Genomic DNA, 56,264 nt, shown 5'->3' with positions numbered 1-56,264 from the left:
CATTTCGGGCTGCGGCGGCTGGCGATCGAGGCCGACATGCCCCATGACGAGGTGCTGGGTGCCTTCCGCCAGCGCATCGCCGGCCCGCCCGCCGCCGCGTCAGGCCGATAGCCAGTTTGTCAGGCTGGCCTCGTCCGGCAACCCGCCGGCATGAACCAGCTTGCCGTCGACCGAGATCCCCGGCGTCGACATGACCCCCGCCATGGCGATGGACCGCGCATCGGTGACCTTTTCCACGTCCAGCTCGATGCCCAGCTTTTCGCCTGCCTCGCGGACCATGGCCTCGGTCGCCTCGCAGCGCTTGCAGCCGGGGCCGTAGATCTTGACGGTTTTCATGGAATGTCCTTTCACGATGTTGGTTTGACCGGGCAGGTCACAGAAGGAAGTTGAACAGGAATCCGGTGGCGAGGATGCCGGCCGAGACCACCGCGATGAAGATCGCGATCAGCCGCAGGGTCAGCACCTGCTTGAGAATGATCATCTCAGGCAGGGACAACGCGATCACCGACATCATGAAGGCCAGCGTTGTGCCCAGCGCGGCCCCCTTGCCCAGCAGCGCCTCGACAATGGGGATGACGCCGGCGGCATTGGTGTACATCGGCACCCCGACGACCACTGCGGCGGGGACAGACCACCATGCCTCGCCCCCCATGATCCTGAGCATCAGCGCCTCTGGCACATAGCCGTGGATGCCCGCGCCGATGGCGATGCCGATCAGAACCCAGATCCAGACCTTGCCGACGATCTCGCGCACCTGTTCGAGGCCGATCTTCAGCCGGCCGACCATGGTCAGCCTGTCCTCGGGCAGATCGCCCGTCGGACCCGCGTTCAGCTCGCGCACCCAGTCCTGCAGGTGCCGTTCCAGCCCCATCCGGCCCATGATGATGCCCGCGACGGTGGCGATGGAAAAGCCGAAGACGAGATAGATCGAGGCGATCTTCCACCCGACAAGGGCGTAAAGCAGGCCAAGGCCCACGGGCCCCACCATCGGCCCCGCGATCAGAAAGGAAAAGGTCACCCCCAGCGGGATGCCCGCCGACACGAACCCGATAAAGAGCGGCACCGAAGAACACGAACAAAATGGCGTCAGCACGCCCAGGATGGCGGCCAGCGGGTATCCCCATATCTCGTTGCGACCGGCCAGGATGGCGCGGGTCTTTTCCGGGCTGAACCAGCTGCGCAGAACGCCAGTTACAAAGACGATGCCGGTCAGCAGCATCAGCACCTTGGGCACGTCATAGGCAAAGAAGGCGATCGCCTCTCCGAGGTGGCTGTCGCGCGCCACGGGGAACAGGGCGGTGACCCACTCGGAAAAGGGGATCAGTTGCCGGTAGACCAGCCACCAGAGGACTGCCGCGGCAATGACCCCCACATACCAGAACCAATCAGGCGCATGGGGGCGTTGGCGGGGTGTTGTGACGTCCGTGGTCATGTCGTTTCCAGTTCGGTGTGGTGTTCGGCGGCCAGCACGGCGGTGACGACCGCCGCGAATTCCGGTGCGAGATCGGGGTTGCGGCGATAGCGCACCCATTGCGCATCACGCCGGTCGAGCACGAGACCGGCCTCGCGCAGCACCTTCATGTGGCGCGACATGCGGCTCTGGCTGGCGCCGAGCCGGTCCATCAACTCGCAAACGCAATGCTCGCCCCCGTCCCAGAGGATGGCGAGCGCGGCACGGCGGGTGGAATCGCAAAGGGCAGTGAGGATCTTTTGCATGAGACATGCATATATAAATATATGCGCATATGCGCATTGATCCATATCAAGGGTCGCGCAGCGGAAGGTGGAAAGTTTCGGTCTCGGGGTGCAGCGGCACACCCGACGCCCGGCGCCAGCGCCCACGATCAGAGCTTGCCGCGCAGATACTCCATCACCGTGGGGCGCACCGATTGCGCGCCGTCCTCGCGCGCCTGGTGGATGACGGCGCGCAATTCGCCCAGGTCGGTCCGGTGCAGGATCGACTTCACCGGCCCGATCGAGGCCGGCCGTATCGACAGCATGCGAAACCCGATCGCGGCAAAACAGGCCGCTTCGACCGGGCGTCCGGCATCTTCGCCGCAAAACGACAGCGGCGTTCCCAGCCGTGCGCACCGTTCGGCAATGCCTTCGAGAAAGGTCAGGAAACTGACGTTGAGCGTGTCGTAGCGGCGGCGCACCAGCTCGTTGTCGCGGTCGGCGGCAAAGAAGAACTGTTTCAGGTCGTTGCCCCCGATCGAAAGGAAATCGACCTCGCGGTAGAAACTGTCGGGCGCAAAGGCCAGCGACGGCGTTTCCAGCATTGCGCCCACCTCCAGCTTTTCGGGCAGGGGGTGGCCGAGAATGCGTTCGCGTTCCAGCGCCTTGTCCATCTCGGCCCGCGCGGCGGCGAATTCCTCGCGCTGGGCGACAAAGGGGAACATCACCGACAGGGGGCGCCCGGCGGCGGCGCGCACAAGCGCCTGCAACTGCATCCGCATCACCCCGGGCTTGTCCAGCCCCACCCGAATCGCGCGCCAGCCCAGCGCCGGGTTGGGCTCGTCCACCGTAGTCATGTAGGGCAGCACCTTGTCCGACCCGATGTCGAGGGTGCGAAACACCACACGGCGGCCTTTGGCGGCCTCCATCACGCGGGTGTAAAGCTGGCTCAGCTCCGCGCGCTTGGGCATGTGGTTGCGGATCAGGAACTGCAATTCGGTTCTGAACAGCCCCACGCCCTCGGCGCCCGAGTTTTCGAGGCTGGGCAGATCGGCCATCAGACCGGCGTTCATGTGCAGCGCGATGCGCGTGCCGCACAGCGTTTCGGCCGGCTTGTCCCGGATCGAGGAATAGCGTTCCTGCGCCTTGGCGCGCATCGCCATCTTGTCGCGAAAGGCGCTGACGACGCTTTCGTCGGGGCGCAGATGCACCACACCGCGATCGCCGTCGACCAGGATCTGGTCTCCGTTCAGCGCCTCGGTGGTGATCCGCTTGGCATGGATGACCAGGGGGATCGCCAGCGCGCGGGCGACGATGGTGGCATGACTGCCGACCGAGCCTTCCTCCAGCACGACACCCCGCAGCCGCCTGCCGTAATCCAGCAGCTCGGCCGGGCCGATATTGCGCGCCACCAGCACCGGGTCGGCGGGCATTTCGGCGCCTGTTTCGGTTCCCTGACCGGTCAGAAGGCGCAGCAGGCGATTGGACAGGTCGTCCAGGTCGTGCAGCCGGTCACGCAGATAGACGTCGGTAACCTGGCTCATCCGGGCGCGGGCGGCCGATTGTTCCTTTTCCACCGCCGCCTCTGCCGACAGGCCGCGCGAGATGTCCTCTTCCATCCGGCGCATCCAGCCCTTGGAATTGGCGAACATGCGGTAGGCCTCAAGCACCTGCATATGGTCGCTATCGCCGGTTCCGGCGCTCGACAGCATCCGGTCGACGCCCACGCGCAACTGCTCCACTGCCTCGATCAGGCGCTCGCGTTCGCGGTGGGGGTTCTCGGCGATGAGGTTGGTGATCACCACCCGCGGCTCGTGCAGCCAGACATGGCCCTGCGCGGCGCCCTCCTGCGCGGCGGCGCCCTGAAACAGCGCCGCCTGGCTGTGCCGCGCCAACATCGCCGCGCCTTCGCCCACGAAGGCGCCCAACTCGGCCATCTCGGCGATGACCATCGCCACCACCTCGACCGCGTGCACCTCGGCCTCGGAAAAAACGCGCGCCTGCCGCGACTGCACCACCATCACGCCCAGCGTTTCGCCCAGCCGCTGGATCGGCAGCCCGAGAAAGGACGAATACGCCTCTTCGCCGGTTTCGGGCATATAGCGAAAGCCGCGGGTGCCGGGGGCGTCGTCGGTGTTGATGGCCTGCCCGCGTTTGGCCACCCGGCCGACCAGCCCCTCGCCCAGACGCATGCGGGTGTGGTGAACCGACTCGGGGTTCAGGCCCTCGGTGGCGCACAGTTCCAACGTGTCGGTGTCGCGGAACAGGTAGATCGAACAGACCTCGGTGTGCATCTCTTCGGCGATCAGTTGGGTGATACGATCCAGCCGGTCCTGCCCGGCGCCATCCTCGGCCATGACTGCGCGCAGCCGGCCAAGCATCTGCCGGGTGTCGGTCTTGTTGTTCGGCGTCGCTGTCATGCGCTGTTCTTGCCCGTCCGAGCGGCGGCCCCTTACCCGTCGGGTGCGGGCAGGTGTATCAGGCGGCCTTGTCTAATCCGAAGGCATCATGCAGGGCCTGAACCGCGAGTTCCATATATTTCCGGTCGATCAGAACGGAAATCTTTATCTCTGAGGTTGCAATGACCTTGATGTTGACGCCCTCGTCGCTGAGCGTGCGGAACATCTTGGCGGCCACGCCGGACTGACTGCGCATGCCGATGCCCACCGCCGAAACCTTGGCTACGCCAGTATCGGCGATCAGTTCGCGGAAATTGATATCGCCCTTTGTTTTGGCGTCTTCCAGCGCCTTTTCGGCCCGCGGAACCTGGGTGATGGGGCAGGAAAAGGTCATGTCTGTGCGCCCTTCCTCGGCGATGTTTTGGATGATCATGTCCACGTTCACCCCGGCCTCGGACAGCGGGCCGAAGATGGCCGCGGCGATGCCGGGGCGGTCAGCGACCGAGACCAGTGTCATCTTGGCCTCATCGCGCGAAAAGGCGATTCCGTTGACGACGTTTGATTCCATGATTTCCTCCTCGCTGCAGACCAGCGTGCCGGCACTGTCCGACTGTTCCTCGAAGCTCGACAGAACCCTGAGCGTGACATTATAACGCATCGCCAGCTCGACCGAACGGGTTTGCAGCACCTTGGCGCCGAGGCTGGCCAGTTCCAGCATTTCCTCGAACGCGATTCGGTCCAGCTTGCGCGCCTTTTCGCACACGCGCGGATCGGTGGTATAGACGCCGTCCACGTCGGTGTAGATGTCGCAGCGTTCGGCGTCGAACGCTGCGGCAAAGGCCACTGCGGTGGTATCCGACCCGCCGCGCCCCAGCGTGGTGATACGGCCCTCGGGGCTGACGCCCTGAAAACCGGCGACCACGGCCACGCGCATCCCCTCGGCGAACTTGGCGTTGATGTTGTCGGTTGGAATTTCCTCGATCCGGGCGGCCGAATGGGCCGAGGTGGTGCGCACCGGCACCTGCCAGCCCTGCCAGCTGCGCGCGGGCACGTCCATTTCCTGCAAGGTCAGCGCCATCAGCCCGGCGGTGACGTTTTCGCCCGAGCTGACGACAGAGTCGTATTCGCGGGCATCGTACATCGGCGAGATCTCGTCGACCCAGCCCACCAGTTCGTTGGTGCGCCCGGCCATGGCCGAGACGATGACGATCACGTCATAGCCCTTGGCCACTTCGACGCCCACACGCTTGGCCGCGCGGCGGATGCGGTCGATATTGGCGACAGAGGTGCCGCCGAATTTCATCACGAGAATGGGCATGGCGCGGGTGTTCCGTTGGCTTTCGGCGCGGTTTATGCGGGAAGCGGGACAAGGGCAAGTGGCCTGCGCCGGATTGGCGCGGCCCTGCGCACCTTGCAGCCTATCGCCAGACCCACGCGTAAGAGGCGAACACCCCCTGCAGGCGGGCCAGCGCCCGGTTGCCGGGGCCAGGGCGGGGCAGGGCGCCCGTGGCCAGACGTTCGGCCACCACCTCTGGCGGGCAGGGTAGGCCGGTCACCGGATCGCGGTAGCGCGGATAGTCGATCAGTACCGCGTGGACGAGCCCCGCCAGCGTCGGCCGCGCCACCCGCCGCGCCGGCACCCGGCCCATGTCCTGCGTCAGCCCCCAGCCGGCATAGAAAGGCGCGCCGGTGGTCGTGACCGGAATGCCACGCAAGAGCGCCTCGAACCCCATCAGCGACGTCATCGTCCACACCGCGTTCACCTGTTCCAGCAGAGCGGCCGGGTCGGTGCCGGTCAGCACCAGGTCGGCCAGCCTTTCCAGATCGGCGGCGGGCACCTGGCCGGGGCGCAGACCGGCCTCGACATCTGGGTGCGGCTTGTAAAGGATCACCGCGTCGGGGTTCTCAGTGCGCACCCGTTCCAGCAGCGCAAGGTTGGTGTTGATGTCCCCCGCGCCCAGCCGGATCGAGGCGTCATCCTCGACCTGGCCTGGCACCAGGATGCGGTGCCCGGCGGGCAGGTCGGGGGGCGGGTTGCCAAGGTTGTATTTGCTCAGCCCAGCTTGCCGGATCGCGCGGATCAGCGCCTCGGCTCGCGCCTGTTGGTCGGGGCGCAGCTGCGTGCGCGCGGCGATCCAGCGTTCCAGTCGGCTTTCATGTCCGGGGTCGTAGTAGATGCCGAGATCGTCACAGACCAGCGACAGCGGTGGCACCAGTTCCGCCCCCAATCCGCGCGAACGCAGGAAGCCGTCCTCGACCCGAACCGCGCCCTGCGGGGCCTCGTCGGCGCGCCCGGCCCAAACCATCGTGCGCGTCCCGTCGCGTTCACGCGCAGGCTGTCCGGCGCGGGCAAAGCGCAGCCGGGCATGACGCCCGAAAAACCCCTGCAGCGGCGCGCGTTTCCACATCCGCATGCCCCAGGCTGTCCAGCCCAGGTGATCCTCGCGCCAGGCGCGGGTCTCGGTCTCCAGCGCCGAAATCGCATCCTCGATCGGGCACAGCCGGTCGCGGAAGGGGTCGTACCATTTTGGGTAGAGGATCATCGCCGCCGCGAATAGCTGCGCCTTGGACAGCCGCCGCCCGCGGCGCGGCATCGGGTCCGGGTGGCGGTCGTCAGTCAGGCCCCAGCCGGCATAGAACGGCCGGCCAAAGACCTGCGGCCGGTGTCCGGCAAAGATCGCCTCGAACCCCAGTTGCGAGCTGACGGTATAGACAGCGATGGCGCCATCCAGCAGCGTCCAGGGGCTGACCGGATCGGAAAACAGGCGCACCCGGTCGCTTTCGTCGGCGGCCGAGAAATGACCCGCCCGGTGCCCCTGCGCGGTTTCGGGGTGGGTCTTGATCAGTACCGGCGCGCCGGGGTTTTCCATCTGCGCATGCACCAGCATGTCGCGGAACGTGGCCGCGTCGGCGCCACTGCAGGTGACGCTTGCATCGCCGCGGGTCTGATCGACCAACAGCACATAGCCCGGCGCGGGGCAGGGGTGGCCGGGGTCAAAGGCGGTGTATTTGCTCAGATGCGCCTCTTGCAGGCGCGCGATGGCGCCGCGGGCGCGGTCCAACAGCACGGTGTCATCCAGGGGGCGCGTCGCCAGCAGGGTTTCCAGATCGGACGGGGCGGCGGGGTCGAAATGCACCCCTCGGCTGTCGATCAGCAGGCCCAGCGGCGGCGCGCCGTTGGCGCGGCCCGGAAAGAGCGAACGCAGGAAAGCGTCTTCAACCCGTATCAGCCCGGCGCCGGTGCGGGCGGCAACCGCCTCGCCCCGGCGGGCATAGGGCGAACGCCCCCAGACCGCCACGAGGTCGTTCGCCGAAGGCCAGCCAAGGCGCAGCCCATACCCCGCCAGCGCCATGATGCGCCGCACCCGGCGGGCGCGCAGGAAACCGGCGTTGAAAAAGAAAACCCGCCGGTCGCGCGGGCGGCCGGCGGGGTTTTCGTCGTGGGGTGGGACCATTACGATCCGCTCAGCGTGTCCGCCGCCGTCGCGAGCGAGCCGACCGTTCCGAGCGTACCGGTCAGGGCCGATATCACCTTGGACCACTGGGCGAACGGCGCCTCGGTGACATAAAGCGTATCGTCGTCGCGCACCGCGAAATCGCGGGCCACGAACATGCCGTTCGGCTGGGTCAGGTCCAGCACGTAGACCATGCGCTGCGCGCCGACCAGGTCGTCGCGGCCCAGCACCTGGTTTGCGATTTCGGCCGGTTCGTTGCGCAGGATGAAGACACCCGTCGGATCGGCGCTGGCGGTCTGCAGCCCGCCGACCTGGGCGATGGCCTCGACTGCGCTGATCGTGGGGCTGGCAAAGGGCAGGCGGGCCTGCGCGCCGGTGGCCCCCAGCGCGGTAAAGGCGCGTGTGTCCTCTTCGACCAGGATCCGGTCGCCGCCGCGCAGAGCGATGTCGAATTCGGGATATTTGTACAGGTCCTGGAACCACACCTTGGACCGCTGATCGCCGCGTATCACGGTGATCTGGGCGATCTCGGGGTCGATCGTCACGCCCCCGGCAGAGGCCAGCATGCCCGACAGGGTCCGCGACGGACGTTCGATCGGATAGACGCCTTGCGCGCCCACCGAGCCCACCAGCGAGACGGTAGAGCCATCGCCGGCCAGGCGGCGCACCTCGACCTGCGGGTCGGGTGTCTGTTCTTCCAGCTTGCCGGTGATGATGCGGCGGATGGCCTCGGGTGTGTTGCCGGCGGCGCGGATGCGCCCGGCATAGGGCACAAAGATGAACCCGGCCCCGTCGACCTGCACCTCTTCCAGGATGGTCTGGTTGGTCGCCTCCCCTGCCAGCAGGCCGTCATCGACATTTTCCCAGATCGTCAGGCCCAGCGTATCGCCCGGGCGGATGATGTCCGACTGCAGAATGCCGGCATTCTTGAAGTCCTCGGTGAACCCCAGCGCCGGCTGTACCGCGGTGGCCCGCGTCACCCGGTCGTTGGCAGCAACGACAAAGGCGTCGCCCTGCTGCTGGACCGACCCTGCATAAATCTCGCGCTTGTTGGGCCCGACCCGCGGAAGCGTGCCACAGGAGGCCACAAGTGCGGCAATCAGAAAAAGGGCGACAACGCGCGCCCTGCCAAAGGTTCGGGGTTTCACTGCTCGGTCTCCTCGACCTGATTATTGTTCTGCCTCGGCGTTTTTCATGCAAGCTAACGGAATCCGTACCAAAAATCCAGCGTCCGACGTTTGTTTGGTCACGTCACGATGCGCAACTGTTGCCGCGGTGCCGCGGTGCCGCTTTCCAGCGCGTCGTAAGGGTCATCGGGATTCAGCATCATATCGACCGCCTGCCGCAGCAATTGCCGCCGTCCCGAGGAGGAATAGAACCCCCCCGCAACCTGGCTGGTTTCCAGCAGATAACGGCGGAAATCGGCATAGGCGCGCCGGTCCGGGCGTTCCGGCTGGGCAAAGAAGGCGCGCAGTGACTTGCCCGAGACAAATTCCGGTTTGGCATAGACTGCCGCGCCGAAGGTCTTTAGCGGGATGCCCCGCCACAACACCTGCTGACCGGCGGTGGAGTTGATGGTAACGGCGCTGACCGTTTCATCCAGCAGCTGCGCCAGCTTGCCGCCGCGCACGAAATGCACCCTGTCGGAGATGCCGTGTTCCTGCGCCAGGCGCCGCAACTCGCGCCGGATCGGTGCGCGGCCGTCCTCCAGCGGGTGGGCCTTGACCACCAGGTGGTGATGCCGTGGCGCCCCCTGGGCAAAGCCCTCGATCACCGCCTGCAAAAACTCGGTCATGGTGGAAAACGGCGAATGCGCCTGGAACGACGCGTCATGTTCCAGTTGCAACAGCGCCAGGTGATAGGGAAATCCGCCGTGGCGCACCCGCAGCGTTGCGATGCGCCGCTCTATCGCCTGCACTGGCATCAGCAGCAAGCGCTTGAGGTATAGGTAAAATTCCTGCCTGACGCTGAGCGCGCGATGGGGGCGAAACGTGCGGTAGCCGAAATTCAGCAGCATCACGCAGCCATGGTAGAGCGCGCCGTAAAAGATGTGCTGGCGGGTGTCGCCCCAGCTGGCGGGCGGCAGGGCCGTGTCGGTGTCGGCGTGGCTGAGCGCCTTGCGCATGTTTTCAACGCTCATCTGCATCAGCTTCGAGTTGCCGTTCGATCCGCCGCGCTCATACGTCACCCAGTAGGGGCGCATGTAGCCTTCTTCAAAGACATGGATCGTCAGGCCGCGGGCGCGGGCGATGGTAATGGCCTCGGCATGGATGGGACGCGTGTCGCCGTAAAGCACCAGATCCGTCACGCCCTTTTCCTCGATCAGCGCGGCACAGCGGTCGGGCCAGTCCTGATGCGGGTCGCGAAAGGGGATATAGGTTTTGCCATCGGGCCAGAATGCGCGGTCACCGGCGTTGAAGCCCACCCGCCAGGCCTGTGCCCCGGTGCGGCGGATCAGCCGCCCCAGGCGATAGAAAAAGGGCCCGTGAGGCCCTTGCAGAAACAGAAATACCCGCCCGTCGCCCGTAACCATTTACAGAATGCACCTGTTGTGTACCTTGCCCAGCTTCATACCCCGAAAGTTGGACGAAATTAAGACCCGTAACGCCCCTGGTCTTGCCCGCAGGCCCCGCAACGAGTAGTGCCAAGGCGGGGCCGGATACGGCCGCAAGGCGCACGACAAGGCAGGAGAAGGCGGATGTTCACCGGAATAGTCACCGACATCGGACAGATGCGCAAGGTCGAGCGGCGCGGCGACATGCGTGCGCGGATCGGCACGCGGTATGACATGAAAACCGTCGACATCGGCGCCTCGATCGCCTGTAACGGTGTCTGTTTGACCGTGGTGGAAAAGGGGGATGACTGGTTCGCGGTCGATGCCTCGGCCGAAACCCTGTCAAAGACGAACCTTGGCCGCTGGGCCGAGGGCGCGCGCATCAACCTTGAACGCGCGCTCAGGGTCGGGGATGAGCTGGGCGGTCATATCGTTTCGGGTCATGTCGATGGCGTGGCCGAGGTGATCGGGATGCAGGACGAGGGCGACAGCACCCGCGTCACCCTGCGCGCGCCCGCCGACCTGGCCCGCTTTATCGCGCCCAAGGGGTCGGTCGCGCTGAACGGCACCTCACTGACCGTGAATGAGGTTTCCGACAGCACCTTTGGTATCAACCTCATTCCGCACAGCAAGGAGGTCACCAACTGGGGATCGGTGGTGGTGGGCGACCTGGTGAACCTCGAGATCGACACGCTGGCGCGGTACGTCGCGCGGCTGAACGAGATGGCGGCGATCGGCTGACAGGCGCGCGCGCGCCCCGCGTTCAGCCCGCCCAGATATCCCCGACGGTATAGCCTTGCGGAAATGGGTCCGTGGGGTCCAGAAGCCAGCTCAACAGCCCGTATTTCCACCCCTGTCCCGAGATCGACGGCACGATGGCGTCGTGCGATCCGACCCGTGTCAGCTCTTCGATCCGTCTGGTAAAGGTGGTGCCGAGCGGACCGGCATGCACATAATCCTCGCCCGGCTGCAACTGCCCTCGGGCGTGCATCACCGCCATGCGCGCGCTGATCCCGGTGCCGCAGGGCGAGCGATCCAGCGCGCCAGGCACGGCGTCGGGGCGGGCCGGGTCATAGCCTCCGGATGACACCGTGACCGCGCCGCGATCGTCCGTTCCCGCGGCCGTGGGCGCGCCCCACAGATGGGTGATGGTTTCCCCCGGTGTTGCGGACAGGTTTATGCCTTTGGGGGGGCCGATGGAACCAGTCCATGCAATGCCTGCCGTTGTGCTGGCCCCACCTGGCCCGCGTATGCGCCGGGCGTGTGCCTGCTCGCCCGATGGTGGGGACAGCTCAGACTGTCATCGCCGCCGCCACCGCACGTTGCCAGCGCGCGTGCCGGTGCTGCCGCCAGCCCGCATCACGGCCGGGTTGGAACCGGCGTTCCAGTTGCCACTGTTCCGCAAATCCGGCCTCGTCCGGCCAGATGCCGGCCTGCCGTCCGGCCAGCCACGCCGCCCCCAGCGCCGTGGTTTCCAACCCCGCCGGACGGTCGACGGGGGCGCCGGTGATGTCGGCCAAAAACTGCATCGCCATGTCCGAGGCGCTCATCCCGCCATCCACGCGCAGCACCGCGCCACGCCCGCCGTCGGGCCAGTCGGCGGCCATCGCATCCAGCAGGTCGCGGGTCTGGAACCCCACGCTTTCCAGCGCCGCGCGCGCCAGTTCGGCGGGGCCCGAATTGCGTGCCAGCCCGAAAATCGCGCCGCGACAATCCGGCTGCCAGTGGGGCGCGCCCAGCCCGGTGAAGGCGGGCACCATGATCACCTGCTGGTCGGGGTCGGCGGTCTCGGCCAGCGGCTGAACCTGCTTGGCCTCGGTGATGATCCCCAGCTCGTCGCGCAGCCATTGCACCACCGCCCCGGCGACAAAGATCGACCCTTCCAGCGCATAGATCATGCGCCCGTCGAGCCGTGATGCGACAGTGGTCAGCAGCCGGTTTTCCGACCGCACGGGTGTCGCGCCCGTGTTGAGCAGGGCGAAACATCCGGTGCCGTATGTGGCCTTGACCATGCCGGGGGAAAAACAGGCCTGCCCCATCGCCGCCGCCTGCTGGTCGCCCGCCACGCCCCGAATGGGGATTGCACAGCCAAACAGCGCCGGATCGGTGGTGCCGAACTCGGCCGCGCAGTCGCGCACATCGGGAAGCATCGCCATCGGCACGCCGAACATGGCGCACATATCCGCGCTCCAGCAGCCCTTGCGGATATCGTAAAGCGCGGTGCGAGAGGCATTGGTGGCGTCAGTGGCGTGCACGCGCCCGCCGGTCAGTTGCCAGATCAGGTAACAATCAATGGTGCCGAACAGCAGCTCGCCCGCCTCTGCCCGCGCCCGCGCCCCGGGCACGTTATCAAGCATCCAGGCGATCTTGGTGGCGGAAAAATACGGGTCCAGCAACAGCCCCGTGGCCGCTGTCATCGCGGCCTCGCAACCGGCCTCGCGCAGGGCGTCGCAGGCCGGGGCGGTGCGCCGGTCCTGCCACACAATGGCGCGGTGGATGGGGCGGCCGGTGGCGCGCTCCCACACCACGGTGGTTTCGCGCTGGTTGGTGATGCCGATGCCGGCGATACGGTCCGCGCCAACCCCGGCCTGATCAAGTGCTGCACGGGCGGTGGCGCGCGTGGTTTCCCAGATCTCGGCCGGGTCGTGTTCGACATGGCCGGGGGCGGGGAAATGCTGGGTGATCTCCTGCTGGCCGAGGCCGCACACACGCATGTCGGGGGCAAAGACCAACGCCCGGCTGGACGTGGTGCCCTGGTCGATGGCCAGGATATGGCTCATGTCTCCTCCCCCTTTGGTGTTCGCGCGTCAGGTGTTCATGCGCATCCAGCGTTCCAGCGCTGCGATTTCTTCGGCGCCCATCCGCAGGCCCAGCTTGCTGCGTCGCCAGACCACGTCGCGGGCGGTGCGGGCGAATTCCCGGTCCATCAGCCAGCGCACCTCGCGCTCAAACAGCCCAGCGCCGAAATGGTGGCCCAGGTCGGCGATGCTGCGCGCCCCGGCAAGGATCTCGCGCGCATCGCTGCCATAGGCGCGCACCAAACGCCGCGCCGTGCGTGCATCGAGAAAGGCGAAATCCGTGCTCAATCCGTCGATCAGCGCCCCGACCCCGTCGACCGCGAAATCGCCCCCCGGCAGCGGGGCACCGGCGGTCCAGGGTGTGGCCCGTTTCCCGATATGCGGCGAGAGCTGTTCCAGCGCGCTTTCGGCCAGCCTGCGATAGGTGGTGATCTTGCCGCCGAACACATTGAGCAGCGGCGCGCCGCCGTCCTGCCCGCCGGTTTCAAGCCGCAGCACATAGTCCCGCGTTGCCGCCGTGGCCGAAACCGCGCCTTCGTCATAAAGCGGGCGCACGCCGGAATAGCGCCAGACGATGTCTTTCAAGCCTACCGGTTGGCGGAAATAGTCCGAGACGAAGGCACACAGGTATTCGGCCTCGGCGCCGGTGCAGACCGGCGGCGTGGCGGGGTCGGGGTGGTCAGCGTCAGTGGTGCCGATCAGCGTGAAATCGTCCTCATAGGGGATGGCAAAGACGATACGGCCGTCGCGGCCTTGCAGGAAATAGCACTTGTCGTGATCGAAAAGCCGGCGGGTCACGATATGGCTGCCGCGCACCAGCCGCAGCCGCGCCTTTCTTGCATGGTCCCCGGCCAGCCCCGCCACCTCGCCCGCCCAGGGGCCGGCGGCGTTGACCAGCGCCCTTGCACTGCGCCGATGGATGGTGCCGGTTTCGCTATCCTCCAGCGTGACCTGCCATACCCCGCCTTCGCGCCGGGCGTCGGTGACGCGGTGGCGGGTCAGCACCTCGGCCCCGCGCTGGGCGGCGTCGCGCGCATTCAGCGCCACCAACCGCGAATCGTCGACCCAGCAATCGGAATACTCGAACGCACGGGCAAACCGATCCTGCAGCGGCGCGCCCTCGGGGGTGCCGGCCAGTGCCAGCGACTGTGTGCCGGGCAGGATGTTGCGCCCACCCATGTGATCATAGAGCCACAGCCCCGCCCGGATCATCCAGGCCGGGCGACGCCCGCGCAGCCAGGGCATCGTCAGCCTCAGCAGACGCGCGGCCGGAGTTTCGGTGTCGAAACGCATCTCGGGGCATAGCGGCAGCACGAATCGCATCGGCCGGCTGATATGGGGCATCGCCCGCAGCAGACGTTCGCGTTCGGCAAGTGCCTCTCGCACCAGGCGGAATTCGAAATATTCCAGGTACCGCAGCCCGCCGTGGAAAAGCTTGGTCGAGGCCGAAGAGGTCGCCCCGCCCAGGTCGCCCTTTTCGGCCAGGCAGACCGACAGCCCGCGCCCGGCGGCGTCGCGCGCAATGCCGCAGCCGTTGATGCCGCCGCCGATGATGAACAGATCGGTCGTACGGTCCTGTCCCATGCCACTTGCGCCCATGCCTTGCGACCGTCCCGTTTGTCGCCCTGAATCGGATCGAAGGATAGGCGCACGACCGGGCAAAGGAAATGGTCGCTGCGCGCACGCCGATCCGGTCTTGCGCGGTCGGCGAAACCCGTGCAAGACTTCTGTCCAGAGGTGCCGCCGCCCCGTTCGGGACGGTGGAGAATTGGGAAGCCGGTGCAACTCCGGCGCTGCCCCCGCAACGGTAAGACCGGGGGCAGGGGCAATATGCCACTGGGCCGCAAACCGGCCCGGGAAGGCGCCCCTGCCAACCCCGCAAGCCCGGAAACCAGCCTCTGAATGACGTCAAGCCGCGGAGGGTGGTGCGGGCGCGAGGCATGCCCCGCCGCCTGTCCGACCCCTGCCCCAACCCGGCCCGGGGTGCGGCCGGAGAGTAGAGAGAGACGATGGCGGCCGCCTTGCGGATACTTCAGGGGCTGGAACGCAGCCCCGCAACCGGCGACGAGGCCGAGGGCATGGCCCGGTTGGGTTTTCTGGAATGGATGTTTGCGCTGGAAGGTGACTCTGCGGTGCCGGAACACGCACGCGTCGCGCTGCATAGCGATGCAGCCAGGGCGGCTGAAAGCGCCGCCGCCCGTGCCTTTGTGGGGTTCTTGCGGCAGGCCACATGGCCATTGCCGCCCGCACCTGTTCGTCAGAGGCGACGCCGGGCGCTGAACTGAGTCTGCGCAGGCCTGCTAAATTATTGATCTGGGAAAAGAAAACGGCGGCGCCTGGGAGGAGGTAGGCGCCGCCGTTCCTATACGCTCGGCCCCAGGGAGGAGGAAGGGACCTTACGAATTCTTCAGGACCTGTGGGTCTTGAAGCAGTGGCAGAAGCACCAGGGAGGAGGAGAGATGCCGCTGCCGGATCTGGGCGTCCCCGAGGGAGGAGGAGACGGGAGCGCCCAAATATCTGTTACACGTCGTACACGGCCTTGCGCGCTTCGGCAGTGATGCCCGAGCGGTGAATGCAGAGTTCCGCCAGCGTGCGGTCGTCGAGCTTGGAAAGCTCGCGCACGGTTTTGCGGTAGGTCTTGTAGTCATGCAGACGCTGCATGAGGTGATGCACGGCTGCGCTGAATTCCAGTGCGAGACCGGAAGAGGCGGTGCGGGATTCTGTGTTGAAGACCATGGCTTTGGCTCCGTTCGTGCTGTGCAGTCCAGTTATTGGACCGCGTCTGCATTTGTTGAGACAAACATAAGTAAATGCTGCGGGTGCACAATAGATCGTTCGACAATGCCGCTATGCAGCATATGCATAAGCCTTGCTGACCCATTGATCCGGCGTAACCGCGCGACCCGATGTCCCGGTGAACCGCTGCGCCCTTGCGGCGGCTGGAAAAACTGCCACTTATGCCGACAGCAATTGCAGGAGCATCAGCATGGCGGACATACGCGCGGCGATCGAGGCGGAACTGGCACGACAGGAACTTCCCGACGGCGGCAACCTGATCTCGCGCGACATGGTGCGTGCGCTCAGCATCGAGGGCGGGATGGTGCGCTTTGTCATCGAGGCCCCCAGCCCCGAGGTGGCCCGCATGATGGAGCCGTTGCGCGCCCGGGCCGAACAGGCGGTGCGCGCCCTGCCGGGGGTGACCGGGGTGTCGGTGGCGCTGACGGCCCACGGGCCTGCGGCAAAGGGGGCGCCCGGCGGCGGCCCCGGCGGTGCGCCGTCGCTCAAGATCGGGGGGCACGCCAAGGGCGGTCAGGAATCGATCCGCCCCGCCAGCGTGCATTCGATCCTCGCCATCGCCTCGGGTAAGGGCGGGGTGGGCAAATCCACCGTCTCCTCGAACCTCGCCGTCGCGCTGGCGCGGCGCGGGCGGCGCGTGGGGCTGCTGGATGCCGACATCTATGGCCCCAGCCAGCCGCGGATGATGGGGCTGCAACGCCGCCCCGCCAGCCCCGATGGCAAGATCATCGAGCCGCTGGTTGCTCACGGCGTCACCTTCATGTCGATCGGGCTGATGCTGGACCCCGATCAGGCGGTAATCTGGCGCGGGCCGATGTTGATGGGGGCGCTGCAACAGCTGATTTCACAGGTCAACTGGGGCGAGCTGGACGTGCTGATCGTCGATCTGCCGCCGGGCACCGGTGACGTGCAGCTGACCCTTTGCCAGCGGGCGCAGCCCACCGGGGCGCTGGTGGTTTCGACCCCGCAGGACGTGGCGCTGCTGGATGCGCGCAAGGCGATCAGCATGTTCAAGACGCTCGAAACCCCGGTGCTGGGGCTGATTGAAAACATGTCCGTCTATCGCTGTGAAAACTGCGGCCACGAGGCGCATATCTTTGGCCATGGCGGCGTGCGGGCCGAGGCCGAAAAACTGGGCGTGCCGCTGCTGACGGAACTGCCGATCGACCTGGATACACGGGTTGCAGGCGATGCCGGCACCCCCGTGGCGGCGGGTGACGGCCCGATGGCCGAGATTTATCTGCAGCTTGCCGACCGGCTGGTCAAGGGTGGCGTGGCCTGATGCACGCAGGCGCGCGCCCGGTTGATGCCTGGCGCTATATGACCATGTCTTCCAGCCGCCGGCGCGGCGAGGGCACCAGCCGGTCATCGGTATAGCCCATCCGCAGCAGGATCTGCGGTGCGCCGTCCTGGCCGCTCTGCTCTGCCAGCTGCGGGCGCAGGCGCGCCACCTGCAGCGGCTGGTTCAGATAGGACGCCTGCAACCCCAGTCCGACCCCGACGAGCAACAACCGTTGCAGCGCCTGCCCGGCGATCAGCCAGTCGCGCGGGCCATCGCCGCGTGTGCCCAGCACCGCCAGCAGAGGTGAGCCTTCGGTCAGGTGGGCGTCATGGGCGGCGACGCCCCCGCCCATGTCGAAGCTGCGCACCACCAGCCGCGCCGCCGGCAGCGTCAGCCACGGCAGGGTCAACCCGTCGCCCTTGCGGCGCGGATGCATCCACTGCGCCAGTTCCCGCCGCCAGCTGCTGTCCTGCCACAGTGCGGCGTCGCCCTCGGCCACCAGTTCGGCGGCTTTTTCGCGCGCGGCCTCGTCGTGCAGGGGGACGAACCATGCGCCCTCGGTCGTGGCGGCATCCAGCAGCTCGGCGACATGATCATGCGACACGGGGCGCTTTTGGAAACCGGCGCGAAAGGTCTGGCGCAATTCTATGGCCGGGGCCAATGCGGCCAGGTCAGCATCCGCCGGCCCGCCGATCTGCAGGTGCGCCAGCAGGTCCTCTTCGTCGAGGTCGGGCAGCAGTGTCACCTGGCCGCCCAGGTGCCGGGCGGCGGTGCCCACACGCAGGTTCATCAGCGCGCAGCCGCAGCTGATCGTCAGTTCGCGGTCGTCGGGGTCATTGGCGGGCAGGGCGCGGGTGCGGTCGGCCAGCAGGTCAATGCTGTCCTCGCCCGGGCGAAACAGCCAGGGCTGGGTGTTGTTGCTCGACGGTGCGCGAAGGGCATAGGCAAGGATGTGTTCCATCGTCGGGATGTCGGGCATGGCGCGGCCTCTTGTCCGGGGTCCTGGAGGGCATGATGACACAAATCGCGCCCCCGCGTCTTGTGTCGTTTTGGAATGGCTGCCGTTGGCGATGGCGGGTCAGTAAGTCTCGGACGACACCGGCAATGGCTTGGCCTTTGCGGCGCGCGCTGCGCGCTCAGCCTCGAGCGCGGCGCGCAACTCGGCCTTGCGGGCGGCCTTTTCGGCGGCTTCCGCCTGCGCCCTGGCATCTGCCTCGGCCTTTGCCTGGGCCCGGGCACTTGCCTCTGCTTCCGCTCTTGCTGCTTCTGCGCGGGCGATGGCCTCTGCCTCTGCCTCCGCCTCTGCCGCGCGCCGGGTGTCGGGCTGGTCCTCCGAGGGCTGCTCCGCCGCTTTGGCCGGGCCGGAGAGCACCGCCACCTGCGCGGCCGGTGCGGCGTCAATGTCAGCGCCAGAATCGGGACGGTCGAGCGCGATCAACCCCATCTGCCGCGCCGCAGCCAGCGAGATCATGCCGGAATCCAGCCCCTGCGGCCGCTGAAAGCCCCGGATGGCTGTGCGGGTGCGTGCATCCATCCGCCCTGTCACCGCCCCGCGATAGCGCCCGCGCGCCGCCAGCGCCCGCTGCAGCGAGGCGATGAATTCCGGCGTCAACTCGTGCTCGCAGGGGGTCTCGAACCAGGTTGTCTTGCGCGGCTTGACGATCTGCTGGCGGGTCTCGGTCTTGTAGACGGCGGGCCGCTGGACAGTGCCGTCGGCCAATATCTCGGGCGGTTGCAGGATGATCTGTTCGGTCACTGTCTCGACCACGGCGGGGGTCTCGTCCTGCCCCCAGCAGGTGCCCGGCGCGGCGCCCGGCGGGGCCTCGTCGCGGGTGCTGACATGCACCGGTTCTGCCATCTGCGGCAGCGCGGCCTGACAGCCGCCAAGCGCGAGCGCCGCCATGAGGGCGGCAAGTGGGGGTCGGGGCGTCATGCTCGGTGCCTCGTGGCTCGATGGCCTTGGTTTTGGCGCAGTCTATCCGTTTTCGCCGCTTCGGGGAAGCGGGCAATGGCAACAGGCCTGTTGTCAGCGCATTACGGCAACGCTGTCACGCGGACAAAGCCGCAGCATCCGCAAAATTTTGCACCGTGCACGCCCGCTCACGGAAAAGGGACTGGTCTCGCCCCGGTCACTTGGCTAGGACGACTACCGGGAAAAGGGACACCAGACGCGAGGGGAGCGGCAAGACATGGCGAAAATCACCTATATCGAGCATAACGGGACCGAACACGTGGTCGAGGTCGCCAACGGCCTGACCGTGATGGAAGGCGCGCGCGACAACAATATCCCCGGCATCGAGGCGGATTGCGGCGGCGCCTGCGCCTGTTCCACCTGCCACGTCTATGTCGCCAAGGAGTGGGTTGCCAAGTTGTCGCCGGCGCAGGACATGGAACTGGACATGCTGGATTTCGCCTATGAACCCGACCCTGAGCGGTCACGCCTGACCTGCCAGATCAAGGTCACGGACGAGCTGGACGGCCTTGTGGTGCAGATGCCCGAACGGCAAATCTGAACCGGGGGCGGGGTTTCGCCGCAGCATTTGCCATTTTTCACATTCTCTCGCCCGGCGCCATCAGGTTCCGCCGCGCCCAGCGATCAAAGCGCACGCCAGCCGATATCGCGCCGGTAAAAGCCCTCGGGCCAGTCAATCCGCTCGATCATGCCATAGGCGCGATCGGCCGCCTCTTGCAGGCTTGCCCCTCGTGCGGTGACGTTCAGGACCCGTCCGCCGGCAGCGGTGAATTTTCCGCTCTCGCGCGCGGTGCCGGCGTGAAAGACCATGTGGAACCCGTCTTCCGCCAGCCCGTCCAGCCCGTTGATGACGCTGCCCTTTTCATAGGCGCCGGGATAGCCCCGCGCCGCCATCACCACCGTCATCGCGTGATCGTCGGCCCAGTTCACCCGTGCCTCTTCCAGCCGCCCGTCCGCGGCCGCGTGCATCAGGTCGAACGCCTGCGCGCCCAGCCGCATCATCAGCACCTGCGCCTCGGGGTCGCCAAAGCGGACATTGTATTCCACCAGCCGCGGCGCGCCGTCCTCGATCATCAGCCCGGGATAAAGCACCCCCTGATAGGGCGTGCCGCGCCGAGCCATTTCACGCAGCGTGGGCTTGACGATTTCCTCCAGCGCGCGCGCGGTCACCTCGGGCGTCATGACCGGGGCGGGGGAATAGGCGCCCATGCCGCCGGTATTGGGGCCGGTATCGCCTTCGCCCACGCGCTTGTGGTCCTGCGCGGTGCCAATGGGCAATGCCGCCTCTCCGTCGCAAAGCACAAAGAACGACGCCTCTTCGCCGGTCATGAATTCCTCGATCACCACCTCGGCGCCGGCCGCACCAAAGGCGCCGCCGAACATGTCGTCCACCGCCGCCTCTGCCTGGGCCAGGGTTTCGGCCACGACCACCCCCTTGCCGGCGGCCAGCCCGTCGGCCTTGACCACGATCGGCGCACCCTTTTCCCGCAGGTAGGCGCGCGCGCTTTGGGCATCGGTGAAACGCGCCCAGGCCGCCGTGGGCACCTGCGCGGCGTCGCATATCTCCTTGGTGAACCCTTTCGAGGCCTCCAGCCGCGCCGCCGCCGCCGAGGGGCCGAAAACCAGGATGCCCGCCTCGCGCAGCCGGTCGGCGACACCGGCCGCCAGCGGCGCCTCCGGCCCGATGATGACGAAGTCGATGGCGTTTTCGTCGCAGAAGTTCACCACCGCCGCGCCCTCGTTGATGTCGAGGTTGGCGCATTCGGCGATGCCCGCGATGCCGGCATTGCCCGGCGCAACGATCAGCTTGTCGCATTTGGGGTTCTGCATCGCCGCCCAGGCCAGTGCGTGCTCGCGCCCGCCGCCGCCGAGAATGAGGATGTTCATCTGCCGCCCTTCCGCTTGGCCTTCGTTGCACCGCGTTCTAAGGTGGCACCGCGACAGAGACAAGCCAGCCTCGGGAAACCATGTCAGACCTGATCGACGACCCCTTACCGGGCGAAAACGCCCCCGAATTCACCGTTTCCGAGCTGTCAGGCGCGGTCAAGCGCGTGATTGAGGGCGAATTCGGCTTTGTTCGCGTACGCGGCGAGTTGGGGCGCGTCAGCCGCCCGCGGTCGGGGCATGTCTATCTGGACCTGAAAGACGAGCGTTCGGTGCTTGCCGGCGTGATCTGGAAAGGCAACGCCGCGCGGCTGACCATCCAGCCCGAAGAGGGGACGGAGGTGGTCGCAACCGGCCGACTGACCACCTTTGCCGGGCAGTCGCGCTATCAGATCGTGATTGACAGCCTGAAACCGGCGGGCGCGGGCGCGTTGATGGCGCTGCTAGAGGCGCGCCGCAAGGCGCTGGCGGCCGAGGGGCTGTTTGCCGAGGAAAGCAAGCGCGCGCTGCCATACCTGCCAGAGGTGATCGGCGTTGTCACTTCGCCCTCGGGCGCGGTGATCCGCGACATCCTGCACCGGCTGCGCGACCGTTTCCCTCGCAAGGTGCTGATCTGGCCGGTGGCGGTGCAGGGTGAGGCGTGCGCACCCGAGGTCGCGCGCGCCATCGCAGGTTTCAACCGGCTGACGCCCGATGGCGCGTTGCCGCGCCCCGACCTGATCATCGTCGCGCGTGGCGGCGGTTCGGTCGAGGATCTGTGGGGGTTCAACGAAGAGGTGGTCGTGCGCGCCGCCGCCGCGTCCGAGATCCCGCTGATCTCGGCCGTGGGGCACGAGACCGACACCACGCTGATCGATTATGCGGCGGACAAGCGCGCGCCCACGCCCACGGCGGCGGCCGAACTGGCGGTGCCGGTGCGGCTGGACCTGCTGGCGTGGCTGGACGGGCAGGGGGCGCGGCTTAGCCATGCGCTCAGCCGGTCGCTGGGCGACCGCCGGCAACGCCTGCGCGATCTGTCCCGCGCGCTGCCGCGTCCCGATACGTTGCTCGATGGCCCGCGCCAGCGGCTGGATGCGCTGACCGATGCGTTGCCCGCCGCGCTGACCCGGTCGGTGCAGCTGCGCCGTGTCCGGCTGTATGAACAAAGCGGCATCCTGCGCCCCGCGCTGTTGCGCAGCGCAGTGTCCGGCCATCGCCGCGCCCTGCGCGACCTTTCCGCCCGGCTGAACGTCGCCGCGATCCAGCGCGATATCGCCCGCAAGCGCGCTGATACGCAGTCATTGGCACGGCGTCTTTCCGACGCCGGGCAGCGCCAGACGACGCGCTGGCGCGACCGGATCGACGGGTTGGAACGGCTCATGTCCTCGATGAGCTACAAGGCGACGCTCAGGCGCGGCTACGCGGTGGTGCATGGTCCCGACACAGTGGTGACCAGCCGCGCCGAGGCACAGAGTGCCGCCGCGCTGGAGATCGAGTTTGCTGATGGCCGGCTGCCGGTTTCGACCACGGGGCCGGCCAGGGGCAAGCCCGCATCAGGCAAGGCGAAACCGGAAACCCCCGGTCAGGGATCGTTGTTTTGAAGTTTGTGGGTGATTAGTCGCTGATACGCAATATCGACTCTATTTGCAGTATTTCGGCTGCTAGATCAGCATTTCAGATCGCATTTGTGAAATACTAAACACCCAGATCCGGGCCCGGGCAGATCAGCGGATCGCTGGTGCGTTCCACCTCGTACAACTCTGTCTGTTGGGGGTCGTTCTCGAACTGGGCGATCAGCCCGCCGGCAGAGCGGGTGAAGCTCCAGCATTGCGGATCGGGCTCCCTGTCGTAGACAAAGCAGATCAGCCCGCCTTCCTCGTACCAGGTGCCGTTTTGGCATTCCCCGTTCAGAAAGGTCCAGATCACGCGGCGGTTGGGCAGGTATTCCTCGGCCCCGTAGGGTTCTCCCAGCGAGCCGTAGTAGAAGGTCTTTCCAAGGGTGTATTCGTCGAATTCCTCGGCGCTCATCGCCGCCAGCGCGACGGCGGGCAGGACGATCAGGAACCATGACAAGAGGGCGCGTTTCCACATGGCATGATCTTGGCAGATGCCGCGCCGGGTGGCTAGCGGGATTTGCCCTTACTTGCACGGTTCTGCCAGCGTTCGCAACGCAGGTCCATCATCCGGAACCAGACCGGCGGCACCAGTGCCAGCGCCGCCATCACCGGCAGTGGACGGGGCAGGCAGGGCATGGTTTCGGGCTCTAACTGCAGTGCCGGGTAGGGGCGCGAGGGCGTGACATGATGATCGGAATGGCGCGGGGCGTTCAGCGACAGGGCCGCCGAAAACACATGCGGCGAATTCCACGAATGCTGCGGGCCCACCGGCTCTGCCCGGCCATCGGGGCGGATTTGCCGGCGCAGGCCGTAATGCTGCACGTAATCCGACATCTGGATTTGCAACTGCGCATGCGCCGCCATGATCAACAGCGCCAGAACCCCGCCCGCCCCGGCCAGCACCGCCGCCAGAATCAGCATCAGCGCGCCACCCCCGAGGTAAAGCGCATAAGGATGCTGCCAAAGCGGCAGGTTGCGGCCCTGTCGGCGGCGGTTCTCGGCCGCGAGCCCGGCAAGAAAGGCCCCACGCCACGCCCGACCGGCAAAGCGATAGAACCCCATTCCGCGCGGCGCGCTGCTGGGGTCGGTATCGGTGCCGACATGCAGGTGATGCACCAGCAGATGCGCGCTGGCATGGTGGCCGATCAGCAGCGAGGTATAGATCAGCCGGCCCAGCCGCCGCAGCGCGCGCCGCTGCCGGTGGATCAGCTCATGTGCCGCCGGGTGCGATATCTGGCCAAAGACCATCCCGGCCGCCAGTGCGACGCCGACCCGTTCGGCAAGGGTCAGCCCGCTTGTGCCGCCCACGGCCCAGATCGCCAGCGCCAACAGCCCGAAATGCCCGACCCCCAGGCAGACCAGCAAAAGCTCGGCCGCTGGGAACTCGGCCTGCGGGTCTCGGTTGCGGTCGCAGGCGCCGATGATTCGATCCATCAGGGCCACCAGCACCGTCATGTACCCCAGCGCCAGCCACACCCAGACCCCGCCGGCCAACGCGGCCGACACGATCAGCAGGAACGGTATCACCGTGACCACGGCGAAAGCCCACATGCGCGTCTTCCTTTCGCCCCCGAGACACCCAACCCTTACACCCCGGCGCGGGCCGCGGGCAACGTTTCCGGCGATGGAATTGTCGCTTTTGCCCTCGCATGGCCATCCCGTCCCCGGCTAAGCTGCGGGCATCGGATACAGGGGGCCGGCATGGCATTGGACGAACGCAAGGGCGTCTGGAAATCGGGGCGCGGCAAGGGCCGCCGCACACCCAAGGGGCGGCAGGTGGATGATCGCGCATGGCAAGACGTGCGCGCGCTGCTGGGCGACCGCCCGCGCCGGCGCGACCTGCTGATCGAATTCCTGCACCTGATCCAGGATGCCTATGGCCACCTGTCCGCCGCCCACCTGCGCGCCCTGGCCGAGGAACTGGGCATCGCCCAGGCCGAGGTCTATGAGGTGGCGACCTTCTATGCCCATTTCGACGTGGTGAAAGAGGGCGAAACTCCGCCGCCGGCGCTGACAATCCGGGTCTGCGATTCGCTGTCGTGCGAGCTGGCCGGCGCCGAGGCGCTGAAGGCGGCGCTGGAGGATGGTCTGGACCCGTCCGAGGTTCGCGTGCTGCGCGCGCCCTGCATGGGGCGCTGCGATACGGCGCCGGTGCTGGAGCTGGGGCACAACCACATCGACCATGCCACGCCCGAAAAGGTCATGGCGGCGGTCAAGGCGGGGAATACCCGCCCGAATATCCAGAGTTATCAAGGACTTGCAGCCTATCGTGAAAGTGGTGGATATGAGGTTCTCGCGCGCCTGCGACGCGAGGGCGATTTCGAGGCAGTGCAGGAGGAACTGCTTGCCTCCGGCCTGCGCGGACTTGGCGGCGCGGGCTTTCCGTCGGGGCGCAAATGGGGCTTTGTGCGGTCCGAGCCGGGCCCTCGTTACCTGGCCGTGAACGGCGACGAGGGTGAGCCGGGAACCTTCAAGGATCGCTTTTACCTCGAACGAGAACCCCATGTTTTTCTTGAGGGAATGCTGATTTCCGCCTGGGCGGTCGAGGCCGAAACCTGTTTCATCTACATGCGCGACGAATACCCGGCCGTGCTGGAAATCCTGCGCCGCGAGATCAAGGCGCTGGAGGAGGCCGGCATCGCCGCGCCGGGATATATCGACCTGCGCCGCGGCGCCGGCGCCTATATCTGTGGCGAGGAATCGGCGATGATCGAATCGATCGAGGGCAAGCGCGGCCTTCCGCGCCACCGCCCACCCTTCGTCGCCCAGGTCGGCATCTTTGGCCGGCCGACATTGGTCAACAATATCGAAACGCTCTACTGGGTGTCCCGCGTTTTGCGCGAGGGTAAGGAAGTCCTCGCAACTACCGAAAAAAACGGCAGAAAAGGCCTGCGGTCCTATTCCGTATCGGGCCGGGTCAGGAACCCGGGCGTTTACCTGCTGCCCGCCGGGTCGACCATCCGCGACGTGATCGAGGCCGCCGGCGGCATCGCCGAGGGGCACACCTTCAAGGCCTATCAGCCGGGCGGCCCGTCATCGGGCCTGCTGCCTGCCAGCCTGGATGATGTGCCGCTCGATTTCGACACGCTGCAGCCGCATGACACGTTCATCGGCTCGGCGGCGGTGGTGGTGCTGTCAGAGCATGACAGCGTCCGGGATGCGGCGCTCAACATGCTGCGCTTTTTCGAGGATGAAAGCTGCGGCCAGTGCACGCCGTGCCGGGTAGGTTGCGAAAAGGCGGTCAAGCTGATGCAGGCCGACCGCTGGGACCGCGACCTGCTGAATGACCTCTGCGAGGCGATGACCGACGCATCGATCTGCGGTCTGGGACAGGCCGCGCCCAACCCGATCCGCCTGGTGATGCGCCACTTCCCCGATGAGGTCTGATAAGCGCCTATTCAGACTGCCTTGAGAAGGCGCTGGAACAGCCGCCCGCCCAGCCGCGGCATGCCGGCCATGTAGAGTATCCAGAGCGCGAACATCACGATCGCCGGAAAACCGGTCAGCGAAAACCCCTCTTCGGTCGTGTCGCCGGTGATTGCGGCGACGGCATAACCGATGATGAAGAAGCTGAAGACAAGGTCGAGGATGAAGGCCACGACCCTGCGCCATGTTGCGGGTCTTGCCGGTTCGGTCATTGTCTGTCCCCCTGGTCGCTGTTTTCCTGCCACGTTATCGCGTGTTGGGGCCAATTGGCAGCCAGTACGTGACAGGCCAAGGCTTCCATCTTTGGCGTGATGCGATTAGGTGACGAAAGACATCGTTGCGGAGGTCGCATGGCGTTGTTTTCGAAACTCAAGGAACGGTTGTTCAAATCCTCGTCCAAACTGGGCCAGGGGCTGGACGCGATTGTAGAGGAAGGCGCCGAGGCAGAGCAGCCCGGCGCGCCGGCGTCTGATGTGGCGGCGCCCCAAGTCCCGGAGGCCCCCAGCCCCCCGGTGGCTGAGGCAAAGGCGCCCCCGGCAGAACCTGCACCTGCGTCAGAACCTGCGCCGGTACCCGCATCTGCGCCGGTACCAGAGACAGAGCGCGAGGAACGTTCTGAACGACCCGGCCTGCTGGGCCGTGTCCTGGGCCGCGGGGCAGAGCCGCGCCGCACCCTCGACGACGAGATGCTGGAAAGCCTCGAAGAGCTGCTGATCACCGCCGACATGGGGGTGGACACCGCCCTGCGCGTCACTGCCAATATGGCCGAGGGGCGGATGGGCAAGAAGCTGTCCACCCGCGAGATCAAGGAATTGCTGGCCGCCGAGATCACCCGCATCATGGAACCGGTCGCGCGGCCGATGCCGATCTATCCCAAGCGCCCGCAGGTGGTGCTGGTGGTGGGCGTCAACGGGTCGGGCAAGACCACCACCATCGGCAAGCTGGCGTCGCAGTTCAAGGCCGCCGGCAAGCAGGTGGTGATTGCCGCCGGTGATACCTTTCGCGCGGCGGCGGTGGAACAGTTGCAGATCTGGGGCGACCGCGCCGGGGTTCCGGTGCTGACCGCGCCCGAGGGCTCCGACCCCGCGAGCCTTGCGTTTGACGCGATGGCCAAGGCCGAGGCGGACGGCGCCGACCTGCTGTTGATCGACACCGCCGGGCGGTTGCAGAACCGCGCCGACCTGATGGAAGAACTGGCCAAGATCGTTCGCGTCATCCGCAAGCGCGACGAAAGCGCGCCGCACAACACGCTGTTGGTGCTCGATGCCACCACCGGGCAGAACGCGCTGAGCCAGGTCGAGACCTTCCGCAAGCTGGCCAACGTGACCGGGCTGGTGATGACCAAGCTGGACGGCACCGCGCGGGGTGGGGTGCTGGTGGCGCTGGCTGACAAGTTCGGCCTGCCCATCCACGCCATCGGTGTGGGTGAGCAGATCGACGACCTGGCGCCGTTTGATCCGCAGGAGTTCGCCGCCGCGCTGACCGGGGTGGGTGCATGACAGACGGTGCGCGCGGCGCTATCGGGTGCCGATCCACTTTTCCAGCAGCCGCAGCAGGAAAAGTACCACCACCACGATGCCCGTGGCCATCGCCGCCAGCGGCATCTGCCCGGACCCGCAGGCCAGCCCTATCGCTCCGGCCAGCCACAACGAGGCGCCGGTGGTGACGTTCATGACTTTTCCGCCCGAGGTAAAGATCACCCCCGCCGCAAGGAACGCGACCCCCGCGGTCACCGCCTCGACCAGGCGCAGCGGATCGACGCGCATCGCGTCAGGGTCGCCGAACGGCAGTTCTGACAACTGCTGGCTGACGATGATGAAAAGGCAGGCCGCCAGCGCAACCAGCATATGCGTGCGCAGCCCAGCCGGTTTACCGGCATGTTCGCGTTCGAACCCGACGATACCGCCCAGGACCACCGCCGCCACCAGTCGGGTGCCCGCCACCTGGGGCGCGACAGCCGAAAATGTGCCTGTCAGTTCGTTCAAGATGACGTCGAACATGCGCGCTCCGGCTTTGGGGCAGGGGGTTCAGCATAACATGCATGCACCCGCGCGAAAGGGGGCGCGGGGATGAGCGACTGGATCGTCTCGCTCGAAGGTACGGCGCAAGGGCACACGCTGGCGATGATGCTGGCGCTGTTGGCGGCGATCTTGCACGCAGTTTTCGGCGCGTTGCAAAAGGGGCGGCACGATCCCTGGGTCAGCCGGCTGACAATCGACGTGTGGCTGTTGGTGCTGTCGTTGCCGCTGCTCTTTCTCGTGCCCTTTCCGGCCCCGGATATGTGGCCGATCTTTGCCGGCGCCATCGTCATCCATTCCGCTTACAAGATATTGCAGGCGATGGCCTTCAGCCGCGGCGCCTATACTGTGGTCTACCCCGTGGTGCGGGGCACGGGGCCGCTTTTCACAGTGATCGGGGCCTGGCTCATCTTTGGCGAGGTGTTCACCCTGGTGCAGTGGCTGGGGCTGTGCGTCTTGCTGGTGGGCATCTTCGGGCTGGCCGTCTACAACCTGATCTTTCTGATGACCGCGCGCGATACGCTGGTCGGGGCGCTGATACTGGCTGTGCTTACTGGGCTGGTGGTGGCGATCTACACCACCTACGACGCCTTTGGCATTCGCGCCACGCCCGACCCGTTCACGTTTCTTGCGTGGTTATTCTTCCTCACCGCGTTCGATTTCCCGCTGATCTTTGCGCTGACGCCGATCGGGCGGCGCGTCTCTGGTCTTCCGCTCAGACCGCTGTTTCTGCGCGGGTTTGTGGGGGCGCTGGTGGCCTATGGCAGCTTTGGCTCGGTGATGCTGGCCACGCGGCTGGACAAGGTCGGCCAGGCGGCGGTGCTGCGCGAGACATCGACCGTATTCGCCGCGTTGATCGGCTGGCTGGTGTTGCGCGAAACCGTCGGGCCGCGGCGGATTGCGCTGATGGCATTGATCGCCGCCGGTGCCGTGATAGTTGAATTCGGCGGATAAGCAGACGAAAGGCAGGGCATGTCGCAACACAAGGTGAACCCCAAGCTGAAGGCGGCGCTGGAATTCGGCCCGATCTTGGGCTTTTTCGTCGCCTATCTCTGGCTAAAAAGCGAAACCTTCACCATCGGCGGGACGGAGTATGACGGCTTTATCGTCGTGACCGCCGGGTTTATCCCCATCTTCCTGCTGGCGATGGGGATTCTGTGGCGCCTGTCCGGCTATCTGTCGCGGATGCAGGCGGTGACGGCGGTGCTGATCGTGGTCTTCGGCGGGCTCAGCGTCTGGTTCAACGACCCGAGCTTTTTCAAGATGAAGCCGACGATCATCTACCTGCTGTTCGGCGGCGCGCTGGGGATCGGGCTGATGCGCGGCGAATCCTGGTTGCAATACGTGATGGACGGGATGATGCCGCTCACCCACGAGGGATGGATGATCCTGACCCGCCGGATGGCGCTGTTTTCCCTTGGGCTTGCCGTGCTGAACGAGATCATCTGGCGCAACATGTCCGAAGAGACCTGGGTTTATTTCAAGACCTTCGGCCTGACCGCGGCGATCTTTGTCTTCTTCCTCATGCAGAGCAAACTCTTCCGCGATCACGGGCGCAAGCCGGAGGATGGCGACGACGCCTGACGCCGGCCTGGTGCGCGCCGTTGACGCCGTGCGGTCATGGGAGTAAAGGCAGAACCCGTGGCGATTTGTTACCGGATTGCGGGCCACGTTAAACAACTCCGCTAAAGAGGCGAGGCATGAAAGACCCCCTTTCGCTTGGCCGCGTGGGGTTTTTCGTGGATCGCAGCCATCGCTGCGCGTTTGTGCCTCGGAGAACGGATATGACAGAGAACTGGAAGACCCGCACCAGGCTGGTGCACGCCGGTAGCCGCCGCAGCGGCTGGGGCGAATTGAGTGAGGCGATCTTTCTTACCCAGGGGTTCGTCTATGACAGCGCCGAGGCCGCCGAGGCGCGCTTTGTCCAGGCGGGGCCAGATGAATACATCTATGCCCGCTACGGCAACCCCACCGTGCGCATGTTCGAAGAACGGATCGCCACGATGGAGGGGGCCGAAGACGCATTCGCCACCGCCAGTGGCATGGCGGCCGTTTCTGGCGCGCTGACGGCGATGCTGCGCGCGGGCGATCATGTCGTCGCGGCGCGGGCGCTGTTCGGCTCGTGTCTCTATGTTCTCGAAGAGGTGCTGACGCGCTATGGCGTCGAGGTCAGCTTTGTCGACGGCACCGATCTGGCGCAGTGGCGCGCCGCAATCCGCCCGGACACGAAAGCGGTGTTTTTCGAAACCGTGGCCAACCCCACGCTGGAGGTGATCGACATTCCCGCCGTGGCCAGGCTGGCGCATGACGTGGGTGCGACGGTGGTGGTGGACAACGTCTTTGCCACCCCTGTCTTTTCGCGCGCTCTGGAACTGGGGGCGGATGTGGTCGTCTATTCCTCGACCAAGCATATCGACGGGCAGGGGCGTACGCTGGGCGGGGTGATCCTGGGCTCGTGCGAATTCATCCGCAAGACGGTCGAACCCTACATGAAACACACCGGCGGGGCGATGTCGCCCTTTACTGCCTGGGTGCAGCTCAAGGGGCTGGAAACGCTTGATCTGCGGGTGCGGGCGCAGGCCGCGTCGGCGCTGGCGCTGGCCGAGGCGCTGCAGGGGCACCCCAAGCTGGAACGTGTTGTCTATCCCGGCCATCCCTCGCACCCCCAGCACGCGCTGGCGATGCGCGACATAGGCAGCGGCGGCACGGTGGTGGCGCTTGATATCGCAGGCGGGCAGGCGGGGGCGTTCCGGTTCCTGAACGGGCTTGAGATCGTGCTCATTTCCAACAACCTGGGTGATGCCAAGTCCATCGTTACCCACCCGGCGACGACGACCCACCAGCGGCTGAGCGATGAACACAAGGCGTCGATGGGCATTACCCCGGGGCTGGTGCGGCTGTCGCTGGGGATCGAGGACACCGACGACCTGATCGACGACGTGACGCAGGCGCTCAATGCGGTCTGAGGGGGCTGGGGTGTCGTAGATCGGGCTGTAGGCCGGGCTTCAGCCCGGCCTGGCCATGGCTGCCGGGCTGAAGCCCGGCCTACGGGACGTGCCTGCGGGTCGTATCCGTTATCGCCGCGGCGTACGCCAGCCAGAGGGCGGGATGTCGCGGCTATAAAGCCGCAGCGCCAGCCCGATGATCACGCCCACCCCGATTGCCAGCGTCAGGTCGGCAACGACGGTCAGAACAAAGGTCAGCACCAGCAGGAACTGGTCCGATCGGCGCTCGCGCAGATAGCCGGCCCAGCGGTGTGGCTCGCTCATGTTCCAGGCGGTGATCATCAGCAAGCCGGCCAGCGCGGGCATCGCCAGGTAACCGGCCAGCGGCGCCGCCAGCAGCATCACCAGCAGGATCGTCACGGCATGCACGATGCCGGCAACGGGCGTGCGCCCGCCGGCGCGCACGTTGGTTGCGGTGCGCGCGATGGCGCCGGTGGCGGGCAACCCACCGAACAGCGCCGAGCCCAGGTTGGCGACGCCCTGCGCCAGCAATTCGGCATTGGGGCGGTGCCGGCCGCCGATCATCCGGTCGGCGACCATCGCCGATAGCAGCGATTCGACCCCGGCGAGGAACGCGATCACCAGCGCCGAGGGCAGCAGCTCGATCAAACGCTCGGGCGTTACCGATGGCAGGGTGGGCATCGGCAGGCTGCGCGGCAGGTCGCCGAAGCGTGACTGGATGGTATCGACCGGCAGCGTCGCCAGCGCCACCGCGGCCGACGTGACAGCGACCGCCACTATCAGCCCCGGTGCGCGCGGAAAGGCGCGGCGCAGCGCCACGATCAGCACCACCGTGACAATACCGGTCAGGGCGGTTGCGAGGCTGAAGGTGTCACGCACCTGCCACAGTGTTTCCAGCTTGGCAAAGAACTCTGCCGGCACCTCGTCGGCTTCGAGACCCAGAAAATCCTTTAGTTGGCTCGTGGCGATGACCACCGCGATGCCGAGGGTAAAGCCGTTGACCACCGGTTCGGGGACCAGCTGGATCAGCCGCCCGGCGCGCAAGAGCCCGCCGACCACCAGAATCGCGCCGGCCATCAGCGTGGCAAGGACCAGCCCGTCATAGCCGTGATCGGCAATGACGCCGTAGACCACGACGATAAAGGCGCCGGTGGGCCCGCCGATCTGTACCCGGCTGCCCCCGATCAGCGATATCAGGAACCCCGCGACGACAGCGGTCACCAGCCCTGTTGCCGGGTCGGCGCCCGAGGCGATGGCGATCGCTAGGCTGAGCGGCAGCGCCACCATCGCAACGGTGACGCCTGCGGTTATGTCGGCCAGAAAGGTCGGGCGGTCATAGTCCCTGACCGTGGTCAGGATTTTTGGCTGTCTTGGCAATGTAGGAATCCGGTATGTCGAAATGCGTACCTGATGACTGATTAAACCCACATGCGGGCAAAAAGCAAATGCGGCCGCATCTTTTGTCGCCTTGCCGCACCGCTTTGTCCGATTCCGGGCCAGCATGACCCGACAGGTCGGTTTCGGCAAAGATTTATTCGACATTGGGAATTTCCGGTGCAAGCCATTATGTGATAGGTCGGCGACAGCAAACAAAGGGGCCGTCGATGAACATCCTTACCGTCAAGCCGGGCAGCGCCATCGCGCGCGAGGATGCCGAGCAGGCGCTGTCGGTGCTGCGGGCCTGGGCCACCGGCGCCAGCCCCGAAGAGGTGGCCGACCTCGACCCCGCGGTTGCCAGGCTTTTGCCGCGGCGAGAGGTTTCCAACTATCCGACGCTTTCACGCGACTATCCGCAGGATTTCATCCCCGATGCAGCCTATCTTGTCTCGATGCCCGATCTGCAGAACGGACCGGCCTCGCTGATCAAGGGCGCGCGCCAGCACTTGCAGCATGTGGGGATTTCCAATTTCCGTCTGCCGATCCGGTTTCACACCCGCGACAACGGCGACCTGACGCTGGAAACCTCGGTGACCGGCACCGTCAGCCTGGAGCCCGGCAAGAAGGGCATCAACATGTCGCGCATCATGCGCAGCTTTTATCGGCACGCTGAAAAGACCTTCAGCTTCGAGGTGATCGAGGCGGTGCTTGACGACTATATTGCCGATCTCGACAGTCTCGATGCGCGGCTGCAGATGCAGTTTTCCTACCCGATGAAGATCCGCGCGCTGCGCTCGGGCTTGGAGGGGTTTCAGTACTACGATTTCACGCTGGAACTGGTCAACAAGGGCGGTGTGCGCCGCCGTTTCATGCATCTCGACTATGTCTATTCCTCGACCTGCCCGTGCTCGCTGGAACTCAGCGAACACGCCCGGCAGGCGCGCGGGCAACTGGCGACGCCGCATTCGCAGCGCTCGGTGGCGCGGATTTCGGTCGAACTCGCCCCCGGCGCGTCCGAATGCCTGTGGTTCGAGGACCTGATCGACATGGCCCGCGCGGCGGTGCCCACCGAAACCCAGGTCATGGTCAAGCGCGAGGATGAACAGGCCTTTGCCGAGCTCAACGCCGCCAACCCGATCTTTGTCGAGGATGCGGCGCGGCTTTTCTGCGAGCAGTTGCAGAATGACCCACGCATCGGCGATTTCCGCATCATCGCCAGCCACCAGGAAAGCCTGCACAGCCATGACGCCATCAGCGTGCTGACCGAGGGTCCCACATTCGAGACCCAAAGCATCGACCCCAAGCTGTTCAGAACGCTTTATCACATAGGCTGATCCGGCATGCTATGCACCCAGTGCAACCCTGACTTACCAGAATACCACTTTTAATGTCAGCATTGCAGACCTACCTTGTTCAGCAGGGAGGAGCCGACGCAAACAACGCGAGGTTCCAATGGCTACCGCAAGCACCGAAATTCATATCTCCGAACCCCAAAAAGGGTTTTTCGCGCGTGTCTTCGACGCAATGATTCACCGGATCGAGACCCAGGGCAACATGGCATCGCGCCGCCGCATGATCGAGACGCTCGAGGCAAAGAGCGACGCCGAACTGGCCAAAATGGGCCTGCGCCGTGAAAACATCGTGCATCACGTGTTCCGCGACCTCTACTACGTCTGATGCCCTGTGCGTCACCCCGGTCGGGGTGACGCTTGACAGATCCTGACGGGGCGGCCAAGGCTGCGCGCCATGGATGACATTCGCCCCGTCGGATACATCATCGGCCTGGCTGTGATGACGCTCGGTCTGACCATGTTCCTGCCGCTGGCGGTGGACATGGCGGAGGGGCGCGAACACTGGCCGGTCTTTGTCGAAAGCGCGCTGCTATCCATCATGATCGGCGGGCTGGTGGCGCTGGCATGCCGCAATGGCGTGCGCGAAGGGCTGACCATCCGGCAAGCATTCGTTCTGACCACAGGGGTCTGGGCGGTGCTGCCGCTTTTCGGCTCGCTCCCCTTCATGCTGGGCGAAACCCAGGCCAGCTTTACCGATGCCTATTTCGAGGCGATGTCGGGCGTGACCACGACCGGCACCACCGTGTTCGAGGGACTGGACGATCTGCCGCGCGGGTTGCTTATGTGGCGCGGCATCCTGCAATGGCTGGGCGGGCTGGGGATTGTCATCGTCGCGCTGGTGTTTCTGCCTATCATGCGCGTGGGTGGGATGCAGTTCTTTACCTCGGAAGGGTTCGACACCTTCGGCAAGGTGTTGCCGCGGGCGGTCGACATCTCGAAGGGCGTTCTGAACATCTACCTGCTGCTGACCTTCGCCTGCATCGTTTGCTATATCATCCTGGGCCTGTCGCCCTTTGACGCCACTGCGCATGCCCTGACGACCATCTCCACCGGGGGTTTTTCCACCCGCGATGCGTCTTTCGGCACCTTCGGGGCGCCGGCGCAATATGCCGCCATCATCTTCATGATCCTGGCCAGCATGCCGTTCGTGCGGCTGATGCAGGGCGTGAACGGCGATTTTCGCCCGTTCCTGCGCGACCCGCAGGCGCGGGCCTATGCGCTGTGGGTGTTTTACGCCTTTGCCTTCGTGGCGCTGTACGAACTGGTGGTCAGCGGCGGTTTGACCGAGGCCGCGGCGCGCGAGCGGCTGTTCAACCTCGCCTCGATCTTTTCCGGCACCGGTTACGGCGATGGCGATGTCACCGCCTGGGGGGCGGGGCCGTTCATGGTGCTGATCCTTGCCGGCGCCATCGGCGGCTGCACCGGTTCGACCGGGTGTTCGGTCAAGGTTTTCCGCTACCAGATCCTGTTTCGGGCCATCGGCCTGCAACTCAAGCGCATCTTCAACCCGCATGGCGTCTTTGTCCTGCGCTATGGCGGCCGGCGGGTGGATGATGACGTGCTGCATTCGGTTATGACGCTGCTGACGCTGTTCATCCTGCTATTCGGCCTTTTCACCGTGGCGCTGGAGATGACGGGCCTCACCTTTACCGAATCCGTGACCGGCGCGTGGACCGCGCTTTACAACATCGGGCCGGCATTCGGCCCCGGGGTGGGGCCGACCGGCGCCGTTGACGGCTTTCCCGAGTCGGCGAAATGGCTGATGATCCTGGCGATGCTGGTCGGCCGGCTGGAGGTGGTGTCGGTGCTGGTGCTGCTGTTGCCCTCCTTCTGGCGGAACTGACACGAGAGGGGGATCGCGCGCCCCGTATCCCGTGACGGGGCCGAGGGGGGGGGCGAAAAAGGGGGGCACGCGATGACCGACAAGACGGACAAGGTGGTGCGCGCACAGATCTCGCCCCGCGCGGTGGCCGCACACAACCCCGATTTCTGTGCCCTGTCGCGGGCCTATGGCGCTCTGGCCGAGGCGGCGACCGCCCCCGAAGACGTCGCCGCGGCGGTGCTGCGCGCGTTCAATGCCGACCGGCCCACGCTGATCCACGTCACCCCGTCGTTTTAGGGCTAAAGCGGGGGCAGCGAACCGCGCCCCGGGCTTGACCCGGGGAGTGGCTGGGGCGTGACAGGTCCGATACGACGCCCCGCTATCAGTCCCAGCAGCTGACCAGAACGGTCATGCCGGTGGTGCGTTCGGCCAGCGTTTCGGGCGAGAGCGGCAGACGGTCCTGCGATTCCCCGGGGGTTACGCCGGCATCGGCCAGCACCGCGCGCAGCGCGTCGGCATCGGCGGCAAAGCTTACGCCGTCGGGCAGTTGCCGGTCCTGCTGGCGCAGGGGCAGCAGCATGCCCAGCACCGCGCCGTAGCTGTCCACCACCGGCCCGCCGGCATCGCCTTCGAGCGCGTTGAGCGCCAGGCGCTTGAGCTCCGGCTCGCCGCCAAGGCCGCGCAAATCGGCCAGTTCGCCATAGGTCAGCGTCGGCGCGCCCAGCACGCCGCCATAGGGATAGCCGGAAAGGGCGATCTCGGACTTGATGCGCGGCATCGCGCTGGCAAAGGCGGCCACGTTGATGGGCGCCATCGGATCGACCGGGCGCAGCACCGCCACGCCAAGCCGGTTTTCGACGGCGATGACCTGCGCGTCGTAATCCTCGTCCAGCGTCACCCGTTCGCAGCCCTGCACCGCCTCCAGCGTCGTCAGCACCGTGCCCCGCGCATCGACGAAAAAGCCCGAGCGCGACACCTTGGGCGCCCGGATTTCAAGACCGGCAATCAGGTCGATGCGCTCTTCGGTATCGTTGCCTGCAGCTGGGTCGAGCACGCCTTCGATGCGCTGGAAACTGGCCTGCATTTCATCCATCAGACGGGTGCGGCGGTCCTCGTCGCCGGCGGGCCATATCAGGGTAAAGCCCTTGATCTGGCCGTCGCGCAGCGTCACCTGCGTCTGCGACACGATCCGGTCGTCACGCCCGATCAGGGTAAAGTTGTCGCCATTCACCTCGCGCGGGCCATCAAGCGGCACGATCTCCAGCGTCTGCATGATGTCGTATAGCCCGGCCATGGTGTTGCGGTCGCCGGGCTGGCTGATCAGCAGCACCCGGACATCCGGCATTGCGCCGCTCGCGTTGAAATGCGCGAAAGGCGGATCGTAGCGGTCAAACGCGACCACCCCCAGCGGCAGTTTCATCTGGATGCCAGCGGCATCGTCGCGCACGGTGCGCAGCCCCAGCCCGTCAAGCACGGTGTTGTAGCTGTTCAACAGCTGGACGCGCTGGCGCGTGGTCAATATGCCGGTGGGTTCAAACCCGTTATCACGCTGCCACGCGGCCATCGCCGCGCGCGTGCCCGGCCCAAAGGCGGCGTCGATGACGCTTGAATAATAACCGGCCCATTGCAGAGCTTCCTGGATCTGGGCGCGTTCCTCGCGGGTCAGACGGGCCTCGTTCTGGCGTGCCTCGGCGGTGGTTTCGAACGGGATTTCGGGCTCCGGCACGATTTGCGGGGCCTGATTGTCCTGGGCATTGGCGGTGGTAAATGGGAATGCAAGAACGAGCGAGAAAAGAACGGCGGTCGCAATACGCGTCATGAAGATACCTTTTTATCTGGGCCTTGTTTGTCGGTCCTGACGCCTTTTCTAACAAAAACGGCCGCGCTTGCACCCAAAATATGCGCGCGGGCGCGATTGACCCCGCCCGGCGCGCGCCGTAGGTAGTGGCCGAGCCCGTCAAGGGCCCGCAAAAGGGGCGGAAATGGCGCAAAATCAGGAAAAACCCCGCAGTTTTCAGGATGTCATCCTGCGGCTTCAATCCTATTGGGCGGCGCAGGGCTGTGCCATGCTTCAGCCCTATGACATGGAGGTGGGCGCAGGCACCTTTCACCCCGCCACCACGCTGCGCAGCCTGGGTTTGCGGCCCTGGGCCGCGGCCTATGTCCAGCCCTCGCGCAGGCCCACCGACGGGCGCTATGGCGAAAACCCCAACCGATTGCAGCATTATTACCAGTACCAGGTGCTGATCAAACCCAGCCCGCCCGGGCTGCAGGAACTCTATCTCGGTTCTCTCGAGGCCATCGGCATCGACCTGCGGCTGCACGACGTCCGCTTTGTCGAGGACGACTGGGAAAGCCCGACGCTGGGCGCTTGGGGCCTGGGGTGGGAGGTCTGGTGCGACGGTATGGAGGTCAGCCAGTTCACCTATTTCCAGCAGGTGGGCGGGCATGACTGCGCCCCCGTCTCGGGCGAGCTGACATACGGGCTGGAACGGCTGGCGATGTATGTGCTGGGGGCGGATCACGTGATGGATATGCCCTTCAACGACCCCAACACTCCCATTCCGCTCAGCTATGGTGATGTCTTTCGCCAGGCCGAAGAGGAATACAGCCGCTACAACTTTGACGTCGCCAACACCGATGTCCTGTTCAAGCAGTTCGAAGAGGCCGAGGCCGAATGCGCCGCCATCCTGGGAAACCCGGTCGACGACCCCAAGACCGGCAAGCGCATCGTCATGGCGCAGCCCGCCTATGACCAGTGCATCAAGGCCAGCCACATCTTTAACCTGCTGGATGCGCGCGGCGTGATCTCTCCGACCGAACGGCAGGCCTATATCGGCCGCGTGCGGGCGCTGGCGAAACAATGCGCCGATGCCTTTGTGCAGACAGAGGCAGGGGGCTGGGCCGCGTGACGGGCAAGCTGATGGCCATCGCCATCGTCGTCACCGCGCTGGTGGCGGGCGTGGCGGTCTATTACCTGCAGGTCTATGCGTTCTATGAACGCCTGACGCCTTCGGGACCTGCCGACGTGCAGATGACCGTGGCCGCAACCGGCCAGGCCGAGCCGCTGGCGCATACCGATTTCCAGGCCATCGACGCGGACAGCTCGCCGATCCGCTATCGGTCCTGTTTTCACATATCCGGGGACCCGGACGCGCTGACTGAGCGCTATCTGCCCTATGACGGTCCGGTGCCGTTGCAGGCGCCCGGCTGGTTCGACTGTTTCGATGCCGACGCCATTGGCGAGGCGCTCGAGGACGGTCGCGCGCGGGCCTATTTGGGGCAGGAGAACATCCACTATGGCATCGACCGCGTCGTCGCGATAACCGCGGACGGCGACGGTTATGCCTGGCACCAGATCAACGCCTGTGGCCGGGTCGTTTTCGACGGCCGTCCCGCGCCCGAGGGCTGCCCACCCGCGCCGGAAGGATACTGAGCGATGCCTGATCTTCTGATCGAACTCTTCTCCGAGGAAATCCCCGCGCGGATGCAGGCGCGTGCCGCCGATGACCTGCGCCGGCTGATGACCGACGGTCTGGTCGAGGCCGGGCTGACCTATGCCGGCGCGGCAGCGTTCTCGACGCCCCGGCGGCTGACGCTGGCGGTCGAGGGGCTGCTGGATGAATGCCCTGCCGTCACCGAGGAACGCCGCGGCCCGCGCACTGACGCGCCGGAAAAGGCGATCGAGGGATTCCAGCGCTCTGCCGGTGTGGCGCGCGAAGACCTGGAGATCCGCGACGACAAGAAGGGGCAGGTCTACATCGCCCGCATCACCCGCCCCGGACGGCCCGCCGCCGACATCGTGGCCGAGGTGCTGGAACAGGTGGTCCGCAATTTCCCCTGGCCCAAGTCGATGCGCTGGGGGGCGGGCAGCCTGCGCTGGGTGCGGCCGCTGCATTCGGTGCTGTGCATTCTGACCAATTCCGCCGGCGAGGCGCATGTCGTACCGCTGGAAATCGACGGGCTGCGCGCCGGCGACACGACCGAGGGCCACCGTTTCATGGGCACGGGCCGCTTTGCCGTGACCGGGTACGAGGATTACGCCGCGCGTCTGCGGCGCGACAAGGTGATGCTTGACCCGGCCGAGCGCGCGCGCCACATCCTGCAGGAGGCCGAGAACCTGGCCTTTGCCGCCGGGATGGAGCTGGTCGCCGATGACGGGCTCTTGGCCGAGGTGGCGGGGCTGGTGGAATGGCCCGTCGCCCTGATGGGCGAGATCGGCCAAGAGTTTATGGAACTGCCCGCCGAGGTGCTGCAGACCAGCATGCGCGAGCACCAGAAGTTCTTTTCTGTCCGCAACCCGAAAACCGGGCGGATCGAGCGTTTCATCACCGTCGCCAATATCGAGACCGCCGATCACGGCGCCACCATCCTTGCGGGCAACGGCAAAGTGCTGGCGGCGCGGCTGTCGGACGCCAGGTTCTTTTGGCTCAACGATTTGCGCGTGGCGCGCGCGGGCATGGGGCCGTGGCTGGAACAGCTTGGCTCGGTCACCTTCGAGCGGCAGCTGGGCAGCCAGGCGGCGCGCATCGCCCGCATCCGCGCACTGGCCCGCGACCTGGGCCCGCTTGTCGGTGCCGACGCGGACCAGGCCGACGAGGCCGCGCGCGTGGCCAAGGCCGACCTGAGTTCCGAGATGGTTTATGAGTTCCCCGAACTGCAGGGTGTGATGGGCAGCTATTACGCGCGCGAGGCGGGCCTACCCGATGCCGTGGCAGTGGCCTGTGCGGAACATTACGCGCCGCTCGGCCCGTCAGACGCGGTGCCGGTCGCGCCGGTTTCTGTCGCCGTGGCGCTGGCCGACAAGCTGGATACGCTGACAGGGTTCTGGGCCATCGACCAGCGGCCCACGGGGTCGAAAGACCCCTTCGCCCTGCGCCGCGCCGCACTGGGGGTGATCCGCATCGTGCTGGAAAATGGCCTGCAGCTAAAGCTCGACCGCCATGTCGATGCCCAGCTTCTGCGCCATAAGATCGCGCTGAATGCCCGCAAGGCCAGCGAGGGCGAGATCGACACGCTGGAGGAAATCCTGCGCGAGGTGGCCGAGCGTGGGGTGTTCGGCGCGGCCTTTCGCGCGGTGATCGACCGCATCGGGCGGGGCGACGGCGCCCCCGATACGGGCGAAGGCAGCCTGCTGCGCAGCATCGGCGATCTGGTGCCGGACCTGTCGACCGACCTGCTGGCGTTCCTGCATGACCGGCTCAAGGTGTATCTGCGCGACGAGGGGCTGCGCCATGATGTCATCGACGCCTGCCTTGAACTGGACGGCGGCGACGACCTGGCGCTGATCGTGGCCCGCGCGCGGGCGTTGCAGGAGGTGCTGACCACCGAGGATGGCGAAAACCTGGTGCAGGGTTTCAAGCGCGCCAACAACATCCTGACCCAGGCCGAGGAACGCGACGGGGTCGAATATTCCTATGGCGCCGACGTGAAATTTGCTGAAGGGCCCGAGGAAAAAGCGCTGTTTGCCGCGCTCGACGCCGCCGAGGGGGCAATCGCCAAGGCGGTGGAGGCCGAGGATTTCACCGCCGCGATGGCCGCGATGGCGGCGCTGCGCGCCCCCATCGACGCCTTTTTCGAGGCGGTGCAGGTCAACACCGATAACGCGGTGGTGCGCCGCAACCGCCTGAACCTGCTCAGCCGTATCCGGATGATCTGCCTGCAGGCGGCGGACCTGAGCAAGCTGGAAGGGTAGGGGCTCTGGCCCCGCCCCGGCCACCGTGCCGGGCCCCGGGCCAAGCCCGGGGCGGTGGAAATGGGCAGGTGCTATGCGCTCAGGCGCCTGCATGACAGAATCCTTGCCTTTGCGGACACGAAGCGCAATGATGCCGCGGTGCAGAAAAAAGACCCTGATATCACCCTGATCACGGCCGAAGCGCCGATAGCGGCCACCACTCATGGCGGCCGGGCCAAGTGCCTGCAACGGCTGGTGCGGCTCGACCTGCCGGTGCCGTGCACGCTGGCGCTGTCGTTCCAGACCGTGCGCCGCATCGCTGCGGGCGACCGGCCCGACCCGGCGCAGCTGTTATCGCCGTTCGATCACGACGCCATCCTGTGCGTGCGCCCCTCGTCCGAAGATCCCGATTGGGGCGGGCCGGGCGCGGTGCTGAACATCGGCATGAACGACGCCCGCTACGTCGAGTTTTCCGAACGCATCGGAAAGACCGCCGCCGCCGCGCTGTATCTGCGCTTTGTCCAGAGCTTTGCCGTGCATGTGGCGCGGCTCGACCCCGATGTGTTCGACGATGTCGATCCCGACCCGGTGAAGGGGCTGAAACAGGCCCTCGCGGCCTATGAGGAAGAGACCGAAGAGGAATTCCCCCAGGAACCCGCTGCGCAACTGACCGAGGTTCTGCGCTCGATGGCGCGGGCCTGGGAGGGCACCAGCGCGCGGCTGCTGCGCCAGGCCAAGGGCGCGCCGGCCAATGCCGGGCTGGGGCTGGTGGTGCAGGAAATGGCGCTGGGGCTGGGCGAGGGCGAATGCGGCTCGGGTGTCATGCAACTGGTCAACACTCAGACCGGCGCGCGCCAGATCACCGGCCGCTACCTGAGCCAGAGCCAGGGCCGTGACGCGCTGCAAGGGGGCGCCGACGCGCTGTTTCTGGAACGCGACCCGCGCGGCCCCTCGCTGGAGGAACTGGCGCCCGAGGCGTTTGCCCGGCTCAAGGCCTATACCGCGCTCATGCGCAAGCGGCTGCGCGAGGAAATGCAGGCGGAATTCACCATCGAGAACGGCAAGGTGTTCCTGCTGGACGGCGTGCGGGTGACGCGCAGCGCGCGTGCCGCCATCGCCATCGCCGTGGCGCTGGCCGAGGATGGCATCATCTCGCGCGAAGAGGCGCTGATGCGCATCGAACCCCGGGCGCTGAATGAGCTGCTGCACCGGCAGGTCGATCCGACCGTGCCCCGCGACCGGCTGGGGCGCGGCATCGGCGCCAGCCCCGGCGCCGCCAGCGGGCGGATCGTCTTTACCTCGACCGAGGCCCAGGCCAGCGCCGCGCGCGGCGAGCCTTGCGTGCTGGTGCGGCGCGAAACCAGCTCCGAGGATATTCGCGGCATGCACGCCGCCGTTGGCGTGATGACCCATCGCGGCGGCATGACCAGTCACGCCGCCGTCATCGGCCGGGGGCTGGGCAAGCCCTGCGTGGTCGGCGTGACGGACATCCAGATCGACATGCGCCGCGAGCAGCTGGTCTTTCCCGGCGGGCGGGTGCTGAAGGCGGGCGACTCGATCACCATCGACGGCACCAGCGGCGATGTCCTGGCCGGCGACACCCCGCTGCTGGAGGCCACCCGCGACCCGGCGCTGGCGACCCTGATGAGCTGGGCCGACGCCGTCCGCGACATAGCCGTGCGTGCCAATGCCGACACCCCCGCCGATGCCGGGGTCGCGCGCACCTTCAAGGCCGAAGGCATCGGCCTGTGCCGGACCGAGCACATGTTTTTCGAATCCGACCGCCTGACCGTCATGCGCGAGATGATCTTTGCCGACACGGGCGAGGACCGCGCAGCGGCGCTGGAGCGGCTCTTGCCGATGCAGCGGGCCGATTTCATCGACCTGTTCCGCATCATGCAGGGCCAGCCGGTCTGCATCCGGCTGTTCGACCCGCCGCTGCACGAATTCCTGCCCTCCGACCGCTCGGGCCTGCGCGAGCTGGCCGAAGCGCTGGACCTGCCGCTGTCCGACGTGACCCGGCGGGTCGAGACGCTGGGCGAATACAACCCCATGCTGGGCCTGCGCGGCGTGCGTCTGGGCGTTACCATGCCAGAGATCTACGAGATGCAGGCGCGCGCAATATTCGAGGCGACGGTCGATGCCAGCCGCGAGGGCGCGCCGGTGGTGCCCGAGATCATGATTCCGCTGGTCAGCGCCCGGCGCGAGGTGGAACTGGTCAAGACCCGCATCGACGCGGTGGCGGCGGCGGTGCGCAACGAGACCGGGCAGGAGTTCACCTATCGCCTCGGCGTCATGGTCGAAACCCCGCGTGCGGCGCTGCGCGCCGGTGAGATCGCGCCGCTGGTGTCGTTCCTCAGCTTTGGCACCAACGATCTGACGCAGATGACCTATGGCCTCAGCCGCGACGATGCGGGGCGGTTCATGTCGGCCTATGTGCAGCAGGGCGTCTTTCCCGAGGATCCGTTTCACCGGCTGGATGCCGACGGGGTGGGCGAACTGCTGGAGATCGCCGCCGAACGGGGGCGCAAGGCCAAGCCGGGCCTTGTCTTGTCGATCTGCGGCGAACACGGCGGCAACCCCGAATCGATTGCCTTTTGCCGCGAGGCGGGGTTTGATTATGTTTCCTGCTCGCCTTTCCGCGTGCCGGTGGCGCGACTTGCTGCCGCACAGCTGGCTGTGAAAAGCAAAATAACACAAGACGTTGACCCGATAGTGCGATGATCTGGCACATATAGGGACTCAAACTTTACCGATATTTCATGCTATGGTCCGCCTGCATCCGCCGGGGTGGACGCCGCTGCCGGTTCGGCCTATGTCCCCCGGATGCCCGGGGTCAGGTGGCCCGAATAAGGGGGAATTCACATGTTCCGATTTGGTTTTTCGCTGCTGCTGGCAGCGGCTGGACTTGTTTTTGTCGCAGGCACGGCATCGGCCGATACGCCGCTTGGCAAGGTTTTCGACACCGAACGCCGCGCCATCGACAGCCAGCCGGACGATCGGCTTGCCAGCCTCATGACCCGGCCCGATCTGTCGGTGGAATACTCGCCTCAGTGGCTGGCCTCTCAGAGTTTCAAAGCCAGCGGCAGCGACTGGCGTTGTCTGGCCGAGGCACTGTATTTCGAGGCCCGCGGCGAAAGCGTCAAGGGTCAGTTCGCCGTGGCCGAGGTCATTCTCAATCGTGTCGACAGCGGCGTCTATCCCGACGATGTCTGTGCCGTCGTGCACCAGGGCACGGGCCGCAAGTACCAGTGCCAGTTCACCTATACCTGCGACGGGCACGAAGATGTGATCGCAGAGCCGGACGCCTTCAAACGGGTGGGGAAAATCGCGTATCTGATGGTGTCCGGCGCCCCGCGTCCGCTGACCAAGGGCGCCACCCATTACCATACCCGTGCCGTCAGCCCCCGCTGGGCGCGCCGCCTTTCCCACACGGCCAGCATCGGCGTGCACGAGTTCTATCGCATGCCCACGAGGCTGAGTTCGAACTGAGCCGGCACCACAGGCCAAAAACCGGTTGACTCGGGCGCGCGGCCCGATACAAGGCAGGCTTCACGGGAATTTCACGGGCGCCGCCGCGCGCCCGGCGCAGGAGACAGGACATGGCTAAGCCGACCACTATCAAGATCCGCCTCAACTCGACCGCGGGCACTGGCCATTTCTACGTGACCAAAAAGAACGCGCGCACGATGACCGAAAAGATGACGGCGCGGAAATACGACCCCGTCGTGCGCAAGCATGTCGAGTACAAGGAAGGCAAGATCAAGTAGCATCCTGCCGCAGCACTGAACGAAAGGCCGCACCGTCATGGTAGCGGCCTTTTCTGATTCCGGTGGTGTGGGTATCGGGACAGGGGCCGGACCGTCAGCGCGTCGGCCATGCCGACGAAAAAGGCCGACCCGATTGGGCCGGCCTCTGCCGTCGATCTGGAGGGATCGGTTATTCGCGGCTGCCGAAGAGATGCAGCAGCATCATGAACATGTTGATGAAGTCGAGATAGAGCCGCAGCGCGCCCATGATGGCGGACTTGCCCAGCCATTCGCTGTCGCCGTGATGGGCGTGGGCGACATACTCGTTCTTGATGTCCTGGGTGTCATAGGCGGTCAGCCCGGCAAAGATCAGCACGCCGATGACCGAGATCGCGAACATGATCGCCGACGAGGCGAGGAAGATGTTGACGATCGAGGCTACGATCAGGCCGATCAGCCCCATGATCAGAAAGCTGCCCCAGCCGGAGATGTCTTTCTTGGTGGTGTAGCCCCAAAGCGACAGCCCGGCAAAAGAGATCGACGTGATCAGGAACACCTGCCAGATGGAAAAGCCTGTGAAGGCCATGAATATCCAGCTCAGCGACAGGCCCATCACCGCCGCAAAGGTGTAGAAGAACAGCTGTGCCGCCGCTGCCGACAGCCGGTTCAGAACCGCGCCGAAGGCAAAGACCATGATCAGCGGCGCGAACATCACGATATAACCCAGGATGTTCGGTTGCAGCGTGGCCGGGTTGCGAAACACTGAAAGCAATGCAGGGCTGGTGCCGACGGCCCATGCCACGGCAAAGGTCAGCAGCATGCCCACGGACATCGTGCCGTAGACCTTGTTCATGTGGGCGCGCAGGCCCGCGTCAACCTGGGCGCTGCGGGTGCCCGCTGCCGTCCGGATCGTGTTGAATTCAGCCATTAAAGCCTCCGATTGATAATCACCCCAGCCCGCGACGCGGGCGTTGCTGACAATATCGGTCGGCCTTGCCTTCATTTCAAGCCTTTCCGGGCCTGCGCGGCCCGGAATATGGCTTTTCAGGCAATCCAGTTTCGCGGCACGTCCCAAACCGGGCGGCGGGCCTCTTGCCGGGCCTCGTCGCGGCTGATGCCGATATCGTCCAGCCTGCTGTCATCGAGGTGCGCAAGGGCGCGGCGCTGACGCCAGACCGCCAGGATCTCGCGCAACGCGATGCGACGTCCCAGCGCGCGGGTGCGGCTGTGCGGGCGGATCATGTAGGTCATGGCGTTTACCTTTCCTGAATCGGATGGTTTCCGGCGTTTTGATGTTTCTTGTTGATGTATATGATTGATGCGTTATGATTTTGAAAACGAATGTTTGTGACGAATGTCATCAGGGAGTGTGATGAGTGCGGAACCTCGACATGACCACGCTGCGTTCTTTCGTGGCGGTCGCCGAACAGGGCGGCGTCACCCGTGCGGCCACGGCGCTGAACCTGACGCAATCGGCGGTGTCGATGCAGCTCAAGCGGCTGGAGGATCTGTTGGGTGTGAACCTGCTTGACCGCAGCGGCCGGCGCATCGCGCTGACGGCCTCGGGCGAGCTGCTCTTGACCTATGCACGCCGCCTGGTCGATCTGAATGACGAAACCGTGGGCCGGCTGACCGACGACACCTATGAGGGCGAACTGGTGTTTGGGGCGCCCTATGACATCGTCTATCCGGTTATTCCGCAGGTGCTGAAACGCTTTAACGCCACCTATCCGCGGATGAAGGTGCAGTTGAAATCCTCCAGCACGGTAAAGCTGCGCGAGGCGCTGGGCAGGGGAGAGGTGGACCTGATCCTGACCACCGAGGAACGGCTGGCGCCGGGCGGCGAGACGCTGACCGAGATGCCGCTGCGCTGGGTTGGCGCGCCAGGCGGGCAATGCTGGAAAAAGCGCCCGCTGCGGCTGGCCTTCTGCAACCTGTGCATCTTCCGCTCACCGGTGCTGCGCCGGCTGGACGCCGCCGGTATCGACTGGGAGATGGTGGTGGATTCCGACGACGACCGGTCGGTCGAGGCGCTGATCAGCGCCGACCTGGCGGTTGGCGCGCTGCTGGAGAACAGCATCCCCCCGCACCTGGAGGCGGTCGCAACCGGCGGTGCGCTGCCCGATCTGGGGATTCAGATGATCAACATGTACGGGGCGCAGGGGCGCGCAGCGCTTGTGGAAGAGCTATCCGACATGCTGCGGCAGGGATTTGCCGCGCTCAAGGCGCCTCTGGTGGCGACGGGGTGATCACCACCTTGCCGGTCGAGCGGCGCGTGCGCAGCAGTTCCAGCCCCTCATCGGCGCGTTCCAGCGGCAGGGTGTGGCTGACATGGGGTTTCAGCCGGCCCTCCTCGTACCAGGAAAACAGCGTTGTCAGGCTGTCGCGCAGAACCTCGGGGCGGAACGCCATGTAGCCGCCCCAGTAAAAGCCCAGGACCGAGATATTCTTGACCAGCAGGTGATTGGCCGGGATCTGAGGCAACTCGCCGCTGGCAAAGCCGATGATCAGGATGCGCGCATCTGGCCGGCAGCCGCCAAGTGCCGCGCGAAAGCCCGGGCCGCCGACCGGGTCATAGACCACGTCGATGCCGCCCAGTTCCTTGCACCGGGCGCGGATGTCGTCCTTACCCGAGTCGATGACGATATCGGCGCCGGCGGCGTGCGCCACCTTCAGCTTGTCGGCCCCGCGCGCGCAGGCGATGACCCGTGCACCCATCTGCTTGCCGATCTCGACCGCGGTCAGCCCGACCCCGCCAGCCGCGCCCAGCACCAACAGCGTCTCACCGGGCTGCAATCCGGCGCGGTGGCTGAGCGCCACATGGCTGGTGCCATAGGCGATCTGGAATGCCGCCGCATCGACCATCGGCATCGCATCGGGCAGAGGAACGCAGCGATCGGCCGGGAAACAGCCGAATTCGGCCAGCCCGCCATGCCCGCCGAAAACGGCCACGCGCCGGCCCGCCCACCCGTTGTCGACCCCATCGCCGCAGGCGTCGACGACGCCGGCCACTTCCATCCCCAGGGTAAAGGGCAGCGGCGGCATGTCTTGGTATTCCCCCCGTATCATAAGCAGATCGGCAAAATTTAGACCGCATGCCCCGATCCTCAGCCGCACCTGGCCCGGTTCGGGCTCGGGAAACGGTAGTTCGGTCAGGGCGGGGGGGTGGTCGTTGGGCAGGGCCTGGTAGGCGCGCAAGGCGTACCCTCCATGAATTTGCTGGATTAAGGTGTTGTGAAACAATGACAAACGGGATGATGCCTGTCAATCGCACAAGGTTGTTTCGGGGAAAAGGACACATTGTCCTGCACGTTTGAATTGCATTTGATCAGATTCTCAGGCAATGGTTGGTGACGGTTGTACTTGTAAATTTTGGTACACGCGTTACGCTAGCTGGGCGCTGCAGGCATGCGCTACGGCAGGGATTATAGTGGTGGTTTTCTGCTGCGATGCGCCGCAAGTGCACCTCGGCAGGGATGATCGAGAGATTGTAGAGAGGATGAGAAATGCCGCACCCCGTTGATGTACATGTCGGCAAACGCATACGGCATCGCCGATGGCTGGCCGGAATGACCCAGCAACAGTTGGCGCAAAGCGTGGGCATCAAGTTCCAGCAGATCCAGAAATACGAAACCGGTGCCAACCGCGTCAGCGCGTCCAGGCTTTGGGATATCGCCGACGCGCTGGATGTTGATGTGAGCTTCTTCTTCGAAGGGCTGGCGCCCGAGGAAACCGCCGAGGGCGAAACGCGGGCATTCCCCGACGATATCCTGGGCGACAAGGAAGCGCTGGAACTGATCCGTTCCTACTATTCCATCCCCGAGGCGCAACGCCGCCGCCTGTTCGATCTCGCCCGGGTTCTGAGCGACGTGGCTTGATCCACGCCGCCCGGCCGGGATATGAGGCCGCCATTCGGGGCGGCACGGCGGCGGGCGGATGACGACAGATGACATTGTAACGACGGCACATGCGTTGGCCGATGCGGCCAGGGCGGCAGTTTTGCCGTTCTTTCGCACCGACGAGTTACACAGCGACAACAAGGATGCCGCGGGTTTCGACCCCGTGACCGAGGCCGACCGCGCTGCGGAGCGGACGATGCGCGCCCTGCTGGCCGAGCAGCGTCCGGATGATTCGGTCCTGGGCGAGGAATTCGGCAGCAAAGCCGGCACCAGCGGCCTGACCTGGGTGCTTGATCCCATCGACGGCACGCGCGGGTTCCTGTCGGGAACACCCACCTGGGGCGTTCTGATCGCCGTGACCGATGCGTCGGGGCCGATCTATGGCCTGATCGACCAGCCCTATATCGCAGAACGGTTCGAGGGCGGGCTGGGGCGAGCGCAGCTTTGCGGCCCGCAGGGCAGGCGGGCACTGGCCACCCGCCCCGGGCGCGCGCTGTCAGAGACGATCCTGTTCACAACCTTTCCCGAGCTTGGCACAGAGGACGAGCGCGCCGCATTTCAGGCGGTCACGGGGCAGGTCCGGCTGACGCGTTACGGCATGGATTGCTATGCTTACGCGCTGCTGGCCTGCGGGCAGATCGACCTGGTGATCGAGGCCGGGCTGCAGCCTTATGACATCCTCGCCCCGATCGCGGTGATCGAGGCTGCGGGCGGCATCGTCACCGACTGGCGGGGCGGGCCGGCGCATGGCGGCGGGCGGGTATTGGCGGCCGCGAACATGCAGCAGCACGAGGCAGCGCTGGAGATCCTGTCGCGGGTGCCCTGACGCACCGCGCTTTCACTGGTCGAGATTGTTTTCCGGGCGCTGCTTGAGTAATTCTGGCGGCAGGCGTCAAGGGGGAAGGGCAGATGGCAGACGACGATCCTGCGGAAGTCGCCGAAATCGTTCGTGACGACGACGCCTATACGCTGGATGACCGCGCCGTGGCGCGGGTCATGTACGCGGTCGACACCGGAAATCGCGAACAGTTGCTGCAGGAACTTTCACAGTTCCACCCCGCCGACATCGCCGACCTTCTGGAACAGGTCAACGCGTTTGACCGGCGCCGCCTGATCGATCTGTACGGCGCCGATTTCGACGGCGACATCCTGTCGGAACTCGACGACAGCATCCGCGAGGACGTGCTGACCATCCTGCAGCCAGAGGTTCTGGCCGAGGCGGTGCGCGATCTGGAATCCGACGATGTCGTCGACCTGGTCGAGGACCTGGAACAGGAACAGCAGGACGCGATCCTTGACGCGCTGGAAGACAGCGATCGAGCGGCGGTGCAATCGTCGCTGACCTACCCGGAATATTCCGCCGGCCGCCTGATGCAGCGCGAGGTGGTGATGGCGCCCGAACACTGGAACGTGGGCGAGGCCATCGATTTCCTGCGCAACCAGGAAGAACTGCCAGAACAGTTCTATCACATCGTTTTGGTCGATCCGCGTCTGCGGCCGGTGGGCAACGTCACGCTGGGCAAGCTGATGTCGGCGCGCCGCGAGGTGCTGCTGAAATCGCTGGTCGAAGAGTCGTTTCACGTCTTCCCGGCCACCCAGGACGAGGCCGATGTCGCCTATGCGTTCAACCAGTATCACCTTATCTCGGCCCCGGTGGTGGATGAAAACGAACGCCTGGTCGGCGTGATCACCATCGACGACGCGATGAGCGTCCTTGATGAAGAGCACGAGGAAGACATCTTTCGCCTCGCCGGCATCAACGAAGAGGCCAGCCTTTCGGACCGGGTGATGACCACCGCGAAAAGCCGGGCGTTGTGGCTGTTCGTCAACTTGCTGACGGCGATCCTGGCCTCGGTGGTGATCGACCTTTTTGCCGAGACCATCAACCAGATGGTGGCGCTGGCGGTGCTGATGCCGATCGTCGCCTCGATGGGCGGTAATGCCGGCACCCAGACGATGACGGTGGCGGTGCGCGCGCTGGCCACCCGCGACCTGACGGCACAGAACGCGCTGCGGGTGATCCGGCGAGAGCTTGCCGTTGGCGCGCTCAACGGCCTGTTGTTCGGGTTGCTGATGGCGTTGGTGGCGGGGGCGTGGTTCGGCGTGCCGCTGCTGGCGGCGGTGATCGCGCTGGCGATGCTGCTGACCCAGATCGCGGCCGCGTTTGGGGGGATCGTCATTCCGATGCTGCTGTCGCGCATGCACATCGACCCGGCGCTGGCATCCGGCCCGTTCGTGACCACAATCACCGACGTGGTCGGGTTCTTCGCCTTCCTAGGCCTTGGAACCGCGGTGCTGATGTGACCGGGGCGGCGGCGCAAAGCCCGCCGGAGGTGCGCAAGGCGGCGGCGCGCAAGGCGGCCTTTGCCCGACGCAAGGCGGCGCATGCGGCGGCCGGGCCCGGCGCGGCGGCGCATCTGTCAGAGGTTCTGGCGGGCTATCGCGGCGTGCCGCTGTCGGGATACATGCCGATCCGCACCGAGATCGACCCGCGCCCCGCCATGGCCGAGGCGGCGGCGCACGGTCCCGTCGGCGTGCCGGTGATCCAGGGTGCGGGCATGGCGCTGAAATTCGCCAGGTGGGAGCCCGGCTGCACCATGGTTGCCGGGCCGTTCGGTGCGATGGTGCCAGAGCGGCTGGAGTATTTCGAACCCGAGATCGTCATCGTGCCACTGGTGGCATTTGACCGCGCCGGCGGGCGGCTGGGCTATGGCGGGGGCTTCTATGACCGCACGCTTGAGGGTCTGCGCGCCCGGCGCGCGACGCTGGCCATAGGTTTCGCCTGGGCGGCGCAGGAGGCCGAGAACCTGCCGCTGGAGCCCACCGACCAGCCGCTTGACATGGTGGTGACGGAACAAGAGGTGATTGCCATTGGCGCAGCATGATTTCACCGCCCGCGTGGTCTGGACCGGCAACCGGGGGCAGGGCACCGCCAGCTATCGCGCCTATGACCGGACATGGAATGTCGAAACCCCGGGCAAGCCGGTGATCCACTGTTCCAACGACCCGATGCTGGGGGGCGATCCGACCCTGCACAACCCCGAAGACATGCTGATTACCGCGCTCTCGGCCTGTCACATGTTGTGGTATCTGCACCTTGCCAGTGACGCCGGCATCAAGGTGCAGGCCTATCGTGACGACCCGGTGGCGGTGGGCGAAACGCTGCCCTCCGGCGCCAGCCGGTTCCTGCGCGCCACGCTGCGGCCCGAGATCACCGTGCCCGAGGGGACCGACCTGGAGCGGGCCGACGCCATCCACCACGAGATCGGCAAGGTCTGTTTCATCGCGCGCTCGGTGAATTTCCCCGTCGCGCACGAGGCGCGGTACGTCACGCAGCGCTGATGAACCTGCAACAGGGGCTGCAAATAGCCATCCCTTCGATGTGCGACGTTCATGCATCCGCGCAGAGGGCTGGCCCCGCCCGAGGGGGCGGCCGGGGGCTGCCCGGCGGTGCCGCCGGGCGTGAGGGGGTAAGGGCAGCGCTTCAGGCCGTCGGGCAGGGCTCTCGTTACCCCGCTCGTTCCGCTTCAAAGCGGAAAGAAGAACGGGATCAGGGCAGAGGCCAAGATGCCCATGCTGAGGTTCAGCGGTACGCCCACCTTGATGAAATCGGTGAACTTGTAGCCGCCGGGGCCATATACCATCATGTTGGTCTGATAGCCGATGGGGGTGGCGAAACTGGCCGAGGCCGCGATCATCACCGCCACCACGAACGGGCGCGGATCGTGCCCCAGCGCGGCGGCAAGGCCGATGGCGACCGGCGTCACCACCACCGCCACCGCGTTGTTCGACACCAGTTCGGTCAGCACGCTGGTCAGCAGGTAGACCGCCCAGATTGTCAGGAAAGGCGGGGTGTGGGCCAGGAACGGCGCGACGTGATCGACCAGGAACAGCACCGCGCCCGAGGCTTCCAGCGCCTCGCCGATCGCCAGCATGGCAAAGATCAACGCCAGCAGCCGGCTGTCGACAAAGGAAAACGCCTCTTCGGTATCGACACAGCGGGTGATGAACACCACCGCCATCGCCAGCACCGCCAGCAACAGGATGGGCGCCACACCCAGCGCCGCCAAAATCACGATGCCGGCCAGGGCGGCAATGGCGATGGGGGCGTGGCTGCGGCGATAGGCGCGTTCGGTCGGGCGGGTGATGTCGACCAGGTTCATCTCGGCGGCCAGCCGCTGGATGTCTTCGGGCGCGCCTTCGAGCAGCAGCGTATCGCCCGCGCGTACCACGATATCGTCAAGCTGGCGGCCGATATTGCGGTCCTTGCGGTGCACCGCCAGCGGATAGACGCCAAAGCGGCGCCGCAGCCTGAGCGCACCCAGATGCCGCCCGACCATGCGACAATCGGGCGTGATCAGCGCCTCGACGGTGGTGGTTTCGACCGCCGACACCTGGTCGACGCGCTTGAGGCTCTTGTTGCGTTGCAGGCTTAGCAACTCGGTCACTTGGGTGCGCAGCACCACCCGGTCGCCCACCTGCAGCGTTACCCCCCCGAGGTTGCGCCTGAGCGAGGTATCGCCGCGAATGACGTCGACCAGGCGCACGCCCTCTCGCTTGAACAGCTGCACGCCCGTGACCTCGCGCCCCACCATGTTCGATTCGGGCGGGATCACCGCCTCGGTAAAGAACTTGCGTGATTTCCGCTCATTTCCCAGCAGGCTGGCCATGCTGGCGCGTTCGGGCAGCAGTCTGGGCGCGATGAGGTACAGATAGACCGCGCCCCAGACGACCAGGATCAGCGCCATCGGCGTGACCTCGAAGATTGTGAATGGTTCCAGCCCCTTTGCCCGCGCCACCCCGTCGACCAGCAGGTTGGTCGATGTGCCGATCAGCGTCAGGCACCCGCCAAGGATGGCGGCATAGCTGAGCGGGATCAGGAACTTGCTGGCCGCCACGCCCAGCCGGTTGGTCATCTGAACGAAGACCGGGATCATCACCACCACCACGGGGGTGTTGTTGACGAATGCCGACGCCACGATCACCAGCGCCATCAGCGCGCCGATGGCCACAGCCGGGCGCGCATCCGCATGGGCCGCAGCCGCCTGGGTGAACCAGTCCAGCGCGCCGGTGCGCACCAGCGCCCCCATCACGATGAACAGCGCAACGATGGTCCAGGGCGCGGGGTTGGCCAGCACGGCAACGGCGTCGTCATAGGGCAACAGCCCTGTGGCAAGCAGCACCGCAACGCCGGCGATGGCCACCACCTCGGTCGGGTAGGTTTCCCTGACGAACAGCACGAACATCGCCGCCACCACCGACAGCGTGAACAGCGCCTGCCCGGTCTGCGACATCTCGGCTAGCGGCATCGGACCTGCCTGCCGGTAGGGCCTCGTGGCCGGGTGTTCAGGGCGGCGCCTGTCATGGGGCCGACTGTTCCAGCCGCCCGCCTTCGCGCACCATCGCAAGGCGGGTGGCCTTGCCGGTGGCGTCGTCGGTTTCGATATACAGACCGCAAAGCGTGGTCTCGCCCAGCGCGGGCGTGAACCGGGCCTGCCCCATGCCGGTGACAAAGCGGCGCATCGGCTCGGTCTTTTCCATGCCGATCACGCTGAGGTAATCGCCGCACATGCCGGCATCCGACAGGTAGGCGGTGCCGCCCGGCATGATCTGCGCGTCGGCGGTGGGCACATGCGTATGGGTGCCGACGACCATGCTGGCGCGCCCGTCGCAGAAATGGCCCATCGCCATCTTTTCCGATGTCGCCTCGCAATGCATGTCGACGATGCTGGCCTGAACGCCGCCGCCGCGCATATGCGCCCGCAAGACCGGGTCGATGGCGCTGAACGGGTCGTCAAAGGGGCGTTTCATGAATACCTGCCCCAACACCTGCGCCACCAGCACCTTGCGCCCGCGCGCGTCCTGAAACACCCGGTGCCCGCGGCCCGGCGCCTGGCGGGCAAAGTTCAGCGGCCGCAGTACGCGCGGCTCGGACTCGATGAACTGCAGCATGTCCTTTTGATCAAAAGCATGATCGCCCAGTGTCACGCAGTCGGCACCAGCATTCAGCAGCGCCTTGGCGTGATCGCCCGACAGCCCCATGCCGCCGGTGGCGTTCTCGCCGTTGACCACCACGAAATCCAGCCGCCATTCGTCGCGCAGACGCTGCAGCCTCTCGGTGATCGCGCGCCGCCCGGCGCGGCCGACCACATCGCCCAGGTAAAGTATCCTCATGCCCATGGTGTTAGGGCCGCAAAGCGGCAAGGGCAAGGCCCGATCCGGGCGGCGGACGGGGTGCGAAAGCGGCGGGGCCGGGCCCGCCGCGCCGGGTCAGAGCGGCCAGAAAACCAGGATCGCGGGTACCGATACCACGACCACCAACACCTCCAGCGGCAGGCCCATGCGCCAGTAATCGCCAAAGCGATAGCCGCCGGGCCCCAGGATCAGCGTGTTGTTCTTGTGCCCGATCGGGGTGAGATAGGCCGAGGACGCTGCCACCGCCACCGCCATCAGGAACGGGTCGGGCGAAACCCCCAGCCCGCGCGCCATCTCGATCCCCACCGGGGCGGCGACAATGGTGGTGGCCGTGTTATTCAGCACGTCCGACAGCGTCATCGTCACCACCATCAGCACCGTCAGGATTGCCCAGGCAGGCATGCCCTCGGTCACCCCCACCAGCGCCCCGGCAATCAGCTGCGTTCCGCCAGAATCGTCCAGCGCCACGCCCAGCGGGATCATCGACCCCAGCAGCACCACCACCGGCCATTCGATCTGGGTATAAAGCTCGCTGGCGGGAACGATGCGCGTCAGCACATAGGCCATCACCACCAGCCCCAGCGCGATGGGCAGGTAAAGCAGGCCGACGCTGGCCGCGGCCACCGCGGCGGCGAATAGCCCGATTGCCAGCCATGTCTTGGTTTCCTGCGTCACCGCCAGCCCGCGGTCGGCCAGGGGCAGCGCGCCTAGCCATTCGATAACTTCTTGCCCGGTGTCCTTGGGCACCAGCAACAGCAGGATGTCGCCTGGGCGGATGACGGTCTTGCGCACCTCCGATGTGATCTTGCGCCCCTCGCGCGAGATGCCCATCAGCACGGATTTTCGGCGCCAGTGCAGCCCGACGGATTGCGTTGTCTTGCCCGCGAGGCGCGAGTTTTGCGGCACCACCACCTCGATGATGTCCAGCCCTTCGCCGGCGGCTTTCAGTCGCTCTTCGCGCTCCTTGTCCGAGAACGCCAGCGACAGGGCGCTGCGGAACTCGTCCAGCGCGTCGGGCTTTGCCTCCAGCACCAGGGTGTCGCCGGCGCGCAACTCGGTGTTGAGGGCGGTGCCATAGCGCCGCTTGCCGTCGCGGATCAGCCCGAGAATGGCCACGTCGGCCTTTTCGGCGGCTTCCTGCAGCTCGATCAGCCGCTTGCCGATGTGATCCGAATCCTCGGGCACGGTCAGCTCGGCAATATAATCGGTGATGTCCGAGGCGCGCAGCACGCTGTCCTCTCGCTGGGGGATCAGCCGCCAGCCGATCAGCGCCACGAAAACCAGCCCGGCAAGGGCGGTCAGCGCCCCCACGGGGGCGAAATCGAACATCTTAAAGGGCGCGCCCAGCGCATCCTCTCGGATCGAGGCGATGATGAT

At 66.0% G+C, this 56,264-nt stretch carries 54 protein-coding genes and 2 riboswitches (2 of these 56 only partly in view); of the genes, 27 read left to right on the top strand and 27 right to left on the bottom strand.

What is annotated here, in order from left to right:
• Positions 1-111 carry the end of an EcsC family protein gene (locus DL899_RS01640; protein ID WP_111732083.1) on the top strand. The gene continues 666 nt to the left of window position 1, outside the view, so the window shows 111 of its 777 coding nt (coding positions 667-777); its start codon lies beyond the left edge, outside the window; its stop codon occupies positions 109-111.
• On the opposite strand, the gene DL899_RS01635 is transcribed toward DL899_RS01640, so the two are convergent.
• The 8 genes from DL899_RS01635 to DL899_RS01600 form a co-directional block, all read right to left on the bottom strand.
• Positions 100-336 (bottom strand): thioredoxin family protein, encoded by a 237-nt coding sequence (locus DL899_RS01635; protein ID WP_111732013.1) that lies wholly within the window; start codon positions 334-336, stop codon positions 100-102. The genes DL899_RS01640 and DL899_RS01635 overlap by 12 nt on opposite strands.
• A gap of 37 nt (positions 337-373) precedes the next feature.
• A complete protein-coding gene (locus tag DL899_RS01630) occupies positions 374-1,432 on the bottom strand; it encodes a permease (RefSeq protein WP_111732012.1) in 1,059 nt (352 codons plus the stop codon).
• Positions 1,429-1,716, bottom strand: coding sequence for an ArsR/SmtB family transcription factor (locus DL899_RS01625; RefSeq protein ID WP_111732011.1), 288 nt, complete (start codon positions 1,714-1,716; stop codon positions 1,429-1,431). Before DL899_RS01625 ends, DL899_RS01630 begins: the two co-directional genes overlap by 4 nt.
• Before the next feature lie 128 nt (positions 1,717-1,844).
• A complete protein-coding gene (ptsP, locus tag DL899_RS01620; RefSeq protein WP_111732010.1) occupies positions 1,845-4,094 on the bottom strand; it encodes a phosphoenolpyruvate--protein phosphotransferase in 2,250 nt (749 codons plus the stop codon).
• A 58-nt stretch (positions 4,095-4,152) separates the two neighbouring features.
• The gene (locus DL899_RS01615) at positions 4,153-5,391 is read right to left on the bottom strand and encodes an aspartate kinase (protein ID WP_111732009.1); all 1,239 of its coding nucleotides are present in this window, start codon (positions 5,389-5,391) and stop codon (positions 4,153-4,155) included.
• Positions 5,392-5,491: 100 nt separating this feature from the next.
• Positions 5,492-7,528, bottom strand: a complete 2,037-nt coding sequence (locus DL899_RS01610) for a capsular polysaccharide biosynthesis protein (RefSeq protein ID WP_111732008.1) — start codon at positions 7,526-7,528, stop codon at positions 5,492-5,494.
• Positions 7,528-8,676, bottom strand: coding sequence for a polysaccharide biosynthesis/export family protein (locus DL899_RS01605; protein ID WP_239494563.1), 1,149 nt, complete (start codon positions 8,674-8,676; stop codon positions 7,528-7,530). Before DL899_RS01605 ends, DL899_RS01610 begins: the two co-directional genes overlap by 1 nt.
• Before the next feature lie 98 nt (positions 8,677-8,774).
• A complete protein-coding gene (locus DL899_RS01600) occupies positions 8,775-10,061 on the bottom strand; it encodes a capsule biosynthesis protein (RefSeq protein WP_111732007.1) in 1,287 nt (428 codons plus the stop codon).
• A 165-nt stretch (positions 10,062-10,226) separates the two neighbouring features.
• On the opposite strand from DL899_RS01600, the gene DL899_RS01595 reads away from it, so the two are divergent.
• Entirely contained in the window at positions 10,227-10,823 is a 597-nt protein-coding gene (locus tag DL899_RS01595; protein WP_111732006.1) for a riboflavin synthase, read from the top strand.
• A 22-nt stretch (positions 10,824-10,845) separates the two neighbouring features.
• On the opposite strand, the gene DL899_RS19800 is transcribed toward DL899_RS01595, so the two are convergent.
• The 3 genes from DL899_RS19800 to glpD form a co-directional block, all read right to left on the bottom strand.
• Positions 10,846-11,172, bottom strand: a complete 327-nt coding sequence (locus DL899_RS19800) for a proline racemase family protein (RefSeq protein WP_239494562.1) — start codon at positions 11,170-11,172, stop codon at positions 10,846-10,848.
• Between the two features lie 202 nt (positions 11,173-11,374).
• Positions 11,375-12,862, bottom strand: a complete 1,488-nt coding sequence (glpK, locus tag DL899_RS01585; RefSeq protein ID WP_111732004.1) for a glycerol kinase GlpK — start codon at positions 12,860-12,862, stop codon at positions 11,375-11,377.
• 27 nt (positions 12,863-12,889) lie between these two features.
• Complete coding sequence (glpD, locus tag DL899_RS01580; protein WP_111732081.1) at positions 12,890-14,464, bottom strand: glycerol-3-phosphate dehydrogenase; 1,575 nt, start codon at positions 14,462-14,464, stop codon at positions 12,890-12,892.
• Between the two features lie 134 nt (positions 14,465-14,598).
• Positions 14,599-14,794, top strand: a riboswitch (cobalamin riboswitch).
• A 95-nt stretch (positions 14,795-14,889) separates the two neighbouring features.
• On the opposite strand from glpD, the gene DL899_RS01575 reads away from it, so the two are divergent.
• The gene (locus DL899_RS01575; RefSeq protein WP_111732003.1) at positions 14,890-15,165 is read left to right on the top strand and encodes a hypothetical protein; all 276 of its coding nucleotides are present in this window, start codon (positions 14,890-14,892) and stop codon (positions 15,163-15,165) included.
• A gap of 235 nt (positions 15,166-15,400) precedes the next feature.
• On the opposite strand, the gene DL899_RS01570 is transcribed toward DL899_RS01575, so the two are convergent.
• A complete protein-coding gene (locus tag DL899_RS01570) occupies positions 15,401-15,616 on the bottom strand; it encodes a DUF1127 domain-containing protein (protein WP_111732002.1) in 216 nt (71 codons plus the stop codon).
• 250 nt (positions 15,617-15,866) lie between these two features.
• Between DL899_RS01570 and DL899_RS01565 the strand changes: the two genes are divergently transcribed.
• Positions 15,867-16,958: an Mrp/NBP35 family ATP-binding protein gene (locus DL899_RS01565; RefSeq protein ID WP_111732001.1), complete on the top strand. Its 1,092-nt coding sequence runs from the start codon at positions 15,867-15,869 to the stop codon at positions 16,956-16,958.
• Positions 16,959-16,992: 34 nt separating this feature from the next.
• On the opposite strand, the gene DL899_RS01560 is transcribed toward DL899_RS01565, so the two are convergent.
• Both DL899_RS01560 and DL899_RS20155 read right to left on the bottom strand, forming a co-directional pair.
• Positions 16,993-17,937, bottom strand: a complete 945-nt coding sequence (locus DL899_RS01560) for an Acg family FMN-binding oxidoreductase (RefSeq protein ID WP_111732000.1) — start codon at positions 17,935-17,937, stop codon at positions 16,993-16,995.
• A 99-nt stretch (positions 17,938-18,036) separates the two neighbouring features.
• On the bottom strand, positions 18,037-18,891 hold the full coding sequence (locus tag DL899_RS20155; RefSeq protein WP_204355227.1) for a peptidoglycan-binding protein: 855 nt from the start codon (positions 18,889-18,891) through the stop codon (positions 18,037-18,039).
• 256 nt (positions 18,892-19,147) lie between these two features.
• Here DL899_RS20155 and DL899_RS01550 point away from each other — a divergent pair, with 256 nt between their 5' ends.
• Positions 19,148-19,471: a 2Fe-2S iron-sulfur cluster-binding protein gene (locus tag DL899_RS01550; RefSeq protein ID WP_111731999.1), complete on the top strand. Its 324-nt coding sequence runs from the start codon at positions 19,148-19,150 to the stop codon at positions 19,469-19,471.
• An 83-nt stretch (positions 19,472-19,554) separates the two neighbouring features.
• Here DL899_RS01550 and purD read toward each other — a convergent pair whose 3' ends face one another.
• Positions 19,555-20,817 (bottom strand): phosphoribosylamine--glycine ligase, encoded by a 1,263-nt coding sequence (gene purD, locus DL899_RS01545; protein ID WP_111731998.1) that lies wholly within the window; start codon positions 20,815-20,817, stop codon positions 19,555-19,557.
• Positions 20,818-20,897: 80 nt separating this feature from the next.
• Here purD and xseA point away from each other — a divergent pair, with 80 nt between their 5' ends.
• A complete protein-coding gene (xseA, locus tag DL899_RS01540) occupies positions 20,898-22,394 on the top strand; it encodes an exodeoxyribonuclease VII large subunit (RefSeq protein ID WP_111731997.1) in 1,497 nt (498 codons plus the stop codon).
• A 94-nt stretch (positions 22,395-22,488) separates the two neighbouring features.
• Here xseA and DL899_RS01535 read toward each other — a convergent pair whose 3' ends face one another.
• Positions 22,489-22,884, bottom strand: a complete 396-nt coding sequence (locus tag DL899_RS01535; protein ID WP_111731996.1) for a hypothetical protein — start codon at positions 22,882-22,884, stop codon at positions 22,489-22,491.
• Between the two features lie 32 nt (positions 22,885-22,916).
• Positions 22,917-23,960 (bottom strand): alkane 1-monooxygenase, encoded by a 1,044-nt coding sequence (locus tag DL899_RS01530; protein ID WP_111731995.1) that lies wholly within the window; start codon positions 23,958-23,960, stop codon positions 22,917-22,919.
• 150 nt (positions 23,961-24,110) lie between these two features.
• On the opposite strand from DL899_RS01530, the gene DL899_RS01525 reads away from it, so the two are divergent.
• Positions 24,111-25,796: an NAD(P)H-dependent oxidoreductase subunit E gene (locus DL899_RS01525; RefSeq protein ID WP_111731994.1), complete on the top strand. Its 1,686-nt coding sequence runs from the start codon at positions 24,111-24,113 to the stop codon at positions 25,794-25,796.
• Positions 25,797-25,807: 11 nt separating this feature from the next.
• Here the strand turns inward: DL899_RS01525 and DL899_RS01520 are convergent, their stop codons facing one another.
• The gene (locus tag DL899_RS01520; protein WP_111731993.1) at positions 25,808-26,047 is read right to left on the bottom strand and encodes an RDD family protein; all 240 of its coding nucleotides are present in this window, start codon (positions 26,045-26,047) and stop codon (positions 25,808-25,810) included.
• Between the two features lie 138 nt (positions 26,048-26,185).
• Between DL899_RS01520 and ftsY the strand changes: the two genes are divergently transcribed.
• Positions 26,186-27,334: a signal recognition particle-docking protein FtsY gene (ftsY, locus tag DL899_RS01515; protein ID WP_111731992.1), complete on the top strand. Its 1,149-nt coding sequence runs from the start codon at positions 26,186-26,188 to the stop codon at positions 27,332-27,334.
• Positions 27,335-27,352: 18 nt separating this feature from the next.
• Here the strand turns inward: ftsY and DL899_RS01510 are convergent, their stop codons facing one another.
• Positions 27,353-27,835: an MgtC/SapB family protein gene (locus tag DL899_RS01510; protein ID WP_111731991.1), complete on the bottom strand. Its 483-nt coding sequence runs from the start codon at positions 27,833-27,835 to the stop codon at positions 27,353-27,355.
• A gap of 69 nt (positions 27,836-27,904) precedes the next feature.
• On the opposite strand from DL899_RS01510, the gene DL899_RS01505 reads away from it, so the two are divergent.
• From DL899_RS01505 to metZ, 3 genes are all read left to right on the top strand, one after another.
• Positions 27,905-28,807: an EamA family transporter gene (locus DL899_RS01505; protein WP_111731990.1), complete on the top strand. Its 903-nt coding sequence runs from the start codon at positions 27,905-27,907 to the stop codon at positions 28,805-28,807.
• A gap of 18 nt (positions 28,808-28,825) precedes the next feature.
• Positions 28,826-29,437, top strand: a complete 612-nt coding sequence (locus tag DL899_RS01500) for an inner membrane-spanning protein YciB (RefSeq protein ID WP_111731989.1) — start codon at positions 28,826-28,828, stop codon at positions 29,435-29,437.
• Between the two features lie 47 nt (positions 29,438-29,484).
• Positions 29,485-29,563: riboswitch (SAM riboswitch) on the top strand.
• Positions 29,564-29,637: 74 nt separating this feature from the next.
• Positions 29,638-30,819, top strand: a complete 1,182-nt coding sequence (gene metZ, locus DL899_RS01495; RefSeq protein ID WP_111731988.1) for an O-succinylhomoserine sulfhydrylase — start codon at positions 29,638-29,640, stop codon at positions 30,817-30,819.
• Between the two features lie 108 nt (positions 30,820-30,927).
• Here the strand turns inward: metZ and DL899_RS01490 are convergent, their stop codons facing one another.
• Positions 30,928-32,196, bottom strand: a complete 1,269-nt coding sequence (locus DL899_RS01490; RefSeq protein WP_239494561.1) for a SulP family inorganic anion transporter — start codon at positions 32,194-32,196, stop codon at positions 30,928-30,930.
• Positions 32,197-32,423: 227 nt separating this feature from the next.
• Between DL899_RS01490 and folE2 the strand changes: the two genes are divergently transcribed.
• The 4 genes from folE2 to DL899_RS01470 all read left to right on the top strand — a co-directional run bounded on the left by folE2 (position 32,424) and on the right by DL899_RS01470 (position 35,667).
• Positions 32,424-33,530, top strand: coding sequence for a GTP cyclohydrolase FolE2 (folE2, locus tag DL899_RS01485; RefSeq protein WP_111731986.1), 1,107 nt, complete (start codon positions 32,424-32,426; stop codon positions 33,528-33,530).
• A gap of 118 nt (positions 33,531-33,648) precedes the next feature.
• Positions 33,649-33,873, top strand: coding sequence for a hypothetical protein (locus DL899_RS01480; RefSeq protein ID WP_111731985.1), 225 nt, complete (start codon positions 33,649-33,651; stop codon positions 33,871-33,873).
• A gap of 69 nt (positions 33,874-33,942) precedes the next feature.
• Positions 33,943-35,391 (top strand): TrkH family potassium uptake protein, encoded by a 1,449-nt coding sequence (locus tag DL899_RS01475; protein WP_111731984.1) that lies wholly within the window; start codon positions 33,943-33,945, stop codon positions 35,389-35,391.
• Between the two features lie 72 nt (positions 35,392-35,463).
• Complete coding sequence (locus DL899_RS01470) at positions 35,464-35,667, top strand: thiamine pyrophosphate-dependent enzyme (RefSeq protein ID WP_111731983.1); 204 nt, start codon at positions 35,464-35,466, stop codon at positions 35,665-35,667.
• 85 nt (positions 35,668-35,752) lie between these two features.
• Here the strand turns inward: DL899_RS01470 and DL899_RS01465 are convergent, their stop codons facing one another.
• Entirely contained in the window at positions 35,753-37,189 is a 1,437-nt protein-coding gene (locus DL899_RS01465; protein ID WP_111731982.1) for a serine protease, read from the bottom strand.
• A gap of 163 nt (positions 37,190-37,352) precedes the next feature.
• Here DL899_RS01465 and DL899_RS01460 point away from each other — a divergent pair, with 163 nt between their 5' ends.
• The 6 genes from DL899_RS01460 (at position 37,353) to rpmG (ending at position 44,814) form a co-directional block, all read left to right on the top strand.
• Positions 37,353-38,282 (top strand): glycine--tRNA ligase subunit alpha, encoded by a 930-nt coding sequence (locus DL899_RS01460; protein WP_111731981.1) that lies wholly within the window; start codon positions 37,353-37,355, stop codon positions 38,280-38,282.
• Positions 38,279-38,806, top strand: coding sequence for a DUF6446 family protein (locus tag DL899_RS01455; protein WP_239494560.1), 528 nt, complete (start codon positions 38,279-38,281; stop codon positions 38,804-38,806). The genes DL899_RS01460 and DL899_RS01455 overlap by 4 nt, the downstream gene beginning before the upstream one ends.
• Positions 38,807-38,809: 3 nt before the next feature.
• The gene (gene glyS / locus DL899_RS01450) at positions 38,810-41,065 is read left to right on the top strand and encodes a glycine--tRNA ligase subunit beta (RefSeq protein WP_111731979.1); all 2,256 of its coding nucleotides are present in this window, start codon (positions 38,810-38,812) and stop codon (positions 41,063-41,065) included.
• Positions 41,066-41,125: 60 nt separating this feature from the next.
• Complete coding sequence (locus DL899_RS01445; protein ID WP_204355226.1) at positions 41,126-43,768, top strand: putative PEP-binding protein; 2,643 nt, start codon at positions 41,126-41,128, stop codon at positions 43,766-43,768.
• A gap of 141 nt (positions 43,769-43,909) precedes the next feature.
• A complete protein-coding gene (locus tag DL899_RS01440) occupies positions 43,910-44,536 on the top strand; it encodes a cell wall hydrolase (protein WP_111731978.1) in 627 nt (208 codons plus the stop codon).
• Positions 44,537-44,646: 110 nt separating this feature from the next.
• Entirely contained in the window at positions 44,647-44,814 is a 168-nt protein-coding gene (gene rpmG, locus DL899_RS01435) for a 50S ribosomal protein L33 (RefSeq protein WP_111731977.1), read from the top strand.
• 169 nt (positions 44,815-44,983) lie between these two features.
• Here the strand turns inward: rpmG and DL899_RS01430 are convergent, their stop codons facing one another.
• Both DL899_RS01430 and DL899_RS01425 read right to left on the bottom strand, forming a co-directional pair.
• Positions 44,984-45,721, bottom strand: a complete 738-nt coding sequence (locus tag DL899_RS01430; RefSeq protein WP_111732079.1) for a Bax inhibitor-1/YccA family protein — start codon at positions 45,719-45,721, stop codon at positions 44,984-44,986.
• Positions 45,722-45,837: 116 nt separating this feature from the next.
• Entirely contained in the window at positions 45,838-46,044 is a 207-nt protein-coding gene (locus tag DL899_RS01425) for a DUF1127 domain-containing protein (RefSeq protein ID WP_111731976.1), read from the bottom strand.
• Between the two features lie 140 nt (positions 46,045-46,184).
• Between DL899_RS01425 and DL899_RS01420 the strand changes: the two genes are divergently transcribed.
• Entirely contained in the window at positions 46,185-47,042 is an 858-nt protein-coding gene (locus DL899_RS01420; RefSeq protein ID WP_239494559.1) for a LysR family transcriptional regulator, read from the top strand.
• Here the strand turns inward: DL899_RS01420 and DL899_RS01415 are convergent.
• Complete coding sequence (locus DL899_RS01415; RefSeq protein WP_111731974.1) at positions 47,014-47,991, bottom strand: NADPH:quinone oxidoreductase family protein; 978 nt, start codon at positions 47,989-47,991, stop codon at positions 47,014-47,016. The genes DL899_RS01420 and DL899_RS01415 overlap by 29 nt on opposite strands.
• Before the next feature lie 308 nt (positions 47,992-48,299).
• On the opposite strand from DL899_RS01415, the gene DL899_RS01410 reads away from it, so the two are divergent.
• From DL899_RS01410 to DL899_RS01390, 5 genes are all read left to right on the top strand, one after another.
• Positions 48,300-48,671: a helix-turn-helix domain-containing protein gene (locus DL899_RS01410; protein ID WP_111731973.1), complete on the top strand. Its 372-nt coding sequence runs from the start codon at positions 48,300-48,302 to the stop codon at positions 48,669-48,671.
• Positions 48,672-48,729: 58 nt separating this feature from the next.
• The gene (locus DL899_RS01405; protein WP_111731972.1) at positions 48,730-49,518 is read left to right on the top strand and encodes an inositol monophosphatase family protein; all 789 of its coding nucleotides are present in this window, start codon (positions 48,730-48,732) and stop codon (positions 49,516-49,518) included.
• Positions 49,519-49,601: 83 nt separating this feature from the next.
• Positions 49,602-50,996 (top strand): magnesium transporter, encoded by a 1,395-nt coding sequence (mgtE, locus tag DL899_RS01400; RefSeq protein WP_111731971.1) that lies wholly within the window; start codon positions 49,602-49,604, stop codon positions 50,994-50,996.
• Entirely contained in the window at positions 50,993-51,577 is a 585-nt protein-coding gene (locus tag DL899_RS01395; protein WP_111731970.1) for a 5-formyltetrahydrofolate cyclo-ligase, read from the top strand. Before mgtE ends, DL899_RS01395 begins: the two co-directional genes overlap by 4 nt.
• Positions 51,564-52,034, top strand: a complete 471-nt coding sequence (locus DL899_RS01390) for an OsmC family protein (RefSeq protein WP_111731969.1) — start codon at positions 51,564-51,566, stop codon at positions 52,032-52,034. Before DL899_RS01395 ends, DL899_RS01390 begins: the two co-directional genes overlap by 14 nt.
• Before the next feature lie 185 nt (positions 52,035-52,219).
• Here DL899_RS01390 and DL899_RS01385 read toward each other — a convergent pair whose 3' ends face one another.
• From DL899_RS01385 to DL899_RS01375, 3 genes are all read right to left on the bottom strand, one after another.
• Complete coding sequence (locus DL899_RS01385) at positions 52,220-54,001, bottom strand: SLC13 family permease (RefSeq protein WP_111731968.1); 1,782 nt, start codon at positions 53,999-54,001, stop codon at positions 52,220-52,222.
• Between the two features lie 52 nt (positions 54,002-54,053).
• Positions 54,054-54,866: a TIGR00282 family metallophosphoesterase gene (locus tag DL899_RS01380; protein ID WP_111731967.1), complete on the bottom strand. Its 813-nt coding sequence runs from the start codon at positions 54,864-54,866 to the stop codon at positions 54,054-54,056.
• Positions 54,867-54,962: 96 nt separating this feature from the next.
• Positions 54,963-56,264, bottom strand: partial view of an SLC13 family permease gene (locus DL899_RS01375; protein WP_111731966.1) — the 3' portion only. Its footprint extends 471 nt past the window's final position; 1,302 of the gene's 1,773 nt are visible here — the last part of the coding sequence; its start codon lies beyond the right edge, outside the window — the gene reads right to left on this strand; the stop codon is at positions 54,963-54,965.

It is taken from the genome of Roseovarius amoyensis, assembly GCF_003260265.1.
GTDB lineage: Bacteria > Pseudomonadota > Alphaproteobacteria > Rhodobacterales > Rhodobacteraceae > Roseovarius > Roseovarius amoyensis.
The sequence above is the reverse complement of the archived record's forward strand: the minus strand, read 5'-3'. Positions and strand labels throughout refer to the sequence as shown.

Coding starts and splice junctions, on each gene's coding strand:
- DL899_RS01635 (WP_111732013.1), bottom strand. CDS start 336: ATGAAAACCGTCAAGATCTACGGCCCCGGCTGCAAGCGCTGCGAGGCG.
- DL899_RS01630 (WP_111732012.1), bottom strand. CDS start 1,432: ATGACCACGGACGTCACAACACCCCGCCAACGCCCCCATGCGCCTGAT.
- DL899_RS01625 (WP_111732011.1), bottom strand. CDS start 1,716: ATGCAAAAGATCCTCACTGCCCTTTGCGATTCCACCCGCCGTGCCGCG.
- ptsP (WP_111732010.1), bottom strand. CDS start 4,094: ATGACAGCGACGCCGAACAACAAGACCGACACCCGGCAGATGCTTGGC.
- DL899_RS01615 (WP_111732009.1), bottom strand. CDS start 5,391: ATGCCCATTCTCGTGATGAAATTCGGCGGCACCTCTGTCGCCAATATC.
- DL899_RS01610 (WP_111732008.1), bottom strand. CDS start 7,528: ATGGTCCCACCCCACGACGAAAACCCCGCCGGCCGCCCGCGCGACCGG.
- DL899_RS01600 (WP_111732007.1), bottom strand. CDS start 10,061: ATGGTTACGGGCGACGGGCGGGTATTTCTGTTTCTGCAAGGGCCTCAC.
- DL899_RS01595 (WP_111732006.1), top strand. CDS start 10,227: ATGTTCACCGGAATAGTCACCGACATCGGACAGATGCGCAAGGTCGAG.
- glpK (WP_111732004.1), bottom strand. CDS start 12,862: ATGAGCCATATCCTGGCCATCGACCAGGGCACCACGTCCAGCCGGGCG.
- glpD (WP_111732081.1), bottom strand. CDS start 14,464: ATGGGACAGGACCGTACGACCGATCTGTTCATCATCGGCGGCGGCATC.
- DL899_RS01575 (WP_111732003.1), top strand. CDS start 14,890: ATGGCGGCCGCCTTGCGGATACTTCAGGGGCTGGAACGCAGCCCCGCA.
- DL899_RS01570 (WP_111732002.1), bottom strand. CDS start 15,616: ATGGTCTTCAACACAGAATCCCGCACCGCCTCTTCCGGTCTCGCACTG.
- DL899_RS01565 (WP_111732001.1), top strand. CDS start 15,867: ATGGCGGACATACGCGCGGCGATCGAGGCGGAACTGGCACGACAGGAA.
- DL899_RS01560 (WP_111732000.1), bottom strand. CDS start 17,937: ATGCCCGACATCCCGACGATGGAACACATCCTTGCCTATGCCCTTCGC.
- DL899_RS20155 (WP_204355227.1), bottom strand. CDS start 18,891: ATGACGCCCCGACCCCCACTTGCCGCCCTCATGGCGGCGCTCGCGCTT.
- DL899_RS01550 (WP_111731999.1), top strand. CDS start 19,148: ATGGCGAAAATCACCTATATCGAGCATAACGGGACCGAACACGTGGTC.
- purD (WP_111731998.1), bottom strand. CDS start 20,817: ATGAACATCCTCATTCTCGGCGGCGGCGGGCGCGAGCACGCACTGGCC.
- xseA (WP_111731997.1), top strand. CDS start 20,898: ATGTCAGACCTGATCGACGACCCCTTACCGGGCGAAAACGCCCCCGAA.
- DL899_RS01535 (WP_111731996.1), bottom strand. CDS start 22,884: ATGTGGAAACGCGCCCTCTTGTCATGGTTCCTGATCGTCCTGCCCGCC.
- DL899_RS01530 (WP_111731995.1), bottom strand. CDS start 23,960: ATGTGGGCTTTCGCCGTGGTCACGGTGATACCGTTCCTGCTGATCGTG.
- DL899_RS01525 (WP_111731994.1), top strand. CDS start 24,111: ATGGCATTGGACGAACGCAAGGGCGTCTGGAAATCGGGGCGCGGCAAG.
- DL899_RS01520 (WP_111731993.1), bottom strand. CDS start 26,047: ATGACCGAACCGGCAAGACCCGCAACATGGCGCAGGGTCGTGGCCTTC.
- ftsY (WP_111731992.1), top strand. CDS start 26,186: ATGGCGTTGTTTTCGAAACTCAAGGAACGGTTGTTCAAATCCTCGTCC.
- DL899_RS01510 (WP_111731991.1), bottom strand. CDS start 27,835: ATGTTCGACGTCATCTTGAACGAACTGACAGGCACATTTTCGGCTGTC.
- DL899_RS01505 (WP_111731990.1), top strand. CDS start 27,905: ATGAGCGACTGGATCGTCTCGCTCGAAGGTACGGCGCAAGGGCACACG.
- DL899_RS01500 (WP_111731989.1), top strand. CDS start 28,826: ATGTCGCAACACAAGGTGAACCCCAAGCTGAAGGCGGCGCTGGAATTC.
- metZ (WP_111731988.1), top strand. CDS start 29,638: ATGACAGAGAACTGGAAGACCCGCACCAGGCTGGTGCACGCCGGTAGC.
- folE2 (WP_111731986.1), top strand. CDS start 32,424: ATGAACATCCTTACCGTCAAGCCGGGCAGCGCCATCGCGCGCGAGGAT.
- DL899_RS01480 (WP_111731985.1), top strand. CDS start 33,649: ATGGCTACCGCAAGCACCGAAATTCATATCTCCGAACCCCAAAAAGGG.
- DL899_RS01475 (WP_111731984.1), top strand. CDS start 33,943: ATGGATGACATTCGCCCCGTCGGATACATCATCGGCCTGGCTGTGATG.
- DL899_RS01470 (WP_111731983.1), top strand. CDS start 35,464: ATGACCGACAAGACGGACAAGGTGGTGCGCGCACAGATCTCGCCCCGC.
- DL899_RS01465 (WP_111731982.1), bottom strand. CDS start 37,189: ATGACGCGTATTGCGACCGCCGTTCTTTTCTCGCTCGTTCTTGCATTC.
- DL899_RS01460 (WP_111731981.1), top strand. CDS start 37,353: ATGGCGCAAAATCAGGAAAAACCCCGCAGTTTTCAGGATGTCATCCTG.
- glyS (WP_111731979.1), top strand. CDS start 38,810: ATGCCTGATCTTCTGATCGAACTCTTCTCCGAGGAAATCCCCGCGCGG.
- DL899_RS01445 (WP_204355226.1), top strand. CDS start 41,126: ATGGGCAGGTGCTATGCGCTCAGGCGCCTGCATGACAGAATCCTTGCC.
- DL899_RS01440 (WP_111731978.1), top strand. CDS start 43,910: ATGTTCCGATTTGGTTTTTCGCTGCTGCTGGCAGCGGCTGGACTTGTT.
- rpmG (WP_111731977.1), top strand. CDS start 44,647: ATGGCTAAGCCGACCACTATCAAGATCCGCCTCAACTCGACCGCGGGC.
- DL899_RS01430 (WP_111732079.1), bottom strand. CDS start 45,721: ATGGCTGAATTCAACACGATCCGGACGGCAGCGGGCACCCGCAGCGCC.
- DL899_RS01425 (WP_111731976.1), bottom strand. CDS start 46,044: ATGACCTACATGATCCGCCCGCACAGCCGCACCCGCGCGCTGGGACGT.
- DL899_RS01420 (WP_239494559.1), top strand. CDS start 46,185: ATGACCACGCTGCGTTCTTTCGTGGCGGTCGCCGAACAGGGCGGCGTC.
- DL899_RS01410 (WP_111731973.1), top strand. CDS start 48,300: ATGCCGCACCCCGTTGATGTACATGTCGGCAAACGCATACGGCATCGC.
- DL899_RS01405 (WP_111731972.1), top strand. CDS start 48,730: ATGACGACAGATGACATTGTAACGACGGCACATGCGTTGGCCGATGCG.
- mgtE (WP_111731971.1), top strand. CDS start 49,602: ATGGCAGACGACGATCCTGCGGAAGTCGCCGAAATCGTTCGTGACGAC.
- DL899_RS01385 (WP_111731968.1), bottom strand. CDS start 54,001: ATGCCGCTAGCCGAGATGTCGCAGACCGGGCAGGCGCTGTTCACGCTG.
- DL899_RS01380 (WP_111731967.1), bottom strand. CDS start 54,866: ATGAGGATACTTTACCTGGGCGATGTGGTCGGCCGCGCCGGGCGGCGC.